62 protein-coding genes (1 of these 62 cut by a window edge) are annotated in these 55,894 nt (G+C 47.7%); 35 read left to right on the top strand and 27 right to left on the bottom strand.

The window, feature by feature from the left end:
* Nucleotides 1–109: 109 nt before the first annotated feature.
* Complete coding sequence (locus MPF33_01600) at nt 110–1,837, bottom strand: type II/IV secretion system ATPase subunit (protein ID MCI2413937.1); 1,728 nt, start codon at nt 1,835–1,837, stop codon at nt 110–112.
* A gap of 270 nt (nt 1,838–2,107) precedes the next feature.
* Between MPF33_01600 and MPF33_01605 the strand changes: the two genes are divergently transcribed.
* Entirely contained in the window at nt 2,108–3,961 is a 1,854-nt protein-coding gene (locus tag MPF33_01605; protein ID MCI2413938.1) for a type II secretion system F family protein, read from the top strand.
* Between the two features lie 21 nt (nt 3,962–3,982).
* Here MPF33_01605 and MPF33_01610 read toward each other — a convergent pair whose 3' ends face one another.
* The 5 genes from MPF33_01610 to MPF33_01630 are packed head-to-tail and all read right to left on the bottom strand — an operon-like array spanning nt 3,983 to nt 7,111.
* On the bottom strand, nt 3,983–5,050 hold the full coding sequence (locus MPF33_01610) for a TGS domain-containing protein (protein MCI2413939.1): 1,068 nt from the start codon (nt 5,048–5,050) through the stop codon (nt 3,983–3,985).
* Complete coding sequence (gene rnhB / locus MPF33_01615; GenBank protein MCI2413940.1) at nt 5,040–5,684, bottom strand: ribonuclease HII; 645 nt, start codon at nt 5,682–5,684, stop codon at nt 5,040–5,042. Before rnhB ends, MPF33_01610 begins: the two co-directional genes overlap by 11 nt.
* Nucleotides 5,681–6,388: a 60S ribosomal export protein NMD3 gene (locus MPF33_01620; GenBank protein MCI2413941.1), complete on the bottom strand. Its 708-nt coding sequence runs from the start codon at nt 6,386–6,388 to the stop codon at nt 5,681–5,683. The genes rnhB and MPF33_01620 overlap by 4 nt, the downstream gene beginning before the upstream one ends.
* Nucleotides 6,389–6,394: 6 nt before the next feature.
* The gene (locus MPF33_01625) at nt 6,395–6,691 is read right to left on the bottom strand and encodes a DUF424 family protein (protein ID MCI2413942.1); all 297 of its coding nucleotides are present in this window, start codon (nt 6,689–6,691) and stop codon (nt 6,395–6,397) included.
* A gap of 6 nt (nt 6,692–6,697) precedes the next feature.
* Nucleotides 6,698–7,111 (bottom strand): translation initiation factor IF-2 subunit beta, encoded by a 414-nt coding sequence (locus tag MPF33_01630; GenBank protein ID MCI2413943.1) that lies wholly within the window; start codon nt 7,109–7,111, stop codon nt 6,698–6,700.
* 47 nt (nt 7,112–7,158) lie between these two features.
* On the opposite strand from MPF33_01630, the gene MPF33_01635 reads away from it, so the two are divergent.
* The 5 genes from MPF33_01635 to MPF33_01655 are packed head-to-tail and all read left to right on the top strand — an operon-like array spanning nt 7,159 to nt 11,312.
* Nucleotides 7,159–8,415 (top strand): tRNA (N(6)-L-threonylcarbamoyladenosine(37)-C(2))-methylthiotransferase, encoded by a 1,257-nt coding sequence (locus MPF33_01635; protein ID MCI2413944.1) that lies wholly within the window; start codon nt 7,159–7,161, stop codon nt 8,413–8,415.
* 33 nt (nt 8,416–8,448) lie between these two features.
* Nucleotides 8,449–9,639, top strand: coding sequence for a thiolase family protein (locus MPF33_01640; protein ID MCI2413945.1), 1,191 nt, complete (start codon nt 8,449–8,451; stop codon nt 9,637–9,639).
* A gap of 49 nt (nt 9,640–9,688) precedes the next feature.
* Nucleotides 9,689–10,012 carry a translation initiation factor aIF-1A gene (locus MPF33_01645; GenBank protein ID MCI2413946.1) on the top strand — a complete coding sequence of 108 codons (324 nt, stop codon included), beginning with the start codon at nt 9,689–9,691 and terminating at the stop codon, nt 10,010–10,012.
* A gap of 4 nt (nt 10,013–10,016) precedes the next feature.
* Nucleotides 10,017–10,763, top strand: a complete 747-nt coding sequence (locus tag MPF33_01650; GenBank protein MCI2413947.1) for a serine protein kinase RIO — start codon at nt 10,017–10,019, stop codon at nt 10,761–10,763.
* A gap of 9 nt (nt 10,764–10,772) precedes the next feature.
* On the top strand, nt 10,773–11,312 hold the full coding sequence (locus MPF33_01655; GenBank protein ID MCI2413948.1) for an RNA-processing protein: 540 nt from the start codon (nt 10,773–10,775) through the stop codon (nt 11,310–11,312).
* Here the strand turns inward: MPF33_01655 and MPF33_01660 are convergent.
* Nucleotides 11,283–11,822: a hypothetical protein gene (locus MPF33_01660; protein ID MCI2413949.1), complete on the bottom strand. Its 540-nt coding sequence runs from the start codon at nt 11,820–11,822 to the stop codon at nt 11,283–11,285. The two genes, MPF33_01655 and MPF33_01660, sit on opposite strands and share 30 nt — an antisense overlap.
* Before the next feature lie 265 nt (nt 11,823–12,087).
* On the opposite strand from MPF33_01660, the gene MPF33_01665 reads away from it, so the two are divergent.
* Together MPF33_01665 and MPF33_01670 are read left to right on the top strand one after the other, a co-directional pair.
* Complete coding sequence (locus MPF33_01665; protein MCI2413950.1) at nt 12,088–12,609, top strand: hypothetical protein; 522 nt, start codon at nt 12,088–12,090, stop codon at nt 12,607–12,609.
* Between the two features lie 41 nt (nt 12,610–12,650).
* The gene (locus MPF33_01670) at nt 12,651–13,286 is read left to right on the top strand and encodes a maleate cis-trans isomerase (protein ID MCI2413951.1); all 636 of its coding nucleotides are present in this window, start codon (nt 12,651–12,653) and stop codon (nt 13,284–13,286) included.
* Here MPF33_01670 and MPF33_01675 read toward each other — a convergent pair.
* Nucleotides 13,233–14,042, bottom strand: coding sequence for a hypothetical protein (locus tag MPF33_01675; protein ID MCI2413952.1), 810 nt, complete (start codon nt 14,040–14,042; stop codon nt 13,233–13,235). The two genes, MPF33_01670 and MPF33_01675, sit on opposite strands and share 54 nt — an antisense overlap.
* Nucleotides 14,043–14,260: 218 nt before the next feature.
* On the opposite strand from MPF33_01675, the gene MPF33_01680 reads away from it, so the two are divergent.
* The gene (locus MPF33_01680; protein MCI2413953.1) at nt 14,261–15,982 is read left to right on the top strand and encodes a hypothetical protein; all 1,722 of its coding nucleotides are present in this window, start codon (nt 14,261–14,263) and stop codon (nt 15,980–15,982) included.
* On the opposite strand, the gene MPF33_01685 is transcribed toward MPF33_01680, so the two are convergent.
* Together MPF33_01685 and MPF33_01690 are read right to left on the bottom strand one after the other, a co-directional pair.
* A complete protein-coding gene (locus MPF33_01685) occupies nt 15,960–17,300 on the bottom strand; it encodes a DUF711 family protein (GenBank protein MCI2413954.1) in 1,341 nt (446 codons plus the stop codon). The genes MPF33_01680 and MPF33_01685 overlap by 23 nt on opposite strands.
* A 32-nt stretch (nt 17,301–17,332) precedes the next feature.
* On the bottom strand, nt 17,333–17,605 hold the full coding sequence (locus tag MPF33_01690) for an ACT domain-containing protein (GenBank protein ID MCI2413955.1): 273 nt from the start codon (nt 17,603–17,605) through the stop codon (nt 17,333–17,335).
* Nucleotides 17,606–17,667: 62 nt separating this feature from the next.
* On the opposite strand from MPF33_01690, the gene MPF33_01695 reads away from it, so the two are divergent.
* Entirely contained in the window at nt 17,668–19,131 is a 1,464-nt protein-coding gene (locus MPF33_01695) for a carboxypeptidase M32 (GenBank protein ID MCI2413956.1), read from the top strand.
* Between the two features lie 210 nt (nt 19,132–19,341).
* Here MPF33_01695 and MPF33_01700 read toward each other — a convergent pair whose 3' ends face one another.
* Nucleotides 19,342–19,503: a hypothetical protein gene (locus tag MPF33_01700; GenBank protein MCI2413957.1), complete on the bottom strand. Its 162-nt coding sequence runs from the start codon at nt 19,501–19,503 to the stop codon at nt 19,342–19,344.
* A gap of 159 nt (nt 19,504–19,662) precedes the next feature.
* On the opposite strand from MPF33_01700, the gene MPF33_01705 reads away from it, so the two are divergent.
* On the top strand, nt 19,663–20,058 hold the full coding sequence (locus MPF33_01705) for a hypothetical protein (protein MCI2413958.1): 396 nt from the start codon (nt 19,663–19,665) through the stop codon (nt 20,056–20,058).
* A 54-nt stretch (nt 20,059–20,112) separates the two neighbouring features.
* On the top strand, nt 20,113–20,862 hold the full coding sequence (locus MPF33_01710; protein MCI2413959.1) for a ParA family protein: 750 nt from the start codon (nt 20,113–20,115) through the stop codon (nt 20,860–20,862).
* On the opposite strand, the gene MPF33_01715 is transcribed toward MPF33_01710, so the two are convergent.
* Nucleotides 20,846–24,292, bottom strand: coding sequence for an MMPL family transporter (locus MPF33_01715; protein MCI2413960.1), 3,447 nt, complete (start codon nt 24,290–24,292; stop codon nt 20,846–20,848). The two genes, MPF33_01710 and MPF33_01715, sit on opposite strands and share 17 nt — an antisense overlap.
* 130 nt (nt 24,293–24,422) lie before the next feature.
* Between MPF33_01715 and MPF33_01720 the strand changes: the two genes are divergently transcribed.
* The 4 genes from MPF33_01720 (at nt 24,423) to MPF33_01735 (ending at nt 28,557) form a co-directional block, all read left to right on the top strand.
* Entirely contained in the window at nt 24,423–26,060 is a 1,638-nt protein-coding gene (locus MPF33_01720) for a S9 family peptidase (protein ID MCI2413961.1), read from the top strand.
* A 117-nt stretch (nt 26,061–26,177) separates the two neighbouring features.
* On the top strand, nt 26,178–27,101 hold the full coding sequence (locus MPF33_01725; GenBank protein MCI2413962.1) for an ABC transporter ATP-binding protein: 924 nt from the start codon (nt 26,178–26,180) through the stop codon (nt 27,099–27,101).
* Nucleotides 27,076–27,915 (top strand): ABC transporter permease, encoded by an 840-nt coding sequence (locus MPF33_01730; GenBank protein MCI2413963.1) that lies wholly within the window; start codon nt 27,076–27,078, stop codon nt 27,913–27,915. The genes MPF33_01725 and MPF33_01730 overlap by 26 nt, the downstream gene beginning before the upstream one ends.
* 45 nt (nt 27,916–27,960) lie before the next feature.
* On the top strand, nt 27,961–28,557 hold the full coding sequence (locus MPF33_01735; GenBank protein MCI2413964.1) for a sulfite oxidase-like oxidoreductase: 597 nt from the start codon (nt 27,961–27,963) through the stop codon (nt 28,555–28,557).
* On the opposite strand, the gene MPF33_01740 is transcribed toward MPF33_01735, so the two are convergent.
* The gene (locus tag MPF33_01740) at nt 28,554–28,820 is read right to left on the bottom strand and encodes a hypothetical protein (GenBank protein MCI2413965.1); all 267 of its coding nucleotides are present in this window, start codon (nt 28,818–28,820) and stop codon (nt 28,554–28,556) included. The two genes, MPF33_01735 and MPF33_01740, sit on opposite strands and share 4 nt — an antisense overlap.
* A gap of 208 nt (nt 28,821–29,028) precedes the next feature.
* Between MPF33_01740 and MPF33_01745 the strand changes: the two genes are divergently transcribed.
* Nucleotides 29,029–29,352 (top strand): hypothetical protein, encoded by a 324-nt coding sequence (locus MPF33_01745; GenBank protein ID MCI2413966.1) that lies wholly within the window; start codon nt 29,029–29,031, stop codon nt 29,350–29,352.
* On the opposite strand, the gene MPF33_01750 is transcribed toward MPF33_01745, so the two are convergent.
* Both MPF33_01750 and MPF33_01755 read right to left on the bottom strand, forming a co-directional pair.
* Entirely contained in the window at nt 29,345–29,626 is a 282-nt protein-coding gene (locus MPF33_01750) for a hypothetical protein (protein ID MCI2413967.1), read from the bottom strand. The genes MPF33_01745 and MPF33_01750 overlap by 8 nt on opposite strands.
* 23 nt (nt 29,627–29,649) lie before the next feature.
* A complete protein-coding gene (locus MPF33_01755; protein MCI2413968.1) occupies nt 29,650–30,714 on the bottom strand; it encodes a transporter in 1,065 nt (354 codons plus the stop codon).
* A gap of 146 nt (nt 30,715–30,860) precedes the next feature.
* Between MPF33_01755 and MPF33_01760 the strand changes: the two genes are divergently transcribed.
* The 5 genes from MPF33_01760 to MPF33_01780 all read left to right on the top strand — a co-directional run bounded on the left by MPF33_01760 (nt 30,861) and on the right by MPF33_01780 (nt 35,449).
* A complete protein-coding gene (locus tag MPF33_01760; GenBank protein MCI2413969.1) occupies nt 30,861–32,060 on the top strand; it encodes an MFS transporter in 1,200 nt (399 codons plus the stop codon).
* 81 nt (nt 32,061–32,141) lie between these two features.
* A complete protein-coding gene (locus tag MPF33_01765) occupies nt 32,142–32,690 on the top strand; it encodes a DoxX family membrane protein (GenBank protein MCI2413970.1) in 549 nt (182 codons plus the stop codon).
* Between the two features lie 5 nt (nt 32,691–32,695).
* Complete coding sequence (locus MPF33_01770; GenBank protein MCI2413971.1) at nt 32,696–33,196, top strand: quinol oxidase; 501 nt, start codon at nt 32,696–32,698, stop codon at nt 33,194–33,196.
* A gap of 56 nt (nt 33,197–33,252) precedes the next feature.
* Nucleotides 33,253–33,951, top strand: coding sequence for a DUF929 domain-containing protein (locus MPF33_01775; protein MCI2413972.1), 699 nt, complete (start codon nt 33,253–33,255; stop codon nt 33,949–33,951).
* Nucleotides 33,952–33,994: 43 nt separating this feature from the next.
* Nucleotides 33,995–35,449, top strand: a complete 1,455-nt coding sequence (locus tag MPF33_01780) for an AarF/UbiB family protein (GenBank protein MCI2413973.1) — start codon at nt 33,995–33,997, stop codon at nt 35,447–35,449.
* Between the two features lie 5 nt (nt 35,450–35,454).
* On the opposite strand, the gene MPF33_01785 is transcribed toward MPF33_01780, so the two are convergent.
* Entirely contained in the window at nt 35,455–35,835 is a 381-nt protein-coding gene (locus MPF33_01785; GenBank protein ID MCI2413974.1) for an Hsp20/alpha crystallin family protein, read from the bottom strand.
* A 131-nt stretch (nt 35,836–35,966) separates the two neighbouring features.
* On the opposite strand from MPF33_01785, the gene MPF33_01790 reads away from it, so the two are divergent.
* The gene (locus MPF33_01790; protein ID MCI2413975.1) at nt 35,967–36,944 is read left to right on the top strand and encodes an alcohol dehydrogenase catalytic domain-containing protein; all 978 of its coding nucleotides are present in this window, start codon (nt 35,967–35,969) and stop codon (nt 36,942–36,944) included.
* Here the strand turns inward: MPF33_01790 and MPF33_01795 are convergent.
* Together MPF33_01795 and MPF33_01800 are read right to left on the bottom strand one after the other, a co-directional pair.
* The gene (locus MPF33_01795) at nt 36,937–37,344 is read right to left on the bottom strand and encodes a MarR family transcriptional regulator (GenBank protein ID MCI2413976.1); all 408 of its coding nucleotides are present in this window, start codon (nt 37,342–37,344) and stop codon (nt 36,937–36,939) included. The genes MPF33_01790 and MPF33_01795 overlap by 8 nt on opposite strands.
* The gene (locus MPF33_01800; GenBank protein ID MCI2413977.1) at nt 37,277–38,959 is read right to left on the bottom strand and encodes an MFS transporter; all 1,683 of its coding nucleotides are present in this window, start codon (nt 38,957–38,959) and stop codon (nt 37,277–37,279) included. The genes MPF33_01795 and MPF33_01800 overlap by 68 nt, the downstream gene beginning before the upstream one ends.
* Nucleotides 38,960–39,163: 204 nt before the next feature.
* Here MPF33_01800 and MPF33_01805 point away from each other — a divergent pair, with 204 nt between their 5' ends.
* Together MPF33_01805 and MPF33_01810 are read left to right on the top strand one after the other, a co-directional pair.
* Nucleotides 39,164–40,081, top strand: a complete 918-nt coding sequence (locus MPF33_01805; protein MCI2413978.1) for an ABC transporter ATP-binding protein — start codon at nt 39,164–39,166, stop codon at nt 40,079–40,081.
* The gene (locus tag MPF33_01810) at nt 40,081–40,884 is read left to right on the top strand and encodes an ABC transporter permease (protein ID MCI2413979.1); all 804 of its coding nucleotides are present in this window, start codon (nt 40,081–40,083) and stop codon (nt 40,882–40,884) included. The genes MPF33_01805 and MPF33_01810 overlap by 1 nt, the downstream gene beginning before the upstream one ends.
* Before the next feature lie 87 nt (nt 40,885–40,971).
* Here MPF33_01810 and MPF33_01815 read toward each other — a convergent pair whose 3' ends face one another.
* Nucleotides 40,972–41,754 carry a hypothetical protein gene (locus tag MPF33_01815; protein MCI2413980.1) on the bottom strand — a complete coding sequence of 261 codons (783 nt, stop codon included), beginning with the start codon at nt 41,752–41,754 and terminating at the stop codon, nt 40,972–40,974.
* 182 nt (nt 41,755–41,936) lie between these two features.
* Nucleotides 41,937–42,194: a hypothetical protein gene (locus tag MPF33_01820; protein ID MCI2413981.1), complete on the bottom strand. Its 258-nt coding sequence runs from the start codon at nt 42,192–42,194 to the stop codon at nt 41,937–41,939.
* On the opposite strand from MPF33_01820, the gene MPF33_01825 reads away from it, so the two are divergent.
* The 3 genes from MPF33_01825 (at nt 42,076) to MPF33_01835 (ending at nt 44,731) form a co-directional block, all read left to right on the top strand.
* Complete coding sequence (locus tag MPF33_01825) at nt 42,076–43,089, top strand: MFS transporter (protein ID MCI2413982.1); 1,014 nt, start codon at nt 42,076–42,078, stop codon at nt 43,087–43,089. The genes MPF33_01820 and MPF33_01825 overlap by 119 nt on opposite strands.
* Nucleotides 43,090–43,135: 46 nt before the next feature.
* Nucleotides 43,136–43,525: a hypothetical protein gene (locus tag MPF33_01830; GenBank protein ID MCI2413983.1), complete on the top strand. Its 390-nt coding sequence runs from the start codon at nt 43,136–43,138 to the stop codon at nt 43,523–43,525.
* Nucleotides 43,526–43,705: 180 nt separating this feature from the next.
* Nucleotides 43,706–44,731 carry a glycosyltransferase family 2 protein gene (locus MPF33_01835; protein ID MCI2413984.1) on the top strand — a complete coding sequence of 342 codons (1,026 nt, stop codon included), beginning with the start codon at nt 43,706–43,708 and terminating at the stop codon, nt 44,729–44,731.
* On the opposite strand, the gene MPF33_01840 is transcribed toward MPF33_01835, so the two are convergent.
* Together MPF33_01840 and MPF33_01845 are read right to left on the bottom strand one after the other, a co-directional pair.
* A complete protein-coding gene (locus tag MPF33_01840) occupies nt 44,728–44,997 on the bottom strand; it encodes a 4Fe-4S dicluster domain-containing protein (GenBank protein ID MCI2413985.1) in 270 nt (89 codons plus the stop codon). The two genes, MPF33_01835 and MPF33_01840, sit on opposite strands and share 4 nt — an antisense overlap.
* Nucleotides 44,994–46,202, bottom strand: a complete 1,209-nt coding sequence (locus MPF33_01845; GenBank protein ID MCI2413986.1) for an FAD-dependent oxidoreductase — start codon at nt 46,200–46,202, stop codon at nt 44,994–44,996. The genes MPF33_01840 and MPF33_01845 overlap by 4 nt, the downstream gene beginning before the upstream one ends.
* 59 nt (nt 46,203–46,261) lie before the next feature.
* Here MPF33_01845 and MPF33_01850 point away from each other — a divergent pair, with 59 nt between their 5' ends.
* The 4 genes from MPF33_01850 to MPF33_01865 all read left to right on the top strand — a co-directional run bounded on the left by MPF33_01850 (nt 46,262) and on the right by MPF33_01865 (nt 48,920).
* Complete coding sequence (locus MPF33_01850; GenBank protein ID MCI2413987.1) at nt 46,262–46,654, top strand: hypothetical protein; 393 nt, start codon at nt 46,262–46,264, stop codon at nt 46,652–46,654.
* A 102-nt stretch (nt 46,655–46,756) separates the two neighbouring features.
* Nucleotides 46,757–47,191, top strand: coding sequence for a rubrerythrin family protein (locus tag MPF33_01855; protein ID MCI2413988.1), 435 nt, complete (start codon nt 46,757–46,759; stop codon nt 47,189–47,191).
* Nucleotides 47,192–48,376: a glycerol-3-phosphate dehydrogenase gene (locus tag MPF33_01860; protein ID MCI2413989.1), complete on the top strand. Its 1,185-nt coding sequence runs from the start codon at nt 47,192–47,194 to the stop codon at nt 48,374–48,376.
* A complete protein-coding gene (locus tag MPF33_01865) occupies nt 48,360–48,920 on the top strand; it encodes a DUF3501 family protein (GenBank protein MCI2413990.1) in 561 nt (186 codons plus the stop codon). Before MPF33_01860 ends, MPF33_01865 begins: the two co-directional genes overlap by 17 nt.
* Here the strand turns inward: MPF33_01865 and MPF33_01870 are convergent.
* The 5 genes from MPF33_01870 to MPF33_01890 form a co-directional block, all read right to left on the bottom strand.
* Nucleotides 48,917–49,366: an HPP family protein gene (locus MPF33_01870; GenBank protein MCI2413991.1), complete on the bottom strand. Its 450-nt coding sequence runs from the start codon at nt 49,364–49,366 to the stop codon at nt 48,917–48,919. The two genes, MPF33_01865 and MPF33_01870, sit on opposite strands and share 4 nt — an antisense overlap.
* Nucleotides 49,367–49,506: 140 nt before the next feature.
* On the bottom strand, nt 49,507–50,064 hold the full coding sequence (locus MPF33_01875; GenBank protein ID MCI2413992.1) for a DUF1404 domain-containing protein: 558 nt from the start codon (nt 50,062–50,064) through the stop codon (nt 49,507–49,509).
* A gap of 44 nt (nt 50,065–50,108) precedes the next feature.
* Nucleotides 50,109–51,812, bottom strand: coding sequence for a cytochrome bc complex cytochrome b subunit (locus MPF33_01880; protein ID MCI2413993.1), 1,704 nt, complete (start codon nt 51,810–51,812; stop codon nt 50,109–50,111).
* Nucleotides 51,800–53,362: a cbb3-type cytochrome c oxidase subunit I gene (locus tag MPF33_01885; GenBank protein MCI2413994.1), complete on the bottom strand. Its 1,563-nt coding sequence runs from the start codon at nt 53,360–53,362 to the stop codon at nt 51,800–51,802. The genes MPF33_01880 and MPF33_01885 overlap by 13 nt, the downstream gene beginning before the upstream one ends.
* A gap of 123 nt (nt 53,363–53,485) precedes the next feature.
* Nucleotides 53,486–54,001: a cytochrome c oxidase subunit II gene (locus MPF33_01890; GenBank protein MCI2413995.1), complete on the bottom strand. Its 516-nt coding sequence runs from the start codon at nt 53,999–54,001 to the stop codon at nt 53,486–53,488.
* A 290-nt stretch (nt 54,002–54,291) separates the two neighbouring features.
* Here MPF33_01890 and MPF33_01895 point away from each other — a divergent pair, with 290 nt between their 5' ends.
* The 3 genes from MPF33_01895 to MPF33_01905 all read left to right on the top strand — a co-directional run.
* A complete protein-coding gene (locus tag MPF33_01895) occupies nt 54,292–55,263 on the top strand; it encodes a Rieske 2Fe-2S domain-containing protein (GenBank protein MCI2413996.1) in 972 nt (323 codons plus the stop codon).
* A gap of 199 nt (nt 55,264–55,462) precedes the next feature.
* Nucleotides 55,463–55,651: a hypothetical protein gene (locus MPF33_01900; protein ID MCI2413997.1), complete on the top strand. Its 189-nt coding sequence runs from the start codon at nt 55,463–55,465 to the stop codon at nt 55,649–55,651.
* A gap of 54 nt (nt 55,652–55,705) precedes the next feature.
* Nucleotides 55,706–55,894 carry the 5' end (the start) of a hypothetical protein gene (locus MPF33_01905; GenBank protein MCI2413998.1) on the top strand. It continues 234 nt past the right edge of the window, so 189 of the gene's 423 nt are visible here — the first part of the coding sequence; the start codon lies at nt 55,706–55,708; the stop codon falls past the right edge of the window.

Consider the following 55,894-nt stretch of genomic DNA (forward strand, 5'->3'; position numbering starts at 1 on the left):
TTTCTTGAGGATTTGCGTAAAAGGTTTAGGGATAGGTTGTATTTGATGCAGTATTCTCGTATTCAGTATTGGATTGGTTGGGAGGCTAGGAAGAGTGGTTTGAGTGTTATTATGGCGGGGAGGAAGTCAGCTTGATTGACGACATCCTGTAGGCTTCCTTCAAGGCCTCCTCTGGCCTTAAAGAGTACTTGATAATGTACTTCTTCACTTCCTTGTAGCTCTCTGGGCTCTGAACTACTTCCTTTGACGTTGAGAGCAACTTCAAGTACGTCGACCTCCTTTCTATCTCATGCTTTACCTCGTCGAGCGACTTTCCCATCTCCTCGATCCTGGTTAACATGACCTTAGCGTTCTCTAGCATAAGGGTATGCGTATCAGACTTGGGCTCCCATGATGACACTCTCCTGAAGTCGTTGTAGCTTACTATCTCGTCTATAGCTACCGCCCTTCTCCTCAAGACTATCTTCTCCCCTACGTATACTGGCAACCTCCTGACGTTCACCATTACGTTCATCATGGGTATCCACTCCTTGGGGATGTTCAGAGGTTCGTTCATTAGCCTCTTTATTGCGCTGTCTGTATCGTAGGCGTGGAAAGTAGTAGCTCCTCCGTGACCTGTGGAGAGAGCTTGGAACAGGACGTAAGCTTCCTGCCCCCTTATCTCTCCGACCACGATTATATCTGGCCTATATCTTAGGGACAACTTCAGTAAGTCCATCAAGCTTATTTCTTTTCCTGCTCCTCCGTATACCTCCCTTGTATGTAGTTGCACCCAGTTATCTTGGGCCAGCTTTATCTCAGGGATATCCTCTATGGACACTATCTTCATTGACTCCTTTGCGAGGTTGAGGATAGCGTTTAACATTGTAGTCTTTCCTGCGCCTGTGACTCCGAGGACCATAAACGACATCCTTAGGTCTATGGCGTACCACAAGTAGGCGGCAACTTCTGGAGACAAAACTCCAGAGTTGATCAAGTCCAGGATCGTTATGGGCCTATCGTTAAATCTCCTAATAACGAAGGAGGAACCCCTGGCACTTACTTCCTTCCTGAAGGTCGCTGCTATCCTGTCTCCCTGTGGCAGGATTCCATCGTTTATGGGAGTGGCTATTGAGATCGTTTTGTTGGCTAGGGTCATGTACCTCATCACTACTTGGTCCAACAGCTCTGCTCCGTCAACTTCGATGTCGAGCACCTTCATGTTTTCCTTTATCATAATATTTGTGGGTAGGTACTCGTACTCCCTGTGGTATACGAAAATTGGTGAGCCAAGGCCACTACACGAAATGTCCTCTATCTTATAGTCAGCTAAAAGGGGCGTTAGGATGTTGTAGCCAAACATATTTCTCAATAGGTAATAGAGGGCTATCTTACCTCTAGTGCTTAGTACTTGTAGTTCCCCTTTGCTTCCTTGTATTATTTCTAGGTCTTTTCTTTTCATGGAAGCATCGTAGATTACCTTACCTAGATCCAGCAGGTCTGTCCTGGAGTTGAGAAGTTCCCTCTCAATTTCGCCTATGAAATATTTGTATATCTCAAATGATTGGTTGTCTATTGGGGGCTCGATTAAGACGTACTTGTATATACCCTTGTTAATATCGTAGGTAATGAAGACGTGCGGGTTCGCTATACTGAGCTCTATTTTGGCCTTCGCAAAGCTGTCCCTTATCTCAGGTGGAATACTCCCTAAAATATTTATATCATAATCAGAAATAATTTCTGTTACCTCTTCCACTGGGGCCGAGAGAGGAAGGAGGTTGACGGGCATTCTAACCTCTGTTGTCCTAGATTTGCCGTTATTACCGCTGAACTTTAACTTGGAAAGTATACTAGCCATTAGTAGTAGTATAAATTTTCTTCCTTATAAATCTTGCAAACTCTAATATTATGAATTAAGAAGAGGTGATGTTATACTATAGGAAATTTTAAGACAGAAGACTAAAACTAATTGTGTGATCCAAGTATTTTGGCTCTCCGATTTTATCTGCGATCCAAGGTCTCATATAACCGCTCACCCGTCTCTGAAACTGAATTATTTCAATACACGTTTAACAATGGTGTTTTAAGAAAACATATTGTTTAAAATACCTTAATACAAATAGATATTATGGCATTAAAGTTAAGGAAGACTTCGACCACTGGAACTCCTGTTACTAAAAACGCAAGAAAGGGCCCAAGCTCATTGTACATAGGGTTTTACAACTTAGGCCTAGTAAAGAGAATGGCAAAGAGCTACCAAGAGAAGTTAATGTTAGCTGGATCAACTGAGGACCCAGTGCTTTTCGCTGCAAGGACGTTCTTCTTTACGTTGGTGGGATTAGCGATAGGCCTAGTACTGATGATATTTGGAGGGCTTATCTTGTTTAAGTTCTATCTGCCCTTGAGGGAGCCCAAGTTCTTGGCAGTGTCCCTCATGATGATAATGTTTGGTGTGGTAATTCCAGTGGTAATGTATTTCATTTCCTATCTAAACGTATCGCAGGCTATTGACAACAGGAAGAACGGCCTTAACGCAGAGACCTTCGCGTTCTCCGCGGTCTTCATAATATTCCTTAGGTCAGGGCTAAGCCCTAGAGTGCTATTCGAGAGAATTCCTAAGGCCGGTGCATTCCAGTACGTGACACAGCTCATGCTCTACGGCTACAAGAGGATGAAGTACCTAGGCGAGAGCGTTGAGGACGCTTTCAGAGAGACCACGAAGGTCTCTCCCTCGAAACTCTTTAATGATTTCATAAGCACCTACATTACCGCGGTTAGAACTGGGGCCCCAGTGATCGAAACGATGGAGGCAAAGGTGAGAGCCCTGTTAAGAGAGTTCGAACTCCTAGGGGACAAAGCAGCTGAAAACTTATCGGGAGTAGGAGAGGGGTATGTGATATGGTTAGCGTCAGGCTACATAATGATATTCTTGGTGTTAATACTTGAGGCAGTGTTCCCCCAACTAGGCGGGGGATTAACGCTAGGGCTCATGGGAGCAGTCGCCGTTGTGCTCATCCCGATAGTCAACCTGGTTTTCGTATTTATGGCAGACTCGATCCAGTTAAAGTTCCCTGAGAGGAAGCTGAGTTCATATAAGGTGTTTTACGTGACTTTCCCTATTGGCATGATAGTGACCTTCGTGATACTGGGGTTGGAACATCAGCTTTTCAACTTGTTTACCTTATCTGGCACAGTCCAAGACATAGTTCCCACTTCAATAGCGATCTTGATCGGCTTGCTAATAGCGTCTGTCCCTCCTGCAATCGTAACTAGCAAGGAACTGAGGGAGGGGACAGGCTACGATCAGTACGTTGTGAACTTGCTTAGGGCCATTTCTGAAGGTCTGAGAGCAGGCCTATCCCCTGAGGCAGTTATAAGGAACTTAAAGGACTCCAAGGAAATGGGAAAGTTAAGGGACGTACTAAGGGCCATCGTGGCTTACGTTAATCTAGGCTATCCACTAAAGGACGCCATAAGGAAAGGTGCAGACAGGATAAACGACTTCACCTCTAAGATAGCCCTACTGTCCCTTGCGGACATGTTGGACATAGGTAGCCTAACGCCCGAGACAGTAGAGGTTCTTGCACAGCAAATAGATAGCCAGATCCTTGTGAGAAGTAAGTACCTAAGTAAGGTAAAGATACTGATGGCGACGCCATATGTCGGCGTTGTCATAGCCCTAATTGCATCAATATTCTTAGGGATTGCGGTGGACAAACTCATACTAGTCCAGAGCTTCTCCTACGGTCCGCTAGTTCTAGCGTCGGAGCTCCTGCCAAAGGCAGTGTATATTTCTGCCGTTTCTTCTATCTATAACGCCTATTTCGCTGGGTTCTTGGTAGGTAAGCTGGGCTCCGGAAAAATGGCTACGGGCTTCCTCCACAGCGTCATATTGGCTGTAGTTACTGTGGTAATGCTTATCGTAATGCTTCACGTTAACATAAACTTCGCTACTCCAAGTAGCTCTTCAGCAGCGCTGTAAACTACGCAAGTTTTTTTATTTTTACTTAGTTTTTATTTCTACAATATCTTTATCCTCAAGTGGATGATCTCCTCCTACCTTCTGCCCAGGGAACTTTGCTGAGGGACCCCAAACCCTGGCGTACTTAAAGTTCTCTGACAGCGCGCTGTGGAGTTTCCTAGCCACGTCGAGTACAGTCGCACCCCTCTTCATTATGAGGGGTTCTTGGGTTGGCTTTTCCCCCGGCTCCTTGGTATACACCCTTATTACGTCGAGGCTCTCGAACAAGTACCTCCTCAGCTTGTCCAACTCATCGAAGGTGGCCAGGGGAAAACCAGCGTCAAACTTGGTCTCTGAGAGTATAACCATTGGCTTGTAAGTGGTCGCCTCAAATATAGCCTTCTCCACGTCGTCTAGAGTGACCTCTCCGATCACCTTGACGATTGCCGACCTTATGCCAAAGCCCTCTAGGTAGCTCCTCACCTCGTTCTCGTCTGTGTTAACCAGCTTACCCATGTTTATAATCCTAATCCCATCCTTGTGGCTCCTCGACTTCTCTATGACCACTCTACCTTTGGGCTTGCCTAGCAGGATGTTGTTAGACTCCAGGAACTCCCTAATCCTAGTGAACTCCGCCTCGTTGGATACAACTGCCAAGATGGCGTCCGCGTTCCTAGCTAGGCCTATTATCTTTCCAGCGATGAGCTTGGAGTCGAGGATCAGGGGAGGCGGGTTTACAAGCTGTATGGCAACGTCCTCGTAGTACGTCATAGCAGGGACAGGGAGATCTTTGGGATCCTGTTTGACGTTAGTCAGCATCCTTACTGCCCTATTTTTCAGCTCCTGCCTGCCCAAGACTAGAACTTGTCCTGCACCCTCCTTCTCCACGAAAAAGGAAAGCGAGGAGGACTTTTTGTGCCTCTGCTTCTCGCTCTCTTCTCTGAGTTCCGCTAGACGCCTTTTTGCCCAGTAGACAAGGTTTTCCGTCCCCTTGTGTTTTGGGACATAGCTTAGGAAGTCCTGGATCGCCTTTATCTTCTCCTCAGGGGTCTTCGCCTCCATTACCCTTATCCACTTGGCTTTGGCCTCTGCAGGTAGGTTAGTTACCATCTACATCCGACCTCTCCTTTTCGAGGTAGAAATTGGGGGCAATCCTGTGAAGGATTTTCCACGAACGCCTTAATATCGGTGGAGGCGGTTCGCCCCTTTCGTGGACTTCCATTACCCACTTTATGGTCTTAGGGTCAGAGGGGTAACCACTTCCGAAGTCCCCGAACCTCTCCTTCAAAGACTCTACTATTCGGTCCCTGATCACTTTAGCTATTATACTAGCTGAGCTACATTCAATAAAGTTTTCGTCGGCCTTGTGGACTACGTTAGGACTAAACCCCAGCTCAAGGATCCTCTTTATGACTTTTTCCTCGTTGCCAACCTTGTCTACAGTCACCACAGAGGGGGAGAACGTAGACATGGCCTCTATTATTTGGATGACCTTCTCGTAGGTGACGTCGTTCAAGTTGGCGCTGTCTATTTCCTCGGGAAAGGCCTTGGCTATAGCTATTGCCTCAGCGTTGTCGAGTATAACGTTAAAGAGCCTTTCTCTAGCATCTCTGCTCAGCTTTTTGCTGTCCCTAACTCCGTAGTCCTTCAGCAACTTCTCCCTCTTTTCGTCCAAAAGCACCCCAGCTACGACCATCGGGCCTATTAAGGGACCTCTGCCCGCCTCATCTATTCCGAGCTTCATACTCTAAGCGAAATAACTAGTTTAGCAGTCCTTTTACCTTTTTTAGTGCTCTCGTCCTGGAAGCTCTCGTTAACGGTCACGTCAACAAAGGAGGCCACATAGGAGGCCAGCTTCCTCGCAACCGACTTCTTTATGAAGTAGTAGTCTATCCCTTCCTTTCCCTCAACCACGTCCGCCAGGTTAGCTATAACCTCCTCAGTGAAGAACGACTCAAACAACTTCCTCTTTTCCCTCTCAAGGCCTGCCTTTTTCCCTCTCAACTGTATTATTGCCTCGTAGTACTTCGCTTTCCTCTTTTTGCAAGTGTCGCACAGAACGTACTCTATGCCCATGAAGGAGTCTCCCTTGACCTCGACCCTCCTCCCACTCAGCGAGCCCGTGGCTACTATTTCCACGTGTTCCCTGCCGTTGCTGTCCCTCCACACTTCTCCGACGTCTATGGAGTAGTTACTCACGTTCTTGTCTACTTCCACCCTTTTGGAGAGCTCCCTAAGGGTTAGATCCTTCACGGCGTCTTCCACGTCCTCATGGATCCTCTCCCACTTCCCCTCGATAAACTCAGCCCCGCATACCCTGCAAACCTTTCCCTTGAGCTCCTTGGGGAAAGAGAAGAGGCTCTTCGTCTCCAAGTAACAGTCTATGCACAGCCTGTCAATTAGCTCCACGTTTTCCTTTCCGCACCTTACGCAGAACTTTCCCGGCATAAGGTATCACAAGTTGTAGACTTGTGCGAACTTAACCCCCGATACCTCTAGGATGCCCTCCTTGTGGACGTACCCCCTCCTTACAGCTTCGTCCACCACCTTATTCCCGACTAGGCTGACGACGGTGGCTTCCTCAAAAAGGGAAAACGCGTACTCCATGTCCACCTCGTCCCCACCGTAAAATTCCTCGTTTATGTAGAGGATTACCTCGTTTTCCCTAAACTCCCTTCCTAGTAGCTCCTTCTCGCACACGTTTACAAATACGTTCCCTTGCTCTCTTATGACGTTCAAGATAACCTTCATGTCCTCTCACAGCGGTTTAACCGACGTTTTGGCTCCACAGGCTAGGCACTGGATGTGCCAGACCTTCTTTTCCTTAACTAGTACAGTGTCTAGGCTCTTGCACGTACTGCACTGGACGTAGGTCTTTATAAATCTCTCCATCAAGGTCTCTATTACGGTCGAAGAGAATTTACCTTGGATCACCAGCTGACCGTTCTCTGTTACAGATCCTGCGGCTGCCAATTCCTTTAGTAAGTACCTCATGCATATCTTGTCTTCCCTTCTTAGCCTGTCGCAGTACTCTGCGAAGTTCCTTATTATTGTAGTGTTGCCTATGTTCAGTATCTGCAAAGAGGGCAAATTCTGAGTTCCCTCGCTGGCCTTCTTGGGCAGTTTTGCGTAGACTCTATCGAGCAAGTACATGTAGTCCTTATCTGACATGTTCCTACATTAAATCTATAAACGCAGGGGTTTAAATATGTGGTGAAATGAAGATATACTTTGAGACTTACGGATGTGCTCTGAACAAAGGAGACACCTACATCATGATGACCCTACTTAAGGACAGGGCCCACGAGGTTACTGGGTCACTGGAAGACGCCGACGTGATAGTCATCAATACGTGTGATGTTAGGCTTGAAACCGGAGAGAGGATGAAAAGGAGAATACGCCAGTTGAGCAACACTGGTAAGAAGCTAGTGGTTGCGGGATGCTTTTCTGGGGCTGAGCCCGCTGTGGTCAGAAGTATAGCCCCCAACGCCTCCATTCTTGGCCCCCAAGCTATCAGCAAGATCGTCGAGGTAGTTGAGTCGCAAGAGAGGAAGGTCTACTTGTTGTCAGACCAACCCATCTACACGCCGAGGATTGCGGAGGGCAAGATAGGCGTCATCCCAGTGGCTGACGGTTGTGCGGGAGACTGTAACTTTTGCATAACAAAGCTGGCCAGGAGCAAGCTTAGGAGCTATCCCCTTAGAAAGATAGTAGAAAGCGTGAAGGCATTAGTAAGTCAAGGCGTAGTGGAGATAGAGCTCACTGGCCAAGACGCGGCAGCTTACGGTCTTGACTACGGTGGGAAGATCACCTTAGCTGACGTGGTCAAGGAGGTGAGCGAGGTAAAGGGGGAGTTCATGATCAGAGTAGGCATGATGACGCCAGAGCAAGCACTCAGGATCTTGGACGACCTCTTGGAGGCGTACAAGAGCCCCAAGGTATATAAGTTCTTCCATCTGCCAGTACAGAGCGGAGACGACGGAGTCCTAAAGGTCATGAACAGGAAGTACACCGTCGACGAGTACAAGGAGCTCGTAAAGGAGATAAGGAGAAAGATACCGCTGGCTAACATAACTACTGACATAATAGTAGGCCATCCAGGGGAAGACGAGGAGGCTTTTCAGAACACCTTGGATCTAGTCAAGGAGATCAGATTCGAAAAGATGCACATAGCCATTTACTCGCTAAGGCCCAACACAAAGAGCTCCTCTATGCCCCAGATACCGGACAAGGTTAAGACTGAGAGGCTAAAGAGAATAAACTCACTCTACGAGGAAATAGCTAGGCAGAATCACTCGGAGTATCTGGGGAAAGTTTCAAAAGTTGTCGTTACAGAAGAAGGAAAAGGAAACACAAAGATAGGTAGGACTGCAAACTACATCCCAGTGATCCTTGAAGACGTCGAGCTGGGGAAGTGGTATAACGTGAAAATTACGGACTTCTCGTTCTACGATGTGAGGGGGATTGTTATTTAAAAAGTTTAAAAAGTATGAAATCCACCTTAACATATGGCAGAAGTTTACATAGTATCAGCCGTTAGGACGCCCATAGGAAAGTTAGGCGGCGTATTTAAAGACGTACCGCCTGTGGATCTAGGATCAGCTGCCATAAAGGTTGCTATGCAAAAGGTAAACTTAGACCCAAAGGTAGTCGACATAGTGATCATGGGAAACATTTTAAGGGCTGGACATGGTCAGGACTTAGCTAGGCAGGCGGCTTGCAAAGCAGGTATACCATACGAAATAGATGGGTACTCGGTCGACATGGTATGCTCATCTGGAATGATGAGCGTAGTAAACGCCTCACAGATGATAAAGAGCAATGATGCAGACGTGGTAGTCGCTGGAGGTATGGAAAGCATGAGCCAGGCTGCCCTGGCCCTACCATCGAACGTTAGGTGGGGAGTAAAGTTCCTTATGGACAAAAAACTGGAGTTTATAGATACAATGCTCATTGACGGGTTGACCGATCCCTTTAACATGTTTGCCATGGGGAGGGAAGCTGACATGGTTGCTAAAGAGCATGACATCAGCAGAAAGGAGTTAGACGAGGTAGCCTTCGAGAGTCACAGAAGGGCCACTGAAGCGACTAACAAGGGATACTTCTTAAGCGAGATTACCCCAGTTGAGGTTAACGGTAGTCTAGTTACAAAGGACGAGGGAATTAGGGCTGACACCTCCATTGAGAAGCTGTCTAAGCTGAAGCCTGCGTTCTCGGAGGGAGGTTTCCACACCGCGGGTAATTCCTCCCAGATATCGGACGGCGCTTCTGCCCTTATTTTGATGAGCGAAAAGGCGGTAAAGGAGTACGGCGTGGAGCCCATAGCGAAGGTAATTGGTTACTCTTGGGTAGGGATAGAGAGCTGGCGCTTTACTGAGGCTCCAATCTTTGCAGTGAGGAAGCTCCTGAAGAAGCTCGACATGGAGATCTCAGACTTTGACTACTTCGAAAACAACGAGGCCTTTGCGGTGAATAATGTCCTAGCACATAGGTATCTGGGCATACCCTATGACAAGCTGAACGTGTTTGGAGGGGCAATTGCTTTAGGCCATCCAATAGGCGCCAGCGGTGCCAGAATTATAACTACCTTGATAAACGTGCTGTCCAAGATGGGCGGAAGGAGGGGTATAGCCAGCATTTGTCACGGCACTGGAGGCTCTACAGCCATTGCCATAGAGCTACTCAAGCCCCTAAAGTAGCCTTAAGTTTTTATTCGGAGAGATAAGTTATCAAGTGGTGGTCAATTAGTTGCCTAAAAAGGATAGGGGAGAGGCTCCCACTAAGGAAGTTATGAAACCAGAGGAAGGGGAAGTAATATGCGTAGTTAAGAAAATGCTAGGAGCGGAGCACATAGTGGTCCTCTGTGTGGACGGGAAGCAGAGGATAGCGAGGATACCCGGTAGGATGAGGAAAAAGGTCTGGATAAAGGAAGGGGACGTAGTCCTGGCAGCTCCCTGGGACTTTCAGTCTGAAAAGTGCGACATTATTCACAAGTACGGTAATGACGAGATAAAGAAGCTAGTGGAAGAGAAGGTAATCTCCAGGGAAGTGATAGATCAGCTAAGAGGTTGAAGTTTTGGAAAAAAAGAGGAAGGAGGAGAAGAGGAGGAAAGACGAAGACCTATTTAAAGTAGTAGACTCCACGATTGACCCAAGGACCTACTTAGTCCTGGAGAAAATAGCGTCTAAGCTCAAGATAGACACTTATTTAGGGGCTATTTCTTCGGGCAAGGAGGCGAAGATCTATCCAGCTAAGACTATTGACGGCAAGTTCTACGCTGTAAAGATTTACTACGTCAGTACGGCTTCCAACAAAAGGGCGGTGGAAAAGTACACTCTAGGCGACAAGAGGTTTGAGAAAATAAAGGTCTCCAACACTAGGCAACTAATTTTTACTTGGGCAAAGAAGGAGTTCAAGAACTTAAAGAGGATGTACGAGGCTGGCGTCTGGGTTCCCGAACCGATCCTGGTAATGGAGAACGTTCTCGTTATGCAGTTCATAGGGGACGACGGAGTGAGGGCACCCCTGCTCAAGGAGCTTCTAGACGATGAGATCGACCAGGATCTCTACGATCAAGTGGTAAGCCAAATACAGCTAATGGTGAACAAGGCTAAGCTGGTTCATGGAGACTTGAGTGAGTACAACGTGATGGTGTACGACCACGTCTACATCATAGACGTGAGCCAGTCCTTGCCGGTAGACCACGAGAACGCCAGGGAACTCCTCTTTAGGGACATAACTAGGGTAAACGAGTTCTTCTCCTCCAAGGGCGTAAAGGTTCTAGACGTAGAAGAAATTTTAAAGACGCTGGAAATACCTTAATTAGGGACAATGTTCATCAGCGTACCGGACGAGAAAATAGAGCTGGTCAAGTCTCTTTTGCCCAAGCTACAGGAGATCTCTGGGGTAAAGATAAGTTACGACGAAAGGAGGAAGATTTTCGAGATTGACCCTACAAACGAAAATCCGTACAGTGCCTTCAAAGCAGCCTCAGTCATAAGGGCACTCGGTCTCGGGTTTTCCGTAAACGATGCCCTGAAATTGATGAGCGACGAGTACCAGCTAGAGGTGATTGACTTAAAGGCTACACTAGGAGGCAATCCAGACACAGTTAGGAGGATAAAGGGGAGGATAATAGGAGAGGGAGGTAAGGCGAAAAAGATCCTCCAGGAGTACACCTCTGCTGTAATCTCCATCTACGAGCACTACGTAGGCATAATCTCTACAAACGAGCAAATGCCAATAGTCAGGAAGGCCATCGATATGCTCATCGAGGGGAGGGAGCACTCTACCGTTTACAAGTTCCTAGACAAGGCAGAAGCTGACTTGGTGAGGCAGTTCTCAAAGAACAGACCTAACTATTTGAAGTAGGCTCTCGTTAGGTATCTTGTTGGCGTACTCGGAGACTACCCTTCCGTAGTTTGCCACTACTTTTCTGTTCCTGTCATCGTCCAAGAAAGTTTTTACCTCAGATAGGTCTCCCCAAAATAGGAGCCTAAAGAACTTCAAGAGTATTCTCTTTGGCTCGCTGAGCACGTCCTCAGTCAGGAAGATCGTCGGCTTAGGCGTCATAAGTAGGGTCAAGTGAGTTCCGTCAAGCCTAGCAATCATGGCTATCTTGTAAGCTGAGTACTCTTTTGTGGGTGGCCTCTTGCTGGCCTTTACTTCAATAAAGTACTTGTGGCCGTCCTTTTCAGCCTCAATGTCGTGGGTAGGTAGATCTACCGACCTAATGTTAGTAAAGCTGAGGTCTTCTAGTACCTTTCTGGCCCTGTATTCCATTGCATATCCCAGAATTATGCCCTTTGCTTTGTCCAGGGCGTATGAAATCTCGTCATCCGTCAATCCAAATTCTTGCATCAGTTCGCCTAGCGTATTCACATACTATCATCCAACTGCGTTAGATAAAAGCGTTTCCCAAATTTTAATAACTTAAAATGGATAAATCTGAATAGGTGTGCGCATACCTTTGAAGTGATCTAGGCCGGATGTTTAACGTTGTGACTAAAACCTAATGCTCTCCTGTGTAATTTCCTCGATACTGTTCAGAAAACCCTAAGAAGGTTTTAGCTAAGTTGAAGCTGCCCTCAGCGCAGTGCGCTAGTTTCCGAAACCCTTTTTAAATTTCATGATTTAAGTAGAGTAAATGAAAGCTCTAAAGATAACTATACCCCTCTCTCTCGCGACGTGGTGGATCCCTATACTTGGCCCCATTATAAACGGCATAGCTAACGCGTTTCTTGAGAGGAGGATTCGTCCATCGATGTTATCTGCAGTGGTTTCTTCCTCCATAGCGTCTGCCCTCTACATTTTTCTAGCCTTAAAGTTCCTCTTTGTTCCCTTGTTTGGGAACCTGTTTCAGTTTCTCGCCGTATTGCTTTCGGTTATAGGCATTGGTATAAGTACGTCCGTGGCCTACGTAGTCTCTCGGCACATGACTTATTCGTACTACTCCAGTGATTCACTTAACATGGAGTTCTACGCTAAGAGCCAAGAGGAGATAGAGCGGAGGCTAGGTCCCTTCTTAGAAGGATGTGGAGAACCCACCTATTCCTTCTCAGAGAAGAAGATCATAGTGAAGAGGAATTGTAGCCAATACGCTATGGAATACGAAATAACTCAAGAAGGAAGGGAATACAGGGTTAGCGTGCATATAAGGCGCATATAAGAGCGTAGTAAGTTTTAACCCATCTGGCTCATTATAAGGCTATGCTATCCTTAATAGTATCTGAAGAGAACACCGTCTTACCGAGGGACATTGAGACTGCATTCAAAGACGTCCAGACCATTTATATGAAGTACTACCCCGGGCACGGGAACACTAGAGCAGAGAAAATTAGAATGTTGGCTGAACTGCTCAGCGTAAAAGAGCAGGCGGAAAAGGGAGACGTAATAGTCTACGCGAGATCGTATGGAGTCTTCTACGAGGAAGACATGAGAGAAATAAGGAGGATTTTCTCAAAGCCAGTGGTAATTTCCACGGAGGCAATAATCAAAAGGCTAAGGGCACTAGGGGCCAAAGACCTCTTCCTAGTGACGCCATACAATCAGAAGAGGCACGAGTACGAGGTTAAATGGTTACGGGACTTCGGGTTCAACATTATAGGTTCCATAGCTTTGGGGAGAACAGGAGGAAAGGCCATCGCGTCTACGCCCCACGAGCTGGTAGTGGAAGCGGTTAGGATAGCTCAAATGTCTTCTGCAGACGCCATCTACGTGGCGTGTACAATCCTTTCTACTTTACCGATCCTTGAAGAGCTCAAGGGCAGAATCAGCGTCGTTACGGCAGCCTCAGCTATAGTGGACGAGGTCAAGGAGCTCGTTGATCTCGGAAACCACAGTTAAGAAGTCCCTGGCCCATATGGTGAAAACTTTGTCCTTCTCGAGCTCGTTAAATCCATAGGGGTGAAGTATTCTAGATAGGTTAGAGTACGTTCTCCTCAAGGTGGAAACATCCTTTCCTTTAATGTGACCTGCAAGGCCAATTAAAGCGCTAGCCTTTGGCATAGAAAGGGTGAAGTACCTCGCCTTTCTACCACATAGGTAACACTTAGCGTCTATTTTCAAGCCTAGAGCTCTCTCTATTTCCTTTATTTCCATTGAGAACTCAGGGAACTTCAAGTGTTTTTCACAAAGAGGTCTACCCATTAAGTAGACTGATACGCCGTCTAGCTTTACCTTGCGCCTTACAAACTTCTTGATCCTTCCTAGACCCTCTCCTTCGTTCCTTATGGTCAGTCCTTCATCTACGAGGATGTGCCATTTCCTTGACTTCAATAAATACAGGTACTTTTCTGTGGTTGAGGTAACGAAAACGGAAAGACACGCCCTTTCGATCATGAACCTGTTGCTCTCCTCTGCCGACCTCAGGAACCCCATTAGGGCGTTCTTGTATCCGCTGTACATGGCCGAGATGATGTCCTCCCCTAAAAGCACGCTGTGTAATGACTTTTCCTCTTCCTTGATGACCCTCTTAATCATCTTCTTTAGACCGGGGTAAGCTCCGGGAGCCTTGTCGATTACCTCCAGTGTTCCGTCTTTAGTGCGGAGAAAGTTTTGGACTTTCTTGCAGGCCTCTGTTTTGCACTTTGTAAACCTCATTACGCTTATTATTTACGCAAAGCCCTTATCTTTTTCCTGGAACTAACCCAACGCGTAACGCTTCACGCCTTGAAAGTGTTGTTCCGGATTCTACGCCGCATTAAACTATATCTGCTAATATAATTAAAATATATTCTGTATTTATCGCTTTCATAGTTAATAGACTATAAATATAATCTCGAAAAGATTTTTAAGGTAGGCTTGAATTCGGTAACTACGTGAACAAATCAAGCTTGCTTTTATTTAACTTGTCGATTCTCGTATTGGGGCTGGACATGCTGATTTACGTCCAGCCCGATTACCTTAACCTCGGGTTGATAGTCCTAAACCTTGCGTTGCTTACGATAAGCGGAATTCTGCCATTTATACGCTTAGAAAGGATTTCGAGGTACTACTATCTTGTCATTTTCGTCGAGTACGTAGTCCTTTTGCCTGTTCTCTTTGACCTCTACCTCGCTCCAAGAGGTGCTTTAGTGGACTATGCCTTTCTTCTTTTTTACTACTCAGTACTCCTTGTAGGCTACTTGATAAAAAGGGAGGCAGAGAGCGTTCTCCTAGCGTTCCTTGCGTTCACGTTTCTGGTAGTTCACTTCGCGTTCTTTGGAACCGACGAGATCGCCATTGACTTCTACTCCGCTTACAACTTTATCCACGGGATCGACCCATACATCCCCTCCTCAACTGCCTGCCTATATACGTGGACAAGGAACTACGACCCGTCCTTCAACGAGTACTACTTTGGGACTCCCCTAACGACGGGTGGAATGGTGACAAACTTAGGTTACCCGGCGTTGTCCTTCATCCTGGAAGTACCTTCCGTTCTCCTCCGTTTCCCCCCAACTTACACGCTCTTTGCCTTTTACTTGCTAACAGTTTTCGCTATATACGCCAAGTTCCGGAGAACAGGGGTCTTCACGGCAATGATGCCAGGTATCCTCGCTAACCCCAATTTCGCCTATTATCCTGCAGGTGGAGTAACGGATATAGTATGGGTATTCTTTGTCGTCCTCTCTTTAATTGTCTCGGACGCTAAGTTAAAGGGAGTGCTCTACGGGCTTGCCGTGTCGTTTAAGCAAACCCCTTGGATACTCCTCCCCTTTTTCCTACTCCACTTGAAAAGGGAAGGAAAAAGCGTCGTCGACTTTTTCCTTTACTCGTTACTTGTGTTTCTAATTAGCAACGGATATTTCATAGCGGTATCGCCGGTTCTCTACTTCAAGGACGTTCTATCTCCAGTTACTTCACCTATCTTGGGGATAGGGTTTGGGCCATCGATTTTGGCTTTCAACGGTTTCTTTTACGTTTCCAGGAACTTTTTTACGCTCGCAGTCTTGGTAGTCATGATAACAGAAATCTATCTCTTCATTAAGAATTACAAGTACTTCAGGGATAAGTGGATCCTTTTCCCCTACTTCGCGTTTTTCCTCATGTACAGAGTCCTGTGGAATTACTTGATGTACTGGCCTTGGCTGGGTTTTGTGCAACAGGGCGAATTGGGTGAATCTAAGGCAAGAGAAAGGGCAACGGCAAAGGAGGTACTCTTGCCAGTAGCCCTAAGCGTGATGATACTGGCAGGAGCTTTTGTCTACATTCACTACAGCAGTTCCAACTACTTCGACTCGATAAAGGTCGACGTTTTAAAGGTAGTGTACCAAGGGGACTATGTATCGTGTATCGTGGTAAACGTTAGTTATAACCCAGGCAACGGGATGCCAGATCCAATATACCCCCAATTTAGGGCTTTGACGTTCTCCCCTATGCCATCAGCAAACGGCTACCTCTTTATGTATAACGACTCGCCAATCTATGACGGGTGGAAGTTAATGGTACTACGCTCGCCTCCAGGCTACAGTATCCCTAAGGGAGTGGGGTTCCAGCTCCAGGTTTATTACGGGAACTTGCTGAGCGTTGCGTACTTTACCCCATCTCAAGTCTCTTAATACCGTTTGGCATGTGACCGGCCAGACTGATGAACTTGGATACGTCAATGTCCTTTAGCTTCATCACCACTACCCTTCCTAGTAGACCTCCTAAGTCAACGTACTCTCCTGGGTTGGCGTCAAGGGGTATAACTCTCACCCCTAGTATCTTGTTCAGCATTGTTCCCATGGCGAGCACGTCTAAAATGAGGCCTATTACTTTGTCCTTTCCTTGCCTCTTGCTCACCCCTACCATGTCTATCCCCGAATTGCACACCGAGGACAACGCGAGTAAGGTAAAGAAGTCTATAGACCCTTCTATAGCCCTCTCTGCCATCACCGAGTCCTCGCTCACTGGTATAAACGCGCTACTTAGCCCTCCAACGGAGGAGGTAGCCATCGAGCCTCCCTTCTTAACAGCGTCCATCATAAGGGCGAGGGCAGCCACAGACCCGTGGCCACCCACCCTTTCGATCCCCATTGCCTCTATTATGGAGGCAACGCTGTCCCCTACCTTAGGCGACGGTGCAACTGAAAGGTCAACTGCCCCGAAGCTGACTCCCATCTCCTTTGCAACGCTCCTACCTATGAGCTCCCCAAGTCTAGTTATTTTGAACGACGCCTTCTTGATGACTTCGTAAAGCTCCACGAAGCTCTTAGGCGACGTTGCCCTTATTGCGCTCTCTATAACTCCTGGTCCGCTTATTGCCACGTTAACTAGGGCGTCCGGTAGCCCTTCCCCGTGGTGCGCTGAGGGCACGAAGGGAGAGTCCTTTGGGGAGTTAGCTAGGATGGAGGTCCTAGCTGAGGCGTCAGCCTTCATGGCGAAAATCTGATCCACGAACAGCTTTACCGCCTCCACGTTCACGCCGTCCATGGTCGAAGCAGCGTTTATCGCTCCCGTGAGCCTCTTGGTGGAGTTTAGGGCAGAGGACATGGAGTCCAAGAGAACCTTTGCACCCCTACTAAGCCCCCTTTCTGCGTGTGCAGAGTATCCGCTAATGTAGTCTATCAAGTTCCTCTCAGCTATCTCGTCAAGCTTCTTTGCCAACTCTACCCCGAAGTCCTCCTTACTTATCGCTTCCAGAAAGTACTGAGCAGGGGACACCGAGACCCTCCTCGTCACTACCCTTATACCGTATTTTTCCTCTACCTTGTATACTGCGTCCACAAACCTAGAGGCGATCTCGTTCACTTTCTCCAGTTTCCTCAGTACCTTCTCCTTCTCATCGGAGACCGCAAACAAGGTGTTTACGCTTAGCGTCACAGACCTTATGTCTAAGTCTTGCTCGTTTAGCATTTTCACTACTTCCACGATTTCCTCGGCGTCGTACTTCATGAGGTCTTTCTAAGGTTGTGAAAGTAAAAAACTTAAATCCTTTCCATGAACTGGAAGACCTCCCCGTGGTACACTAGGACTTCGACCCCCAGCTCCTTTCCCCTCTGCTGTAACTCCTCCCTCAGCTTCCCTAGGCTCACAGTGCTCTTAGACATGTCAACTATCATGATCATAGAGAAGAGGCCTCTCAACACTGTCTGTGAAATGTCAACTATGTTGACGTTTCTCTCAGCCAGTTTGCTGGAGATCCCTGCTACTATTCCTGGCCGGTCAGTTCCTATTACAACCACTACAGCAGGCTCCACAGGAGATAGACGTGAAAGGAGTAAAAAAACTCGCTTAAATCCTTGAAGTTAAAGTTAAGTTTATGGACGCGAAAGAAGTGTTGGAAAAGATTTTAAGGGAGTACAGAAGAGCGTGGAGCATAGCGTACGCTAGATCCCTACTTGCGTGGGACCTAGAGACTTACATGCCTCAGGAAGGGGTGAGGGCCAGGGGCGAGGCGTTGGCCAACCTCTCTACCTTGTATAGGGAGAAGGTTATGGCCATCGAGAGGGACGTTGAGGGACTGAAGGACGAGGACCTTGACGATTTTGGGCGGGGAGTTAAGAGAGTTCTAGGCAGGGAAATTAAGTACTTTAGGGCCGTGCCTCCAGAAATAGACGAGGAACTGAACAGGACGACGAGCGAAGCTGAAGTGGCGTGGAGGAAGGCTAAAAAGGAGGGTAAATTCTCAGAGTTTAGGCCTTATCTCGAGAAGATCGTGGATTTAGAGAGAAAGGTTGCAGAGAGTCTTGGATATGAGGGCCACCCTTACAACGCGTTGCTCGACCTCTACGAGGAGGGCCTAACGGTAAACGACGTCGACAGCGTTTTTTCTTATCTTCTGCCTGAGTTAAAACACGTCTTAGAGAAGGTCAGATCTGAGGGCAGGTTCCCAAGTAAGCACGAACTCGAGGACGTGGAGTACAAGGTAGAGGACATGGAGAAGGTAAACCGCGAGGTTATAGGAATGTTGGAAATGCCAATGACCAAGTTCAGGCTTGACGTGTCGCCACATCCTTTCACAATAAGGATCTCGGCAGACGACGTTAGGATAACAACAAGGTACGAGGGCAAGGACTTTAGGTCCACTATGTTTTCCGTTATCCATGAGAGCGGACACGCCATGTACGAACTCATGATCGACAAGTCCCTGGACGTTACGCCTTTAGGCCAGGGCGTCTCCTCTGGTATCCACGAGTCCCAGTCAAGGTTTTGGGAGAACATAATAGGAAGGAGTAGGGAGTTCGTCCACCTCGTTTACCCAATACTGAAGAGGCACCTAAAGTTCTTAACGCAGGACGAGGAGGAGCTCTACAAGTACTTCAACGTGGTGAGGCCCAGCCTGATAAGGGTGGATGCAGACGAGCTCACGTACAACTTCCACATAGCGGTAAGGTATGAGGTAGAGAAGAAGCTCATTGCGGGGGAAATGTCAACCTCAGACGTCCCGTCAATGTGGGACGACTTCATGGACAAGTACCTGGGCGTAAGGCCTAACAACGACTCTGAGGGAGCCCTGCAGGACATTCACTGGTCTCAGGGATCGTTTGGTTACTTCCCCACCTACACCATCGGAAACGTGGTAGCCGGCATCTTGTACCACCACTTTCCAGTAAAGGAAAAGGTGAGAGATGGGAAGCTCAACGAGGTCAAAGAGTACTTAAGGGAAAAGGTGTGCAAGTACGGGGCCACCTATCCTCCCAAGGAGCTTCTGAGGAAGTCGTTCAGAGAAGGGTATAACCCAAAGTACCTAGTGGACCACTTAAGGGAGAAATACCTAGCGTGACCATTTTTCCCTTCTGTCCTCATCAACGATTGCATAGCTTTTACATATCTCGAATCCTTGGACTTTTTCGCACTCTTCAAAAGCCCCGTCTATGTACATGGTAATATTTTTGTTCAGTAAGGTTTAAAAGAGTTATTACACATTAAATTGTTTAAACCTATAAAAACTTTGACCTGAAGAATAAACTAAAAATAAAAGATATAAAAGTTTCTAAAAAGGTTTAAACTCCAGTGGGCTAGATAGGGGGCTCTCTCTGTCTAGTACGCACGCTATTAGGCTACACTTCTCTTTGCCATCCTCTATACTACACTCGAATAGGCCGTAGTTGGTGTGGCATTTGTCAGTTCTCATCACAGTGTAGAATTTGTTCATAGGTCTACAATTATGTAGACTAATATATAAACTTTTTTATTGAACAAGTTTTAGTGAAAACTAAATAATATAAAACTATTCAAAAGACAATTATCCATTGACGACAAAAAAGGAATTAAACGTAGATAAGTATAAAGCAAAGTGTTTCTCATATATAGTATGGGCATCTTTAAGAAAGAGAGAACTTACTCACCAGTAAAAGACCTAAACGCAGTCGTGAGTCAGTTCGTGCAATACCTACAGAGCCAAGGCTTTAAAGTGCAACAGAAGATTGAGGGCGACAAGGCAGTGATACAGGCACAGAAGGGAGGCATATTGAGGGACTTAATAGCCGCAGACAGGGCGTTGACGTTCACTTTCGAGAACAACCCAGATGGACTAAAAATCACAACCGGTGTAGGCAAGTGGATTCAGAACATAGCCGTTACCGCGATTGAGGTGTTGTTAATAAGCGAGCTGTTTCTAGCAGTAGACGTACCGGAAATGCTTTGGACTTCTCACGTCGAGTCTAACATTCTAAAAGAGCTAGACAAGATCGTAAGTTCTACATCATGATTTTATTTTAATTTTTGTGTCATTTTTAAGCTAGAGAACATGAGGATATCCATAGTGAGCGCAAAGGGCGGAGTAGGTAAGTCAACTATATCTTTACTTCTGGGGAAGGCGCTAGCAGAGCTAGGGGATGACGTCTTAATCATTGACAGGGATCCACTTGCTTACGTTTCTAACGTTTTCGGGGTAAGAGGTCAAGGAATAATTCAAAGCGTGATGGAAGGCAAACCCCCCAGAGATTACGTTAAGATTGTGGGGAATTTGACCATCTTAAAGTGTTTTGGCCAGGGGCCTAGATACGTAGTTGACTTAGAAAAGCTATCTAAATCGCGAGAGCTGCTAGATAGGGCGTGTAATACTTACTTGGACGCAGTGCTTCAAAAGGACTATAAGTTCTACATCGTAGATAATCCTTCTTTGGTGCTCGTTGAAGACCCGATAGTGGAAATGGAGTTAAACACCTTCTTAAAGGCAAAGCCGAAAGAGAGCGTTGTAAGGATTTACGTTACTGACCCAATAGATTACACTATAAAGCTGACGCTAGAATACCTTGATAAAGTGGAGGAAAGCAAGCCAATAGGTAAGCCTTACGCACTTATAATTAACCTCGTTCCTCCGTTTAAAGACGTTCTAGAAAGCACGGAGTTAAAGTTGAAGGGTATAATTTCTGAAAAGGGCTTTGAGGAAGGGGCCGTCATACCGTTTAGCGAAGAATTATTTAATTTGTCATCCGCAGACGTGGAGGTTCCAAATGAAGTAAAAAGACTTGCCTTAAAAATAAGGGAAAAGGCTAGACGATCATCTTAGGCCTTATCTTGAACGCCTTGTAGAGTATTATAAGCAAAGACGGTGCCAGGAAGTACCACAACACCGAGGTCTCCAGGATGGCAGCCACTGCCAGAGCGAACCCTATCTCTTGGAGGATAGCAGCGTTGACGAGCATTAGGGACCCCATTGTCCCTGCGAATATTAGTCCCAGGAAGAGAATTGTCCTACCTATCGACTTCCTCGTTATTTCAACGGCCTCTTCCATGCCCTTTCCCTTGTCCAGTTCCTCGTGAACTCTAGCCACCAAGAAGATGTTGTAGTCCATACCAATTCCTATTATTATTGCCACCAAGAACAGCGGGACTATGGCGAATATTGAGTAGCCTAGCTCGGTAAATATAAGCCTCTCAAGCCCTAAGGTTATTGCGACAGCTGACATTATGGTAAAGATAATTACTCCAGATACCGAGAACGACCTAGTCATGACCACAAGGATTACGTACATTGTGATTGTGAGGAGCAGGAAGATCTCCGCGAAGTCCATGTTTACAAAGTTCAGTATGTCGTAGGCGTCTACTGGTCCGCCTCCCACGTAACCTCCCTTGCCCACAGCTGAGAGCACTTGTTTTACTACGCTGAACGCGTTGTTGGAGAAGGGCGGATATTTCTGATTTACCACAAACAGCATGTACCCATCCGCCAAGTAATTGGTGTAGTTATACCCTGTTAAGTTTTGGTAAGGCACTAGTGAGCCCAAGGGGGACACTGGAGAGTTTACAGCTGTTACCCCCTGTATTGAGGAGAGCTTCTCGTAAAGCGAGACGGCGTAGTTGTAGGTACTTAAGTTAAACGTTCCGTTTATCGGTACTACTACGTATATCGGGAACACGTTATCTGTTGTGAACTGTTGGCTCAGTATGTTAACCCCTTGCGTTGTCTGGTTTGGAGGGAGGAGGTCTAGTACGTTGAAGGTAAGTGGCGTGCTCACGGCGTATATCGCTAAGACCACTACTACAGCTGCTACTATCCCTACGGTAAGCCCCGGTCTAGATACCTTTGACTCTCCCCTATTGTTCTTCTTTGTGAACTTCCTGGGGAAGAACAGTTTGTCCCCAAGGGCTGAGAGCACTGACGTGTAAAGGGTTATCGACGCTACCCACACCACGAGGACTGCCAGCATCTCGGCTAAGGCTGTGTCGGAGAAGAACGGGACGTTATAAACGTAGAGGAACAGGAAGGAGAGCATGACGACTAGGGCAGTGATAGTGACAGCCCTACCGCCCCACTTCACCGCCTCCTCCACTGCCTCTTCCTTGCTCAGTCCTTTCTCCCTCTCTTCTATGTACCTGCCAGAGATGAAGACCACGTAGTCTGTACCCAACCCCAACGCGAGGAGTAGCACTTGGCTTGGCGTTAAGAAGTCCACCGTTATGTGGAGTAGCTTGATGACCACAGCGTAAATTACCACGGACGAGGCGAGGTAGGCTGCCAAGTAAGTCCCCAATGGGGCAAACGCCGCGGTTATGGATCTAAAGTAAATCCCCGCTAGGATTATGGCCAAGGCTATACCAACGGGAATTGCGATGGAGAAGGCAGAGTTGGCAAGGTTCTTAAGTGAGTGGGATATTGGTTCTGACCCGGTAAGGTAGGTGCTCAAGTGGGTTACGTTCTTGACGTAACTTTCGAGGTTCTCCGCCTCCTTGTACGTGAAGTTGCCCTTCAGCACTAGGATGTAAAAGCTAGAGGAATAGAGGTCCTTGGTGACGTTCAAGTTCGGCTGTATTGGGAAGAGGTTTTCAGCTATGAGCTCGTTAACCACTTTCTGGACGCTCGAGTTGGTGGTGAGCATTGAGTAGAGTACTTGTTTTAACTCTACCTTGTCCACAGTTATTAGGGGGGTAGAGTTTACAACGTTAGAGATTAGGGTTGAAGACATGTTTGAAGCCCTGTCCCAAGTGGCGTTTATGAGGTAAACGGAGAGCTCCTTGGGCGTTATGTTGGACCTATTGAGCAGGAAACCGAGCTTTCCAAGCTTAGAGGAAACTAGGTACGCAGTTAAGTTGCCGTAGTCGTGGGACGTGGCCATGCTGACCAGGAACCACGCAGGTATAGTTGAGTTTGCCTCCTTTGACGCTACGTAGTTCAAGAACTGCGTGTAAGAGGTGAAGTTCGCTATCTCGGCTACCACTTCAGGGGATACGTTGGACGTATTGCTAACGTATTTCACGGCGAAGCAGAATGGAGTGATGTTCATGTTGTAGTAGACGTCCTCTAGGAACTCTCTTTCCGGCGTGGAGCTAACCTTGCTCTGGAGGATCTGGAGAGAGACGTTAAGGTAATCCGTACTGGAGAAGACCTCGAGGAGCAATGGTATAGAAATCCCGGTCTTCTCGTGGTAGACGCTGAGGACTAAGGACAGCGGGACTGAGCCATTGGTCGTGTAAAGCTCCTCGGCTATGCCCAAGGGTATGTGGTAGGTCTGGTTGAAGTAGGTCGTGACGAACTTCTCGTAAGGGACAGAGGACATGAAGTCGGTCACGTTGAAGAACTTGAACATGGCGTCAACCAGCGCGAGTTCGGTCTCGTTGTCGTAGAAAAACGCGTCGCTTGCCTCGTGCACGCTTTCGTCCGCAACTCCAAACGGGGCAGACTGGTTCTCAGGGAAGGAACTGAGCGTTGCGTAGTTCGTAGTAGAGTTCCAGAAGTGGAAGAACTCTTGGAAGAATTCCCTGGCAATTGGGTTGCTGATGCTCTTGTTAACGTAAGTAAAGGCGTACTCGTTGGATAGAAAGACGTTGTGATAGGTTGGGAGGGTGGAGTTATCGTAAAGCGAGATCCACACCTCAACGAAGTAGTACTGTGCTTGGAACAATAAGGCTGAAAGGTTGCGAACCGAGGAGTTCAGCTCAAGTTCGCCTTCCATTACTTTGGTGAAGGTAGTGACGTTCTCCACCATGCCCTTGTGGAGTTCCGCGACAAGCGTAGAGGTGTTTAGCAGTTCTTGCTTAGCCTCGTAGAAATCCCTCTCAATGGCCCTAGTGGAGTTGCTCAGTTTCTCCAACCCTTGGATACTTGAGTTAAGCTTGATGGACTCGTTCTGGAGCTTTCCTATAACTTCAGTCTCGTTTTGGCCCAGGGCGTAGAGCTGATGACTCAAGTTTAGCGCTGCTGGGTAAACCTTGCTTAGGGAGGAGTTGAGGAGGGCCTTCTCGATTGTGTAGAAGCTCGTCACAGAGATGTTGCCGTAGGAGGTGAGGTTCGAGAGGAAGGAGGAATACCTCGAGGCATTTCCCTCTATAAGGATTATTCCGTTTGCCGCCGAAGCGCCGGATAGCTTGAAGTGAGAGACAAGTTCTTCTGCCTTGTGTGACGTACTCCCGGGTATAGATATAGCCACTTGGTAGCTTACTGATTTAAAAAACAGGGAAGAAAGGGGAGCAGAAAAGACCAGGACTATAACCCAAGCCACGAGAAATACGTACCACTTTCTCGAGACCGCTTTCGCAAGACCGTTAAACACTAGTGGTCAACAGAGTTTTTAAGATATATCTAAATAAGCCTTTCCAAAAGACTTAAAGTCGTAAACACGAGGAGGGTTTATGGACTATAACGACCTCTTTAAGGTAAAGCCTGTATCAAACTACGACGTAAAGGAGGGGAAGGTAGCGCTAGTCGTGGAGGAAAAGAAGCCGGTAGCCTACGTGATGGGAGAGGGAAGGGTCGAGGGAGACTTTTACGTAGACGAGGTTAGTTGGATAGATGCCAAGAGGCTCGCAATAGTGGGAGACCCCAATGGAGGGGAAAAGAGGGAGATATACTTATTTGATGGTGCCTTGGCTCCCATTTTGAAGGACAATTACGACAACTTTTCTCCTTTGTTTCTAGGACAGGATAAGTTCTACTTCCTCTCAAACAGGGAGGGGGAGACGATTCACCTCTACTTATACGAAGGGGGCGAGATAACGAGGATAAGCAAGGGGAAGGAGCCTGTAAGCAACCTTTGCGTCTCAAGTGACGGGAGGAAGGTGGCGTACTCTCAGGGGATTTACGACGACGACGTGCATTTGGTAGACGTTGAAACTTGGGATGAGGAAGTAATAGGGTTCAAGGGGTCAGAGGAAGTGCCAGCCTCTTCCGAGTGTTTTACCTCTGGAGGCGTAATCTTCCTAAGCAACAGGGACAACTTCTTCGACGTGGGAGAGTACAGGGGAGGGAGGATAAGCTGGCTGAGGAAGTCCAGTTGGGACAAGCTAGAGGCCCTCCTCTTTAACGGAGAGCTAGCGTACGTGGAGGACGTAGTAGGAGACTTTAAGCTCATCTTGGGGGAAAGGGAGGTAGTGGGCAAGGGTTACAACAGGGAGCTTAAAGTGGACCAGGGGTACTTGTACTTCCTCGGCTCCTATCACCATCGTTTTACCGACTTGTACAGAGTTGGGAGAGATGGGGTAGTCGAGAGGCTCACCGACTCCATGCAGGGAGTCTCAGGGGACTTCGTGGAACCCCAGAAGGTAAGCTATGAGTCGTTTGACGGGACTACAATACACGCCCTCCTTTACGCTAGGGGCAACGAGGATCGCGGGGTAGTGTACATCCACGGAGGGCCTGACTGGGAGTGCGTCAACTCCTTCTTGCCTACCATACAGTTTTTAGTAAGCAAGGGCTTCAAGGTCATCTGCCCAAACTACAGGGGCTCAACGGGATTTGGGAGGAAGTTTAACCACATGAACGACGGCGACTTGGGAGGAGGAGACCTAAAGGACGTAGTCTTCTCGACGAAAATTCTCGGCGTCAGAAAGGTAGCAATCACCGGTGCCAGCTACGGGGGGTACTTGACCATGATGGCGGTCACAAAGTACCCCGACATCTGGTGTAGGGCCGTGGCTGTGGTGCCTTTCGTTAACTGGTTCACAGAAAAGCAGTTAGAAAGGGAGGTCTTAAAGCAGTACGACGAAGTGAAGATGGGCAACGACCCCGACCTCCTGAGGGATAGGTCGCCTATATTTTTCGTGGACAGGATAAAGACCCCTCTATTGCTCTTAGCTGGGGAAAACGACCCGAGGTGTCCCGCAGAAGAGACGCTTCAAGTGGTGAAGAAGCTAAAGGAGAGAGGGGTGGAGGTGGAGTACACAATATATAAGGACGAGGGACATGGTTTCTCGAAGATTGAGAACTACGTTGAGTCGATAAGGAAAACTGTGGAGTTTATAAGTAAATGCGAGGAGGAAAATACTAGATGAGGAGATGAAAGAACTGAACGGTGAGGAACCGTGTTTCAGCTGATTTTTGAAAAAGTTTTTAACGCGTGATTCCCATCTCACTTTATACGCGTTGTCCGTTCTGTGAGAGGAGAAGAAATGACGATCTCAGTAAAGGGGCTAGTTAAGTACTTCGGAAATAAGGAGGTGTTAAACGGTGTTTCGTTGACGGCGAAAAGGGGAGCAGTAACGGTTGTCTTGGGACCTAACGGTGCAGGTAAGACCACAACCATTAGGATAATAATGACCCTCATCTTCCCTACGAAGGGCGAGGTCTCAATCCTTGATCAAGACCCCTTCAAGGACAAAAAGGTCTTCAAGGAGGTCGGATACGTTCAGGAGTTGCCCAACCTACCGCCTTTCCTTAGCGGTAGGGAACTACTGAGGATGAGCAGTAAAATAAAGGGCGCCAGCAAGGAGGACGTGGACAGGGTACTTAAAATAGTAGGGATGGAGGAGAACGCCGACAAGAAGATAGCCAAGTATAGCAAGGGCATGACTCAGAGGATAGCTATAGCCGAGGCCCTCCTTGGGGACCCAGAAGTGCTGGTAATGGACGAGCCAAACATAGGCACAGACCCGGTGCTCAACTACAACATGAGGGAGACCTTGAAGGAGATGAAGAAAGAGGGAAAGACCATCTTAATGACGACACACGTCTTGGACGACGTGAAGAAGGTGGCTGACAAGGTCTACCTGCTCTACCAAGGTAAGGTGTTCTTCGAGGGCACTCCAGAAGACCTCGTGAAGAAGTTCCTCGGGGTAGTGGTGATAATGGAAACGTCAAACGTAGAAGTGGCGGAAAGATTGCTTAAGGAGTTGGACTACGTCAGGGGCTTTAAGGTCGAAGGGAACAAGCTAGTGATCAGGCTTAGCGAGGATAGGAGGGAGGAGCTAGTACATTACTTGGTGACTTCGGGCGTAAGGATTAGGTCGTTTTACCTCGACCAAGAGCTAGAGGAGGCCTACATATCGGCCCTAAAGGAGGCTGAGAAGGTTGATAGAAAAAATAGTAACATATGAACTAAAGAGGGCAGTGGCGAGGAAGAAGGTCATCACCATAATAGGGATAACGTTACTCTTTGAAGTAGGGGTTTACGTTGCCCTCTCACAAGTGAAGACTCCCAGAATAGAGGCGATCCTGGAGCCCATATCCTCGCTGTTGTGGCTAGTTGGAGTCCTTTTGCCTCAGAGTCTGTTACTGCACTTCATCACAATCTCAATCTCCTCCGGTGCTCTCTCCGAGGAGTACGAACAGGGTACTGTGGACTTCTTCCTCACTAAGCCGATAACGAGGTTGCAGTTCCTCATGGGAAAGTACTTGGGAGGTTTCCTTCTAGTCACGTCAGTGTACGCCTTTATGGTCTTCCTCTCCCTGGTGCTCTCCGAGTCGCTGTTCGGAGCCCAGACAGACCTAGGATACTTGCCAGTAATCTTCCTGACGGTAGAGTTCTCCTCCCTTACGTTCTTCTCCATAGCATTCATGATAGGCGAGGTCTTAAGGAGGAGCAGTCTGGCCTTTCTAATATCGAGCACCGTCCTAATAGGCTCAATACTCATAGGGACGGTCCTCGAGTTCGTGAGCAGGCTGACTGGGTCTTCCCTTTTCACGTCTATAGCGATAGCCCTCCCTGCCTGGGGGGCAGTAGAGCTCCCCTACTTGTACGCCCAAGGTATACCTAACGCCTCACTTATAGTTCAGGCTTTGGAGATCTTTCCTGCGATCTCTGGCACGGAGATAGAGGCTATAGCCTATGTTATACTCTACTCGGGGGTGTCGACAGTGTTGGCCTTCATGAGCTTCCTAAATAGGGACATTCCTAAGAGGGTGAGCTAAAGCTTTTAAACGCTTGTTTTTTAATTTCCCCGTTAAATACTGTTTATGGAGACTCAAATACCTAAGGGACAGAAGTACATAAAGAAGTTCATATATTACGCTGCCCTTGGAGTGCCGGAAGTAGACGTAACCAAGTACAAGCTTACTGTCGCGGGATTGGTGGAAAATAGGCTGGAGTTCAGCTACGAGGAGCTACTCAAGATGATAGACGTTGACTACGTTAGGGACTTTCACTGCGTGACTGGCTGGAGCGTAAAGGACGTGAGGTGGGAAGGGATTAGAATAAGGAGACTGGCAGAGATGGCAAAGGTCAAGGAAAACGCAAAATGGACAGTCTTTTACAGCTTAGATGGTTATACCTCGGTAGTTACGGTGGAGGACGCGTTACACGAGGACGCCATTATCGTCTTGAGGATGAACGGGAAACCCCTAACACTGGAGTCAGGGTTCCCCTCCAGGCCTTTTATACCCCACTTGTACGGGTGGAAGAGCGCTAAGTGGCTAACGGAGATAGAGTTCGTGGAGAAGTACGTGGACGGCTTTTGGGAAGAGAGGGGTTATCACGAGAGAGGTAACGTCTGGGAAGAGGAGAGATTTAAGGGACATAGCGGGAGGCACACTCCCAAGAGGCCCTTACTTTAAATGGAACAGACGCATTCGCTAACCTTTATCGCTATGCTTCTTATCTCTTCAAGCGAGAGGGCTGGGACGAAAACCCGCCAGCTCTCGTCATTAAGGGACGGAGAGGACAAGATAGCTTGCAGTAGATCTTTACACTCCTTTGAAATTTCCTTGGTCTTTAGGTCGTCCACTTTATCGGACACGTATTCCTTTATGACCAGCATTGCCATCAGCGGTTTTCCAATCTCGGCTAGCCTTATTGCGTACCAGAGGGAATCGTCCATGCTATCTAATATCTAGTCATGCGATTAAATCTTTTGATGGGGCTCCTCCTGTCTCGGATCTGCGAGGCGCTAGAGCAAGACCGCGTCATAATGGATGACAGGAGGACATGTCGAGGTTGACGCGAAGGCAGTCTTAAACTCAATGAAACATCTGTACATATTTTATGCGGATGTAATCTTTATAAAAACAAAATAACAAGTTATTAATATGAGAATTAGATCTATAACAGCCGAAAAGGACACGGTAGAGTTCTGTTACGAGGGTTCGTCAGTTAAGATTTTAGTCATGGAGAAAGAGTTAAGGATATTTGAGGAAATAGGTTACGAGGTAGCTACAGGGCCAATCTACTCCAAGATTCAGCTTGCAGTTAGAGGGGACAATGTATACGTGATAAGTCCATTTGGAGAGAACGAGGTAAAGGATCCCAGCAACATCCTAAAGGGCATAATGCAGCTCGCTGAGCTAGTGAAGGAAAAGCACAAGGGGCTTTACGAAAAAATACAACGCGTCATCGGCACCATCCCTACTTAATCTCTCCCATTTTCTTTACGTTTCCTTCGTAATCTTCGAAAATCACTTCACCGTCTTCCTTGAGTATTATGTACCCGGTCTTTCCTTCGCATTTATAGGGAAAAGCCAATAGCCCAGAGGTTCTCGTTGACGTAACTGCGTAAATGGGGTAAAGACTGTCGTCCATGTTTAGTGCAACGCAGTTAGGTACTACCTTGAATAAGAGGTTGAGAACGTCGTTCAAAAGGCTCTCGTACTCCTCGCCTACCTCCTTCAGCCTCCTTACTCTCTCCACAACCCAAGATAGCCTAGCAGGCTTTAATATGTTATCGTAACCGTCCCTCTCCTCTTTACCCCAAGTAGCAGAAGCAAGAGCATAGAGGCTAACGTAACGGTTGAAGCTAATACTTTTACGTCCATAGAGCTGACCACTGGCACGAAAACACCTCCAACAGCAGCTGCGTTCAGTGCTATCCCCATATTCCTGGCGTTGGCTCCGTAAAGTTCAGCCACCCTAGGAGCCATGGAGTTTATCCCTAGGCCGAAAGCGTTGAAGGGCACCAACGCCAGTGAATTGTCAGTAAGGAAAAAGGTCGCTCCAGCTACTGCAGTGATGACCGTAGAAGTGGCTAATGCCCTAGTCTCCCCAAAGACCCTCGACAGTGCGGGAATCACGAAGTACATGGGTATTGACGCTACATAACCTACTACTAGCCAGACTATTCCACCTTCACTCTCGAGCAACGAGGGCGCCAGCTGTAGCACGAAAGCAGGCTCAAATGAGAGAAAGAATACAAGGACTGCGACAAATGGCGGCATTTCCAACTTGAACGCAGGACTTGTCCCCTCAAAAGCCTCTACCTTCCTATAGAGCAACGAAAGCGGAAAACTGAGCGCTCCAGACACCGTTACAAGGTAAAAGTTGACCATAGAGATATACGCTAGAGCTCCCATGATCCAACCTACTGCCCATCCGCTAAGGGTTAACGCCTGGATCAGCCTATTTTCCGATCTCACTGCCTGCTCCATAGCGAGAGACGTTGCTAGCCCGAACGAGACACCAACTAGAAACCTGACGAGTACAAGCGAGAAAACGTTGTAGGTCAGCGCACTTGACAACGCTAGAAAACCAAGGGAAATAAACGACGCTAAGTACGTCAGCCTGGAGCCCAGGAGCGCTATAACCCTTTGGTACGCTATCGCTCCTACGATCCTACCGCCAAAGGGTATTGACACAACGAGGAAGGAAAGCCACGTGGGCAGGGGTAAGGAGGAAACGAAAAACGCGGGGGTTACCAGCACGTAAGTTGGAACGGTGTAAGCTAGGAAGGAAGTGATGTAGTCTCCCCTGAAAGCCCTCGTAGCAGTTTCACCGTTTATCAAATTCTTCAATATATTTTTAAATCTTAGGTCTGTAGCATATAAGTATACTTAGAAAAGTATAAATTTACCATTAATGATATTTGCCCTCACTTTAGTTAAGTTCAATTTTAAGTAAGGTTTAATAAATAGTCCTATAACTGTCTCCTATGAGCAATAGGGCAAACTACCTAGGCTCTTACGTCTCTTGGGTCATGGACTCGTACGATCTCGGCGCAGTAGTGATAACTGCAACGGTCTTGGAAAGGCTATTCTACCCCACCTTAGGTCTCATAGGTTCTGTATTACCTATAGTCTTTACCGTAGTCACTAGACCTCTAGGAGGCTTTTTATTGGGATACTGGTCTGATCTCTACGGCAGAAAGAGGACTCTGGTCTTTACGGTCTTGGGCTACTCCTTGGCAATTGGGCTAACTGGCTTGCTTCCCACATACTATCAAATAGGGCTACTAGCCCCGGTTCTGCTTTCTATACTAAGGATGGTACAAGGGATCTTCATAGGTGGAGACGTTTCGTCGAGCTTTACCCTAGCAATGGAAAGTGTGAGGAAGTGGAGGGGCTTAGCGTCTGGGGTCATGCAGTCTGGGACGCTAGTGGGTTTCGTCATAGTTGACCTGCTGTTTAGCTACCTTTCTCTCCAATCTGGTTTCATCGAAGTGGGATGGAGGATCATTTTCCTACTTGGCACAATCCCCGCCGTTCTAGCGTTAATAATAAGGTATAAGGTGACGGAGTCCAAGGTCTACTTGGAGTCCGAGAAACTACCCCCGCTTAAGGGGCTAAAGCCCGTTTTGCAAACCATAGTGGTAATGATAGGCTTTTGGGTAATGATATACGCGGGCCCCCAGTTCGTCCCAGTCTTCCTAGGCTCAGTGTTGAAGCTAAAGCCCTCGGTATACGGCGAGTTAGCTCTCTTCATGAACTTGATAGGCATTCCAGCAATGACGATCTCTGGGGTTATTTCAGACTTCATAGGCAGGAGAACTATGGCATTAATAAGCATAGGAGTAGCGTTGGCAACCGCGTGGAGCTTCTACTTCTTTGTGATCCACGATCTCTTGTTGTCGATTCTCGTCTTTGGCTTTGGAATGAACCTCCCCTCAGCTATAACGCCGGCGTATCTCGCTGAAAGGTTCAAGACGTTTAGTAGGGCAACTGGCGTTGGGTTCTCTTACAATGGCGCGTTCATAGTTGCCGGTTTTACTTCTCTCGTAATCTCGCTATTCTCCAGATACGCGCCAACAAACGCAGTGGCGTTCTCAGTCCTAGCTTTTGGTTCAGTACTGTCAGTTATAGGTCTCCTAGCAGGCCCAGAGACAACAAAGCAGAGCGAGCTAGTAGTCAGTTAGTTTTTACAAAATTTAGTAGAATTAAAAAAACTTAGAAAAGTTTTTAACTTCTAATTAACTTCTAAACAACATTGAGGACAAATGTCCGGAAAAGAGTTACTTAATCCAGGCAATAGCACTAGGCTAGAGTACTTGTGGCCAGTCAGGTTTGCAGTAGGCTGGATGTATTTGGACGGAGGACTAAGGAAGGCTGTCTTGAAGCCAGCAAAGCTTGATCCCAATTCGTCCTCTTTCGTTGGAGGGAAACTGGTCAACTTCCTGCCACATGCAGGCCCATTTAAGTCCTTCCTGCTGATGACCTTAGAAAACAGATCCCTAGACGTCACGTTCTTAACGGTCTTTAGCTATATAGAGATACTAGTAGGTCTATTCCTCGTGATAGGCCTATTGAGCAGGTTAGCGTCACTCGGAGCTCTAGCTATGGCAGTCGGTTTTGCACCAGCCTACTGGCTTGGCTCCACTTGTGAAGACGAATGGCAAATAGGTGCTCTACTCACTGCGGGCTCAATAACCCTAATGCTGACCGCACCAGGAAGGGTATTAGGCCTCGATTACTTCCTTTACAAGAAGTTCGGAGACAGGCCCTTAGCTAAGAACGTGCCAATACTGAAGTGGATAAAGCTGTGGTGACCTTAATGGACAGAGTGACTATCGTTGCAATAGTGTTTTCAATCCTTGTAGCAGGGTGGATTCTGGGAACTGGTCAGTGGGCTTACGGGAACGTTGTAGGTCCCCTGGTGAATAACTCAAAGCTACCAAAACTTCAGATCACGTATGCCGAGATGACCCCAGTCAGCAATGGCACTGAGCTAATACTGAACATAACTGACGTAGATGGTCCAGACGCGTATCCTGCCTCCGGCACAATGCTGATAATAAGCAACTCCACGTATACGTTGGTCTTGAACTCCAGCCAAATAGCTCACGATATTGTCAAGATCATACAAGCCCCGTGGAACGAGAACAAGAAGGACTCCGTGAACTGGTACTCCGGTTTCGTGATAGTGTTAGGTAGTGAGGCCCAGTTTAACCTAGTAATCCCAGTGCACCTCAGTCCGGGTACGTATAAATTAACGATAGTGACACCTGCAGTTTCCCAGTCTAGGTGGGCCACTGCAACCGTGACTTTAAGCTAAGGGATAAAACCTTTTTTGTGATTAAAATGAGGAGACACGTTCTAAGTCTCGTCGTTTTGATCTTAGTTGTTTTCTTCATGATTTCCTTCTCGCTCTGGAGCTCCATCGTTTCCATCTTTTACCCAGACCCGCTGAACCACTTGGTGAGGGTCTCTGGAAGGGACTTCGACAATAGCTCAGTTGCCGTCTATTTTATAACGTGGTACGGATGTCCCTACGGCGCAACAGTTTCTTGGTCCCTCTACGTGTTCCTGAAGAAGTTCGGAAACGTCACTGTAGAGCCCCACTACAGCATAGTCGAGGGGGATATAGGCTCCCCAGTCCCTGGTCTGCTGTTCTTAAATTACTCGTCAAAGCGAATCTCCTTCCACGTCCTTTACCTTTACAACCAGTACCTTAACGCCACTCCTAATGGGACGAGTATAGATAACTTGGTAACGTATGGTCTTGCTATAATAAAACAGGAGGAATCACCTTGGGTATACTCGCTAATCAAGGAATACGAAGTAGACGTTCCCCTTGTATCGCCCTTCAGTGACGTCGTTAACTCCGGTAACCCTCCACATGTAGCTACTACCTTGATTATAACCTCACCAAAAGGTACCTTCATGCTCATAGGCTACCCCTCAACGCTTTCCCCTCAGGACGTCCTTAGCATATCCTCCAACGTGACTTACTTGCTTGCGCTCGTGAACTCGAGTAAGGTCCCCCCTCAGATACTCTCCTTCTCTGAACAGCTTGTCCAAGACGTTTAGGTTTTCCTCAAAAAACAGAAAAGGGGCCGAACGGAATACTCTTATGCTCAAGAGAACTCTTGAGGTCTCCTTTAAGCTTCTTCCGAGGATCCTCATGATAAGGCATTACAGGGATCTTTACCTTAAAGGCAAGGAGATCGACGAGAAAGAGGTGGAAAGAGAGGCAGAAAAACTGCTTAACGTGCTGATTTCCCTCGGTCCCACTTTTATTAAGATAGGCCAAATGCTCTCAGTGCACTCAGACGTGTTGCCGGAGGGATACCTTAAGGTCCTCTCGAGGCTCCAAGACCAGGTTCCGCCTTCCCCTTGGGAGAGCGTAAAGCAAATTATTGACGAGGATTTAGGGGAGAGGGCAAAGGAGCTGGAGATAAACCCTGTGCCCATTTCCTCTGCGAGCATAGGGCAGGTCTACTTAGCCAAATACAAGGGAAAGGAAGTAGTTGTGAAGGTGAACAGACCAAGGATTAGGGAGACAGTAAAGGAGGATATCCAAGTTATAAGGAGACTGATGCCTTTTCTTAAGTTCATATTTGACGAGTCCTTTTACGAGAGCTTCAAGGCAATAGTCAACGACTTTTCCTCGAGGATATTCGAGGAGATGGACTTCACAAAGGAGGAGTTTTACATGAGGAAGATAGCCGAGGAGCTCAGCGCGTTCCCTGACGTCATAGTGCCAAAGCCCTACTTCTCTACCAAGAGGGTGCTGGTCATGGAGTACGTCAAGGGATATAAGGTCACAAGCGAGGAGGCAAAGAAAATCGTGGAGCCGAGCTACCTTGCGTACAAGGTGTTCAAGGTGTTCATGGTCATGTTGTTGGAGAAGGAGTACTTCCACGCAGACCCCCATCCAGGGAACATAGCAGTGGACGAAAAGGGAAACTTAATCATTTACGACTTCGGCATGGTCGGGAGGATGGACAAGGACACTAGGAACAAGCTAATTAGGGCGTACGCTTCCCTAGTTAGGCTGGACGGCATAGGGCTAGTTAGAGTCTTGGAGGAGTTGGGCGCAGTTCAGCCAGAAGCAGATAGAGAGCTGTTGGCAAAGGGTATAGAGATCTTCTTGAGCGCCTTTCGCGACGTGACGCCGGAGACGTTAGAAGTCGAGCAGTTCTTGAACGCGGCTAACGAGGTATTTTACAGGTTCCCTTTGAGGTTGCCCCAGAAGTTGGTGCTATACATAAGGATGACGTCTACGTTGGGAGGGACTTGCCTGCAGATAGATCCCGAGTTTAAGTTCTTCGAAAAACTAGTGGAGCTCATAGAAGAAGAAGGGCTCGAGCTCTCTGCCATGGTGGACGAGATCAGGGACACCTTTTCCTCAGCGCTGAGGAAGTTTAGGATGTCTCTGCTGGAGAAACCCATACTCACTAAGAAGGAGAAGGTAGACAAAATACCCATTGTCTTCATTGTCGTAGCTTTGATTATATACTTGATACTTAAACAGCCAGTTCCTTCGATACTAGTTGCGTTACTGGGGTTGGCATTAAAAAGGTAAGAATTTCACTCGATCTTAATGGTTGCAGTCCCCTCTATTGGTAACCTAAGCGTTAGAACGCCGTTCTCGTACTTGCCGGCTATCTCTCCGTCTTTCTTGACGGTTACTGGGAGCCTTATTACCTTGTACACTTTCTTCGGACGCTGGCTTACGTACCTCTTTCCAGCCTCGCTTATTTCCCTCTCCGCCTCTATGACTAGCTCGTTCTGTGGCGTGATCCTCGCCTTAATGTTGGCCTTATTGAAACCAGGCATGTCCGCTACGATTACGAGGTACCCTCCTTCCTCGTAGACGTCAACAGGGGGATAAGTGACCTCGTAAAACCCCCTGCTCAGCTCCTCTGCCCTCTTTATCAGCTCGTTTTTAATGGCCGAGGTTATGCTCACCTCTGGCTCACCTCCTCCTTAAAAGGAACTTGAAAAGTCTATATAACAAATACCATCTAAGTAGTCTCATAAAGATAAAGTGTCATCCTTCGTTAATATACTTTTTTATCGATAGGGTCTTTTCCTCACCTATGAGAGCGTTGTTTTTCAACGAGAACGGCATAGATAACCTAAAGTACGGAGAACTCCCGGAGCCCTCCTTAACCGAGGGCGAGATCCTAATTAGAGTCGTAAAGGCGGGGGTTACCCAGTTGGACTACATGACAGTAAACTCAATGAAGGTCAGCCCTCTACCCCACGTCCCGGGCTCAGAGTTTGCCGGAATAGTGGAGGAAGTGAAAGGAGAAGCTAGCGTAGACCCAGGCGATAAGGTGGCGGTGTACACTAGGACTTTCGACGGGACTTGTAGCTTCTGCAGGGAGGGAAAGGAGATGCTATGTACCTCGGGGAAGAGGATAGGGATTGATGAGAACGGCGGTTACGCAGAGTACGTAAAGGTACCGTCAAACTTGGTGGTAAAAGCTGACCTCCACTGGGACTTGATGGCGTCCTTGTCCGTTTCCGCCCTGGCCCCTTACCACGCGCTCAAAGAGGCCAGGGTTGGAATAGGAGCGACAGTAGTAGTTTTTGGAGCGTCGGGGAGCGCGGGGATTTTTGCCACTCAGTTAGCAGAGATCATGGGAGCCACGGTAGTGGCAGTAACAGACCACGATCTTAAGATCTCAAGACACACAGTTCCCTATTCGCAAGCTGAGGACTACGTGAGGGCTCTCACGGACGGGGAAATGGCAGACGTCGTCGTGAACCCCCTTGGTGCAAAGTACTGGGATCTCGGTGTGAGGCTGTTAAGGAAGTCTGGAAGGATGGTGTTTTTCGGCACTCTTACCGGGAGTAAGGTCACCTTAGATCTAAGCTCTGCTTACTTGTCCCACGTAAGCTTCATAGGTACATTTAGGGGCTCTTTCCAAGAGTTTAAGGAACTGGCAGAGCTTTGTTGGAAATGCAAGCCGTACACGTGGAGGGAGTTCTCGCTGGAAGAGGGGAAGGATGCTCTCCTCGCGTTAAAGTCGCCAGAGAGAAAAGGAAGGATTATGCTTAAGGTTACTTAGGCTCCTTTTCCAGCTCCTTTTCCACTTCTTCAAAGAACTTGATGACCTCTTCCTCGTTCACCCTCGTCAGGATCGATGTGAGGATCTTCTTGTACTCTTCCCTAGTGCTGTCCAACACTTTTTTCCCTTCTTCAGTTATCGATATCCTAACGTACCTTTTGTCCTCCTCCTGCTTTTCCTTACTCACCAGCCCTTTCTTTTCAAGCTTTTCCACAAGCTCAGTTACTGTGGACTTCCCTATTCCTATCTGCTCCGCTATTTCCGTTATGTTCCTGGGGCCAATGGAAACTTGGAACAAAACTTGGATTTCGGTGTAGCTATAACCGTGCTTTTCAGACTCTCTTTGGAGTAACCTCTTCAGGTTTCTGAACCCTCTCAGTATTTTTTCCCAGTTCTCCAAGATTTTCAGCCCTTCTCCCTGATCTTACTAAAGAGAGGATACCAGAGATAATAAGTATGACTATGGAGATGAGGACGATCTCCTTAAAGGACGAGGCAAAAGCTGGAGCAATGGCGAGGGAGAAGAACTGTGGACTAGATATCTCTTGGGCAAGGGAAGGTGGTAGGTGGGAGGCTAAGGGGGACAAGGGGTCGTAGCCTAAGAGAGCTGAGAAGAGGGCAACGCTAGCGGGTATACTTGGCACAGCAGTTATGCCTGCTGAGCTTAGGGCAGAGGACAGGGCAGAAGGCAAAGCAGACGCCATCCCAGAGATTACTATCACGAAGTAGAGGGCAACGCTTGCAGTGGAAGCAGTGTTGCCCAGTGCTGCCCTCATCCCAGATGCGGCTCCCCTAAAGCTAGGAGGAACGGAGCTCATTATGTCTGCTAGGTTTGGCGAGTTAAAGAGCCCTAGACCGGCGCCTATGACAAAGATGCTAACCGCGAAGTCGAAGTAGTTGAAGTCGTACGAAAGGAAGTAAAGGAATACGAAGCCAATGGCTGAAAGGAAAAGACCCCCAGAGGTAAAGTACTTAGAGCCGTACCTGTCCGCTAAGTATCCACCCAGCGTGCCGAATATAGCAAAGCCCACTAGGTTTGGTATCAAGTAGATTCCCGCCCAGAAGGGCACAGAAGAAAAGGAGTAGCCATGTAGCGGTAGCCATATCGCCTCCAACAGTAGGATAAACATTATCGTAATCCCCTGTCTCACCAGCGACGATGTTATGTTAGTTAAGTTGGCTATGGAGAAGTCCCTTATTCTGAAAAGAGAAAGGTTGAACATAGGGTCTTTGACCCTTCTCTCGACGAACACAAAGGCTATTAGCATTATTAAGGAAGTAGGAAGACCTATCCAGAATATTGGGTTTTCAAAGCCTAGCTGGGAATTACCATAAGGTATGAGGGCATAAGAGACGGCTATCAAGAGCAGGGTTATGAAACCAGTGAAGAGCAAGTTGCCTGCCAGATCTATCTTTCCCTTTCTCTTCTCCCCTATATCCTTTAAGGTCTTGTATGCCCAAACTGCAGCGAAAGCGCCTATAGGTACGTTCACAAGGAAGATAAGCCTCCAGTTTATGGCGGAGAGCACTCCTCCCAGTATGAGCCCAGCTATTCCTCCCACTAGTCCTGCAACTTGGTTTAGCCCTAGGGCCCTACCCAGTTCTTGTCTAGGGAAGTAGTCTGCAAGTATAGCAGCACTGTTGACCATGAGGAACCCACCACCGACGCCCTGTAGGATTCTGAACACGATTAGCTGGAGCACGCCTGCTGTCCCCGTGGCCGAGACTGAGGAAAGAAGCAAGGAAGCCACTGTGAAGATCACTAGACCAATGACGTAAAGCCTTGCCCTTCCATACGCGTCCGAGATCCTCCCTATTGTGACGGTGAACGAGGAGGTTATTACCATGTAACCTAGTATTAGCCACAGCAAGTAAGCCACTGCGCCAGCGTTAGTGGGGTTAAAGTCCAGCCCCTGAAATATAGCTGGCAACGAGATGATTATCATATTGTAGTTGGCGAAAGCGATGAAAATTGCTATGGTAGTATTAGTAAGGGCTATCCACTTTCTGTTCATGGAATATTTCGTAACAGAACGTGTTTATAAACTTTCTTTACTATCTTACATTATAAATAATGACATTAAGCAAAAAATTTGAATTAATCTAGAAATCAAGGCCAAAGGAGTTTTTCAATGATAGAAAGGCAGAAGAGTGGCCTTTGGGTTAAAGAGCACAGAATACAAAGTTTAAATGTTCAGTATCGAAATTTTTAAATAAATATGATAGAGACGCTAGACTTAACCAAAGTGTACTCATTAAAGGGCAAGGAAGTAGTAGCCTTGTCCTCCGTCACCTTCTCTACTAAGGGAGGTATAACTGCCATTGTAGGGCATAACGGTGCAGGTAAGACAACGCTGATCAAGGTGCTCTCCACGTTGGTTATTCCCACCTCTGGTGACGCTTTCGTTGAGGGCTACAGCGTTACCAGGGACGAAAAGAAGGTGAGGAAGTTGATAGGCCTAGTTAGCGTGAGCGAGAGGCAGTTCTACTATAGGCTGTCCGCCATGGACAACTTGCTCTTCTTCTCCTCTCTTCAGGGGCTCTCCTTGGGGGAAGCGAGGTCGAGGGCAAGGGAACTCCTGGAAATGCTGGGCCTTAGGGAGTGGGAAAACGTGCCTTACATGAAGTTCAGCACTGGAATGCAGAGGAAACTTGCCATGGCGAGGGCCCTAATAACCGACCCTCCTGTGCTACTCTTAGACGAGCCTACCCTTGGCCTAGACCCCATGTCTGCCAGGGAGTTCAGGAACTTGCTAAAGGGACTAAGGGGGAAAACCGTGCTCTTCTCCTCCCACTACTTAAAGGAGGTAGAGGAGCTAGCAGATAAGGTAGTATTACTGAAGAGGGGGAGGAAAGTCGGCGAAGGAACGCCAGAGGAACTCAAAGCCAAGCTAGGCAGGATGGTGGAGGTAAAGGTAAAGAGTGTGCCTAGGGGAATGGAAAGGTTTGTGGTGGTAGCTTACGGAGGCGTATCTGTCCTTAGGCTACCAGAAAAGGAAGTGGACAAGGTAGAGGGCTTCGGGGAGCTAAGGGTAGTGGAGCCTACTCTAGAGGACGTTTACGCCTACTTCGTGGGAGAGGAACAGGACTCCGCAAGGATGGAGCGGGTGAGGAGAAGGTGGATGCCAAGGGACTAATGAGGGTGTTGTCCAAGCTTCACGCTTTCCTCTACTTGAGGGGATTTAAAGTATGGCTCTCCTATAGGACTCAAGTATTCCTTACCGTGCTTTCGTGGACCCTCCCAGTGTTTACCTATTACTTTGTGGGAACTTCCCTTGGGGACAGCTTCGTGAAAGATATAGGCGTCAAGGACTACACCAGCTTTTTCGTTATAGGTCTCGCCTTCCAGGGCTACGTGTCGTCTGTGATAACCACTGTAAGCCAGAGGATCAGGAACGAGCAACTGTACGGTACTATAGAGTATTACGTCCTGTCGAGGTCAGGGGTAACCTCATTCCTCTTCTACTCTTCGCTTTGGGGGTTTACGGTGAACACGGTAAACGCAGTAATAATACTCCTTGTGGGCTTGGGCTTGGGGGTTAGGTACAACGTTAACGTTCTCTCCTCGTTAGCAATAGTAGCGATGCTACTGCTCTCAACGCTAGGCCTCGCGTTTTTGTCAGGGGCCTTTACGATGGTAATAAAACAGGGCAACCCGATATCTTTGTTTTTCTCTACGTTTACTACGTTGACTACTGGAGTTGTGTTCCCGGTCACTGACCTTCCCCCATTGGTTAGGGACGTGAGTTTTGCTCTACCCCTTACGTGGGCCCTCGATGGCCTTAGGCTCACGATGTTAAATGGCTATTCCTTGACGCAAGTTGCCCCCATACTAGAGGTTTTAGCGCTATTCGATATGGTGTTAGTTACCCTAGGGATATGGGCCTTTAAATACGCGTTCAACATAGCTAGAGTTAAGGGCACCCTAGGTGAGTATTAATGGTATTAGCCCTTTTTGGACTTGTCGCAGTATGCCCTCAAAAAGGGACTGGGCTATCGAGACTTGTCGCTAGGCTTCCTTAAAGTTTTAGCCTCTCTCAAACTCTTTGTTGAGGAACTCTTCCACTGGTATTTCGTATATCACCATTTCGCCCTTTCCACCTAACGTAAGCATTCTAGACAGGGCCTCCTCTCCATAATACTTATGCCCTTCTAGTTCAAGTCTAGCGTTTCCTATCGCCTTATCACTAATAATGGCCTTGAATTTAAAGTTATCACCCTTTATTATCATTAATCCAAATTTAATATCTGGGATTGATTTCATGTTCTCTATTATCTCCATCGTGGAACCGATTACCCTTTTCACTTGATTAAGCGTAAGGTCCGCTTCTGGGCTAATGGACTTTAGGTGGGGAACGACGTGTTTATCTACTACGTGTTCTGAGACATTCCCTAAGGAGCTTCCAAAGAGCTTTTGCAGGATGCTGTGCTTGAACTCGGTTACTGCCAACACCCTTACCTTTGTCACCTCGTCCTTCTGCGTCAAGTAGAAGGACACCTCAAGACTCATCTTGCCGTCGTCGCTTTCTCCCTTGTATGAGATGGAGTTTGGGGAGATCTCTGGACCTATCACGATCCCTGTAATGCTGTTTAGTTTACCCTTGTTGTCTTCAAAAACGAATACCGCCCTGAACTTGTTAATTGGGGCGATTGCGTCCCCTTCTGAGACGAAGTTTCCCTTTTCCTTGTCAAATACCTTGTAAAACACCAAATGCCCCGTAATTCCCGCGAACCTATATGGGTCGGCAAGTATAGAGACTAAGGAGGACTTGCTTCTCTTTATAGAAATTTCCTGAGAGAACTTTTCCATGGTTTGTTTAAATTGTCTGATATATATTAACTTTTCTATAAAAACCCTGTGAGAGACTTTAATACTCTAATAATAGAGTTGTCTATATTAAACAACAATTAGATACTGTAGCCTCCTTTGCTTTCCTTCCCTACAACTTCTCACTGACCGCTTGCACGTAAACTTCTGTAAAGAGTTTTATACTAAATGTGGTAACTGCTCACTACAGTGTCAAGAGACAAGTACATTGCTATCGGTCTTATCGTCATGTTATTTAACTCCCTGTACCAGTACTCGTGGAACGCCCTAGAACCTCTAATCCAGGAAGATCTTAAGAGCGGAATAGTCCACGTTGAGGTGGCCTTCTCCATGTTTACCTTGTTCTCAACGACCTTCCAGATAGTTGGAGGCCACATGGCCGACTCAAGGGGACCGAAGAAAATCGGCTTAGTATCTTCCATTTTATCGTCATTGGGATTTCTAGGTTCATCTTATTCTACTTCAGTACTTTGGTTCTATTTCTTTTGGTCTATTGGGAGTATAGGAGAAGGAATTCTGTATGGTATTGCTTCTAATTTAGCTATAAAATGGTATAAAGAGAGGAGAGGATTAGCAACAGGTATAGTATCACTAGGTTTTGGTTTAGGTGCAACTATTGCGAATCCCTTGATATTAAAGGCGAATAGCTTTAGGGAGGTGGGGCTAGCCATAGGGCTAGTGGAGTTGGCGATCCTGCCTGTTCTCCTTTACCTATCTGACTACCCATCAAGGGACGTCTACGGGATGAGAGTTAGGGAGGTGCTGTCGAGAAAGGACTGGTGGCTTATCTACTTTTCCTTCGTGCTGTCCTCTGTTCCCCTACTCGTAGTCTCCTCTTCCCTAACTGCAATAGGGGAGGGCCTGCCATTCAACGATCTAGCCCTTCTGATCACCCTATTCCCGCTGTTGAGCGGGGCGAGCAGACCTATCTTGGGGCTAGTCTCGGACAAGATAGGGAGGGCTAAGGCGTCCTTGCTCACCAACACAGCAATCCTCCTTGGATCGTCGTTACTCTTCGTCGGCGCTACGCCAGTAGCAGTGGTGCTAATAGGATTCTTCGGAGGTAGTCTGATTACTCTGTACTTTTCCTTAATAGGCGACTTTTTTGGCACTAGGTTCTCTACGTCTAACAATGCAGTCCTCTACACGGGAAAGGCCATCTCCGGTGTCCTAGGTAGCGTATTCTTCAGTTATCTCTTAACCGTCTCGATCGGAGTCGCAGGCTTGTACGTAACAGTCTCCTCGTTGCTAGGTATGATGTTCTTAGTACTTTTCACATTAAGGAGGACGGGAAGCGGTATGTCCAAGGGGCATTGAGAGAAATATGAAAACATTTAAATATTTCTGGTTATACATTTATCTGATGTTTGAGCCGTTATTGAAGTCAGACACAACGCCGTGGGAGATAGTTATTGCGTATTTTGTAATTGCTACCGCAGTAGCGGGGCTCATCCTCTGGAAGGCTAGGCCTAAGTTCACCACGCTAGACCTGGTTTACGTGGCCATAGGAGGGGCCATGACGGCAGTTGCAGATCACGTTGTGGGGGACGCGATATTTCTTCCTTCACCAATATATCCCTTAGTCAACCCGCCAGTATGGTTTAGGATCATCGTCTTCTTTGTTACAGTGGGTCTAGTGAGGAAAGTTGGGGCAGGGATGTTTGGAATGGCGTTATTTGACCTTGTTGGAGACCTACTTCATTTCGGCTTTAGAGGAGAGCCCTTCCTACTATGCCACAACTGCAAATCCTAAGTATTCTCATTTTTCCCACAAGATAATAATGGAGCGAAAATTTAAAAATTTAACTATTTTTCGAAAATAACGTTTCTAGATAAACGTTAATCTTATCTCCTGAAGGTAATGATAGAAGTGCATTCCACGGCTAAGAGTACGTAAAAAATTTTAACAACGAACATCACAGTTCTAAGGGTCATGCTCTTGGACATGCTTATAGTCCTCCCAGTTCTATTGGACCTAGGCCTGCTGTACCAGATTTGGAAGGAGAGGGGCTTCTTCAAGAACTTTGGTTCCTTTCACGCTTTTGCGTCGGTGATTGTTCCAGTAAAAGGAATAGATGACGGTTTAGAGGATAACGTGAAGTCCTTGCTCTCGCAGGAATACCCAGATTCCTATGAAGTCATATACGTGGTAGAAGAAGGTGATCCTGTTGAGGAAGTCCTAAAGAAGTTCAACGTCAAGGTTGCGAAGGCGGAGGACTCATGTGACAAGTGCAGCGGAAAGGTAAGGGCCCAGATCACGGGGTTGAAGTACGCCAAAGGAGACGTTATTGTATTTGCTGACTCAGACACGCGATTCCACAGGAATTGGCTAAGGGAACTAGTAGCGCCCCTTGGAGCTTACATGGCTTCAACTACCTTTTCCATAGCGAAGCCCGCTGGGCTAACCCTAAGTAACGTGTTGAGGGCGGGGTTCTGGACGTTAGGCTTTGAGTCGCAAGCGTTAGGGGGCACGTTCCTGTGGGGAGGGTCAATGGCGTTCAAGAGGGAGTTCTTCGACGAAGAGGTCATAAAGGAGCTCTCGAGAGAGTGGTGCGACGATTGTACCCTTACTAGGATAGTGAAGAGAAGAGGAGGGAAGATAGCTTTCGTAGGGAGGGCAGAGCCGTTGAACTTTTACGACGAGAAGGGCTTGTGGAAGTGGGCAGAGAGACAGGTAATTACTGTGAGGGTTTACTCTAGGAGAGGGGCAAACGCCTTCCTGCTGATAGGGACATACTTCGTTCTCCTTCTGGCTCTGCTTTCCGTCACGTTGAGTCCAGTTTACGTCTCCCCCTACTTTCTTTGGATAGTAAAGAACTTGCTCAGGATGAGGAGGAGGGAAGCTGTACTTCCCTCAATTGCCTCAGTCCCCGGGGTCGTATTTGCGTGGTTAGTACTAATAGTCAGCTGGAGGAAGAGGGAAATAGTCTGGAGGGGAAGGGTCTACCAGATTAACTAGCCGTACTTGTACTTTACCCCTCCCTTTGGGAACTTGAACCTTATGGCGTTAAAAGGGCAGATTACCAGTGCTCCCCCGCACTCCAAGCATCTCTCGTAGTGTACCACTATTCCTCCATTGGGGGACCTCTCGTAAGTCCCAGCTGGACATGACGCTATGCAGGGCTTCTCTTGACACTTAACACACTTCTCTGTGTCCGCCTCTATGTGAGGGCTCTTGTCCACGTCATATGAGTTTAATCCCAATCTCTTGAGGAGGGGTATCATCTCACGAACCCCCACACGTCCTCTATTGCCCTGCCAATGGTTATCCCCCTTTCCTTAAGTCTTAGTATGGTGTCCTCCAGTAGGCTCCTCCTCTCCTCCCCTACACTGAACATGTCGGAAAGCAACTGGCAAAGGATCTCTGGGTAGGAGGAGAGGAAGTGTGGAGAGTTGATCAACTTGAACCGGTTGTAGGCCAATTCCAAGTGCCTCAAGATAAAGCTCTCTCTCAGGAGAGCCTCGTAGATGGAGGTGTCATTGAAGTTACCGCTGTCTATTACCTTCTTGGAGGCTATCCCAGCCATCATTCCTGAGGCGATTGCCAAGTCCATCCCCCTGATGGTGAAGCCGTCGTTTATTAGGAAGCCAGCCGAGTCTCCCACTGCCATCAAATTCCTTCCGGTGAGGCTAGGAAGGTTCCCGTAACCATAGTAGGGTATAGCGTGGGCGGAGTACTCCAGGACTTCCCCTTCAACGCCTACCCTTTCCCTGAATTTCTCTACCAGGTCGTATGCTGGGACTTCAGCTCTCGGTAGGGAATCGTATGTAGCTGTGACGCCCACCGAAAACGTGTCCCTGTTGGCGTAAACGAAGCCTCCTCCTTTAATGCCCTTCACTGCCCCGACTATTACCCTTGCCTCACCTTGAGTGGGTTGCCCCTTAACGACCTCCTTAACTCCGAGCATCCACTTCTCTGGAGAGAACTTCCTCAGCCCCAGCGACCTAAATACCACTGACGTGACCCCGGAGGCGTCTATAACTAGGGGTGCCGTGAGTTGCCCCCTGTTGGTCTTGAGTGTTATGCCTTCGCTCTCTCTCTCCGCCCCTAGTACCAAGGTGGAGTATGAAATGAGGAGGCCTGCCTCCTCCGCCCTTTTAGCTAACCAACTGTCCAACTTTGCCCTTAGGACAGAGAAGCTGTTCCTCTTACCCTTCTCTTCAAAGGAAAAAGTAACCTTTTTCTCTCCGCAGTAAAACTCGAAGGTCTCCTTCTCTATTTCCCTCTCAAGGGGGGCCTCTTCTAGTGCCTCCGGTATGAGCTTTACCAAGGAGTGAACGTAAATTCTCCCTCCTGAGACGTTCTTTGAACCGCTGTACTCCCCTCTCTCTAGTAGGATCGCATTTATCCCTAGTCTCGTGGCTGTTATCCCGGCTGAGAGGCCTGCGAGACCGCCTCCCACTATTATTAGCTCCGCGTCGAAACTCATTATATTTATTTAGGATATTTAAGTTAAAAACTTAAATTCAATGTCGTGCACTTACAATCATGATAAATCTGATAAAAAAGATAATTTCGGGGGTATTTGCGGGCGCCCTAGAAGTGGCGTTCTACTCGAATGACCTCGGGGTCTTTGCCTATCTCTCCCTTAAGGTCCTTAAGCTTGACTCGATGCCGCTTGGAATTTTACTGCACTTGTTTGCGTCCGCGGTAGTGTTCGTTGTAGCCGTAACCCTGTTGGAGGCGGTCAACATACGCGTGCAGAGTCTTGCTGGAGCCGTAGTTTTAGGGATAATGCTAGGCTCTTCAGTCCTCTCCCTGTTCAGCCTTCCTGTCCACCTTTTACTCATCCCCTTAGCCTTTAACTTAACATACGTGGCCTCCCACGTGTTTTATGGGCTAATAGCTTACTTGACGTATTACATTACCACAAGGGGTTGAACATGTATTGTAATGACTCTTATCTAGAACTAGATCCTAAATAGTAGGTAAACAAAGTTAGAAACTTTTATATATTAATTTGATAATAAGATTTTAGAGAACATGAAGAGCTTGAAGGGAACAAAAACAGAGAGTAACTTCATGGAGGGATTTAAGGGAGAGTCAATGGCTAATAGGAGATATCTCTACTTCGCAAAGAGGGCCGACGAAGAGGGGTACCCCGAGATAGCTGCACTCCTAAGGAGCATCGCCGAGGGAGAGACCGCCCACGCCTTTGGACACTTGGACTTCATAAGGCAAGGGGGCTCTGTGGACCCCGCTACAGGGAAGCCCATAGGCTCCATTAAGGAGATGCTGGAGAGCGCCATTGCCGGAGAGACCTACGAGTTCACGCAGATGTACCCGGGCTTCGCCAAGGTCGCGAGAGAGGAGGGCTTTGACGAGGCTGCAGAGTGGTTTGAGACCCTAGCTAGGGCAGAGAAGAGCCACGCCGAAAAGTTCACAAATGCGCTGAAGATGCTCCAAGGGGAACAGTGAATGTATACGTTAAATAAAGACAACCCTACTTTTTTTGACGAATCCAAGCTCCTCTCCGAGTTCGTTAGGCAATCAACTGTTTGTCACGGTTGTAGGAGGTGCTTTAATTATTGCCCAGCCTTCCCTAAGCTTTTCAAGTTCACGGACGAGAAGGGCCCAAAGGCCCTAACCCTGAACGACCTCTTTTCCGTCGCTTCGGATTGCTTCCACTGTAACCTTTGTTACGTTAACTGTCCTTACACTCCCCCGCACGAGTTCAACATGGATTTCCCCCATCTGATGAGCTGGGCGTGGCTCTACTACAGGACGAAGTCCGGCATCCCCCTCAAGGATAGGTTGTACGAGATGTTGGACATGGTGAAATTCGCAAGGCCAATAGCAAAGAAGTTCGTGAGGACACTGGAGAGCGAGGAGGCGCCTTTGCTGGAGGTGGCGGAGAAGGGATTCAGGGAGAGCGTTAAGGTCGAGAAGGTGGAGAACCCGAAAGCAAAGGTAGTGCTTTTTCCAACGTGCTTGGTGGATAACTTTTACCCCGGTATTGGACAAGACCTAGTTTATGTTTACAACAGACTGGGGATCGAAGTAGAGATAGGTGACTTTGTCTGCTGTGGCGCCCCAATGCTGGACGTAGGGGACGCTGTGGCCTTAAAGAAGAACGCGGAGCATAACTACAAGAAGCTAAAGGAGTACGTGGAGAAAGGGTACGACGTAGTCTCCCCAATACCGACGTGTACGCTGATGCTCACAAAGGAGTACCAATACATCTTGGACAAGGACCCAATAAAGGTCTACGATGCTATGGAGTACTTGCTCAAGTTAAAGAGGGAGAAGAAGATAGATTTCAAGGGAGAGTTCCCAAAGGAGGTCTATTACCACGCACCGTGCCACTTGCGTTACCTTGGCGTTGGCCTTCCTGGAGTCCAAATCATGAGGTCTTTGAAGGCGAAGGTTGAGATAGCCGATAAGGGGTGTTCCGGAATAGATGGAGGGTGGGGTCTGAGGAACTACTCAAAGGCTAAGGTGGTTGGCGCAAAGATGATGGACGCCTTCGCCCAGAGCAAGGCTGAGGTGTTCTCCACGGAGTGCCCCCTGGCGGGGCTCCAGATAACTAAGGCTTCTGGTAAGAGGCCCCTTCACCCTATTCAAGTTCTCAAGGAGGTGTTGTCAAATGAGAATAAAGGTTGAGGAAGTGCTCCCCTGGAAGGAGTACGAGAAAGTCAGGAAGGAGAGAATTAAGAAGATAGTGGAGGTAAAGAGGGAGAGGAGGATAGAACTGGGGGAGAGGCTAGGACTCCTCTTCGAGAGTAAGGACACTGTACTTCACCAGGTCCAGGAGATGGTATACCTAGATAGGCTCTACTCTCCCGAGGACCTCAAGAAAGAAATAGAGATCTACTCTAGTTGGTTGCCCTGCAACGGGAAGGTTAAGGCGATGCTCTACATCTACGCGGAGAACCAGGACGAGTTGAGCAAGGTGTTCAAGGAACTAAAGGGCATCTACAATTCCGTATTCCTAAAGGTAGGGAATAAGCTAATCCAAGGAGAGCCTGAGAACGGAAGTTATCAGGGAGAGGCGTTCAGTACGGTACAGCCCCTAACCTTCGACCTAGAGGGGGAAAGGTCGACTGACGTCGAGGTTCACGTCATCCACGAGAACTATAGGGTAAAAGTGAAGGTGCCAGAACAACTTGCTAAAAAAGTTATTGAGGAAGCGTATGAGGAGTGCTAGAGCTTAGGCTCCAGGTACTTAGAGAGCAAGTAGTTAACGCCTTCTACTACGATTACCCCTGAGAGGACCGGGTGCAGCAAGTAAAACGCTTTTTGCCTCTCCAGCACTCCAATGAAAGTTGCGAGTATTGCTGGAGGATGCTCAACGTTTATGATGACGCATAGGGCAAAGGCAAGTGAGGACGCCAAGGACGCCATGACCACGCTGTATAGACCAAGGTAAGAGAACGCCACTCCTATAGCCCCACACAGCAAATACGAGGCGAAAATTATTCGAGTCCTACAGGACCTCCAGTCCGGGTCCGGGTACTTAGTAGCTGCAGTCGCCAGGAAAGGCGGCAGTATGAAACTGGTTCTCGTCTCAACGGTAATGGCGACGAGAATTGAAATGGAGATCATCAAGTTGAGCACAGCAAGGAGCTTCTTTTTCTTCGAGGGCAAGAACATGGACTCTAATGCGAAAACGTGGCTTATCTTTTTTGCGGCTTCAACCCTCTATACGCAAAAGTTTTATATAGCCACGCGGGATAAAGTTATTCAAGTTCTTTTCTGGCGGTTTAAACCATTATTATTTCCCATTGATATAATTAGAGAAGTAATTCTTTTAAAAATCCTCCTAAAACGTATACTATTACCCCGGACATTACAACCCACATCGCAATTGCAGTGTTCACTTCCTGGGATATAGGGAAGGGAGAGAACGGGTACGCAGAGTTGGAGTACTGCGGGAACTGGAGGAGGAATACAATGGAGTAAACAGTGTCAGCCGTCATCCAGACTATCAAGAGCCCTAGTTTCTTCATCACTGAAAGGCTACCTGCACCTATCCCTGCCAGTACCCCTGAGGCTATCATAGAGGCGTCGTTCATAGCCCTGAAAGTCAGGAAAGCCCCTGCAAGCGCAAAGAAGTAGGGGAGGTGCCAGAGCACTGCGAGGAAAGCTGAGGGCACTATCCACACTGAAGGGCCCCTTACGACCTTGTAAGAAAGGAGGAACCCTCCCACGAAAAGGAAATAGTGGCTTAGCATGAACAGCCACTGGTTTACTGTCTCAAGGGACTCAGTTACGGGGTTTAAAAACGCCAACAGCAGAGCTAAGGAGGTGACGTACCAAGATGTCTTGACGTGAGTTTTTTCTATTTTCATATGTAAAATTAAGAAGTAGAGATTAAAAAAGCTTTACCTTAAATTCACTTTACATAGTATATGTAGTGATATAGATTAATTGCGTACCCCCAGAGGAACAGTATCACGCCCAAGTCTATACCAGCGTACGTGCTCTGTACCCCCACACTTGGCATCTGGAGGAATAAGGCGAAGAGCACTATGGACAGCACGAAGATCACTGGAATGGCGTAAAAAGCTACTTTCTTTGTCACTGGGAAGCCGTACCCTGGGGCAGTGGAGGAGAACTTAAACACCTTGATCAACTTCATTGTGTAGTGGTAGATTAGCACAGCGAACGGGAACAGCAAGAGGAGCCCCAGTAGAGACGGTCTCATTAGGAAGTCCCCAAAGGTGCCCGCAAACATTAGCACAGAGACCGAAGCCCCCAGTACCGTAGTAGGGCCTGAGGTCTGTAACTTAGGTAAGCTAGTTGAGGGCGTTGCCTTACCCTTACCAGGGGAGGGCCACAGGGCGATCACTATGGCCATTATCAGCGCAGGTATTCCCAAAACCTCGACCTGCTGGGTGAAAGGCACTGGTACGCCAGGGTAGAGGTATCCCCATATTGACAGAGCCACAAGAGCGTATATAAAGACGCACATCACCCACGTCCAGAACTTCCTGCTGCTCAGGAACAGAAGTTTACTGTTGTCGAAGAATGGCAATAGCATCAGTGCTACTAGCCCTATCACCATTACCGATATTACCATGGAGGGAAGTATTGGAACGCCGTTGGGCAACAGGAAGTCCACGAACTTGTACAGGAACAGGAAGAACCAAGGCGGGTAGGGCTGAGTGTTTATAGCGGCAGCGCTAAAGGCTTGGGGCGCAGGGAACGGGTTTATCACGAGAGGTAGCTGTATTGTTGTTCCGCCCACTGTAGCGCCGTTTAAGTTGGCGAGGACGTCAGGGACTATGAGGATTACTCCCCACGTCATTAACACTATGGACAACATGTACACGAAGTTCCTGGGCCACCACGCGTTAAACCTCTGCTGTTCCTCCTTAGTGTAGTATGCAGGTACTGCTGGCTTCTCCTTCTTAGAGGGAGTCATGCCGTACCTCTCCGCCAACATCAAGTGGAACATGAAGAGCGCCCCTATTAAGGCCACTAGTATTATGTGCCAACCGAGTATCCTGTCGAAGAACTCGCTCCTGACTATTGGGTTGCTCGACTGTACAGCGTCAGTCCCTGGCCCGAAGAGCCAGCCCACAATAGTGGTAGCCCCTGGGAAGCCCGTACCTATAAGGAGGGACGAGCCTATATCTACAGCGTCAATGCCAAGCACGTCCCCTATTAGGCTATATCCAAAGAAGGACGCGCCAAGAGTTAGCGCGAGGAGGAGCACTCCCGTTACCCACTGCAGTTCTCTTGGTTTCTTGTATGCCCCAGCGAAGAAGTTCCTGAACATGTGTATGTACACGAGGATGATCATAATGTACGCGCCGTAGAGATGGGTGAAGAGGATGACGGCACCGTAGGGCACAGAGTTTATTATTGCCAGTGTTTGAGGATAAGCGTTTGCTGGTTCGTACAACAACAGCAGGATAAGGCCAGTAATTACCGTGTAGAAGAAGCTTGCAGCCACCATTCCGCCGAGCCAGTAAGACGCCTTATACATGTAGTCTGGCGTCCTAAATAGCGGCGCCTCGTCAATTCCTACCCTGTCCAAGATTTGGTCGAAGAAACCCTTCTTTTTCTCCTCTTTTTTCTTCACTTCTTCCATGGTCTCACCTCTCCGTTTTGGATATTGTTTGTCGAGTTAGTCGCATTCTTATATTTTTGTACAAATGCTTTGTTATTAAGGCCATTTCTGAAACTTACGTCATCCGCCTTTGACATGACTAGCCCTCCCGCGCTAGGCGTGCTAAAGCTCGCCGAGGACATGACTGGGGTTGGGAGCGAAGTCCTCACGTACTCTGCAATGGCAGTAGATATTGTCAGCACCAACCCCGGTATTCCCACCTCCGCCAAGAAAGACATCGCGACCATGTAAGGTTCGAACATTGGGGGATAGGCTATCACCCTCCTAAGCAGTCCCAAGTACCCAGCAACGCTCATCAAGTAGCCTATTGTGACGAAGGGGATAGTCCACCACAGTATTCCGGCTAGCATGAGGTTCTTTGCCTTGGGGCTGAAGCTCAAGTTCGGGTTCGTGGCCTTAAGTAGGTCTACGAAGACTCCAGTAAACCCTACCAAGATTAAAGTCCATATGACCAAGTGGAAGTGTCCAACCACGAAGTAGGTGTTGTGGACGACCCCGTTGACGATGTTTATGGGCAGTGGTAACGCTTGAACTCCGCCTATTATGAACCCGATTAAGGCCACCATGAACGTCATGCCTAGGGGGTCTTTGTAGTTGTATTCCTTAGAAGTGAGGATTGTCAGCCCAAGGTTTAGGACGGTCAGACCAGAGCCAGACGCCAAGACGAGAGTAGAGAGAGTTATCCACGCCCTTAAGTCCACCGGTAATGGGAAGGTCTGGAGGTGGTGGACCCAGATGAGCATGGAGCCTATTGCCAAGAGGAATATGTTCCACCTCGCCCACTTCTCGCTGTATAGGGGCCTCTTCGCGTAGATGGGTATGTAGTAGTACAGTGCCCCGAACAGCGGGAACGGGACGTAGTACACCACTGGGTGCCCGTAAAACCAGAAGAGTATTACCCAGAGCAGCGGGTCGACCTTGACTAGGGACGGGAACCAGTTGGCAAGGGTGTACCAGAGCTCCGAGGCAGTTAGGGCAGGTAGCGTTACAGCTATTACCAGGGAGAACGCAACTCCGTAGGCGGCGAATATGTTTATCTTCCTGTCCTTGGGCTTGGTCAAGTAGGCGTCTATGACTAGGGCTAAAGCGGTAATTGAGGCGCAAGCGCTATTTATGGCAAGGGCGAGGTATCCAGCACCTATTAAGTCTCCATGGAAGATCCTGAAAGCTTGAAACGCCGAGTTGTCAGTTATTGCCAAAGGAGGGTACATGTACCATGCGGCGTCTGGTCCCCCAATTAGCGCAAACGCTAACCCCAAGTTGGACAGCCAGAACATCCACGTAACTAGCCTAGTGTGTACTACGGAGAGGTTTGACTTGTACATGGAAAAGGCTATTATCCCAAGCGCAGCGTCTGGTACTAGTCCCAACATGGCCCCCCATCCGTGTACCGTCAGCAACGTGTAGTATATTACCCCCACTTGAGGCGAGTTTTGGTCGAACTCTAGGTAGGTCCTAAGGTTCATGGCAGCGGTGCCGAGCACTATTAGCCACGCTACCGCCCCCAGCATGTAAAGCCATACTACTCCTAGCGTGTCCTTGGGATTTGCTACCTTTGAGGCTTTGGCAAAAAACTGGCTTAACGTTATCTTGACGTACCTTAAGACGTATTTAACAAGGGACTTGACACCCATTCACACTACCTCCAATGTACCTACCCAATACGAGAAATTGTACCCGGCGTACTCGGGTTCCCTCCACGTGTAGTTCCCGGGGGTGTTGGGGGTTACAAAATAGACGTAGCTAGTCGTGTTAGGCACTGCATTTACGTTGACCACTCCGTCGGGCAGTCTCATGAAGAAACCGGTGATCACTTGGGGAGAGTTGAGTATGATGACAACGGGCTGGCTTTCGTTGGCGACTATCAAGCTAGGCGTATAGCCCTTAAACGTGACAGTCATGTTGACTACTAGTATCCCGTTCACTACCTCAGAGTACCCCTTTTCAGGGGGATGTGAGTAGAAGTAGCTAACTGCTGCTTGCGCGTCCTTGGGTAACCCGGAATATAGGGGAAGGCCGTACCTATAGCTGGTGCTACTGCCATGAGCAACTCCTTCTATGTTCCACGCTACGAAAACAGCAACGAGAATTAGCATCACGACAAACCAGGCTAGTTCTGCATGTTCCTTAAGCTTTTCCGTAAACGACATATTTTGTCGTGTTAGACTTTACCAAATAAGCTTATAAATGTTATTTTTAATAACTATAAATGTTTCGTTAATATCAAAGGTATCTAAACTATATTACGTTCTCGGGCTTATTAAGTTTAAATAAAAAATTATGACAAATCGCAAAGTATTTAACCAAAGTTTAGAAAATAAAAATATATATTTCTATTTTATAAAAGATACTAAATTTACTAAAAGCTTGTTATATTAAATAATTTCTATATAAGAAAAGTTTTTATAAACTCTGTTAATATAAAGTTCATGATGGAAGTATGGATTGTGGTAAGGTAATCATAAAAAGGAGCGACTTCGTATTCGCCAAGAGGCTACTGTGGAAGATGAGGAATAAGAACAGCGAATTTGACGTCAAGGAGTTTATGGCAAAAGGAAGGGACTACTTGTACAACTACGCTGAGAAGAACGTTGGTCCCTTGGACCCAAGTAGGAGGGCCTTCCTTAAGGGATTGTTAATAGGCATTGGTGTAGTCGCAGTAGCTACCGCTGTACCTATGATAAACTCCTTGAACCCGACCCCAGTCTACTTGAAGAAGTTTCCCTGGATGGTGATCGTGGACTCAAACGGTCAGCCTATTCAAGCTTCAAATATCCCAGTCAACGACCCTGAGATCCTGTTGTTCCAGTATCCAATGTTGGGAGACATCACCTTTTTGATAAACATGGGTGACGAGAACAATAACCCTGTGACCATTCCTCCGGTTACCGTGACTATTCCCGAGACGGGCAAGACGTACACTTTCCCTGGAGGCGTGGGTCCAAATAAGTCCATCGTAGCGTACAGCGCAATATGTCAGCACTTGGGTTGCGTGCCACCGGAGATACACTTCTTCCCTCCGAAGTACTTCGCCCCTGGAGGCACTCCTCCAAGCTACCTTCCACCAGACGCCTACAGCGCAGCGGTGAGCGCTGGGGCTAAGAGCGTCATACACTGCGACTGTCACGGCTCGACTTACGACCCATGGCACGGGGCCGCAGTACTGACAGGCCCTACGGTGAGGCCCCTACCTTACGTTCAGTTGTATTGGGACCCCGACACTGACTACCTTTACGCAGTTGGGATGAACATTAACGCTCCCCCAATAATGGATCACACGTCAGACCTAGAGGGCGCCGCTTACTTGGACTCTTACGATGAGACAACTGGGTGCCCCAAGGTACTCCTACAGAAGGGACAAACGCCAAGTAACTGCTACACGCAAGTAGAAAACGACGGGAACCCGTTCTAAGGTGATGCGCGTGACAAGGTTAGGGGTAGCTATAGTTGCGTTAATATTCGCCGCAACTGCAGCCTTAGCTTCTTTCATTATATACACTATCCTGTGGGATTCGTCTCCACCAGACCTAGTCCTTCCTTTACTTCATTTACTTAGTTTATGAGGTAAAATTTATAAGATACCACTTTTTGTTTTAATTTGTGATAATAGAATGAAACTACCTTCAAGGATAGTGTTTGCTGCAATAGTACTAGCGTTTTTCATTGTTGTTTCCTTACCCTTAAACTACGCCCTCAGCTTTGCGCTAGGCGTAGAGAACGCAACGATACTGGTAACGGCAATTTATATAATATTAGCATCCATAGCCTTTGGCTGGGTGTTTTACAAGGATTTCTATTAACTTGTACTTTTCAAAACTAAACTTTTTATATTTCCTAATTTTTATCTAATATCGATGAGCTCTAGGTCTTTCCTAGACGTGTACAACAGCATAGCCTCTAAGTTCTCCAGGAACCAGTACACTCCAGCGTTGGCTGGGGCGGAACTGGCAAGCTTAATAGTAACTTACGTGGCGGGGATGGCAATGGCGGTGTACAAGCTTCCCTACTCTGGTGCCCCCATCACGGCACACATATACGCGGCG

The sequence above is a fragment of the Candidatus Aramenus sp. CH1 genome, assembly GCA_022678445.1.
Classification (GTDB): domain Archaea; phylum Thermoproteota; class Thermoprotei_A; order Sulfolobales; family Sulfolobaceae; genus Aramenus.

Bases quoted from the DNA above. Each gene is read 5' to 3' on its own strand.
- MPF33_01770 (MCI2413971.1), top strand. From the start codon at position 32,696: ATGGACAGAGTGACTATCGTTGCAATAGTGTTTTCAATCCTTGTAGCA.
- MPF33_01900 (MCI2413997.1), top strand. From the start codon at position 55,463: ATGAAACTACCTTCAAGGATAGTGTTTGCTGCAATAGTACTAGCGTTT.
- MPF33_01890 (MCI2413995.1), bottom strand. From the start codon at position 54,001: ATGTCGTTTACGGAAAAGCTTAAGGAACATGCAGAACTAGCCTGGTTT.
- MPF33_01810 (MCI2413979.1), top strand. From the start codon at position 40,081: ATGAGGGTGTTGTCCAAGCTTCACGCTTTCCTCTACTTGAGGGGATTT.
- MPF33_01790 (MCI2413975.1), top strand. From the start codon at position 35,967: ATGAGAGCGTTGTTTTTCAACGAGAACGGCATAGATAACCTAAAGTAC.
- MPF33_01820 (MCI2413981.1), bottom strand. From the start codon at position 42,194: ATGGAAGATACTAAGCCGATTTTCTTCGGTCCCCTTGAGTCGGCCATG.
- MPF33_01895 (MCI2413996.1), top strand. From the start codon at position 54,292: ATGGATTGTGGTAAGGTAATCATAAAAAGGAGCGACTTCGTATTCGCC.
- MPF33_01635 (MCI2413944.1), top strand. From the start codon at position 7,159: ATGAAGATATACTTTGAGACTTACGGATGTGCTCTGAACAAAGGAGAC.
- MPF33_01670 (MCI2413951.1), top strand. From the start codon at position 12,651: ATGCTATCCTTAATAGTATCTGAAGAGAACACCGTCTTACCGAGGGAC.
- MPF33_01705 (MCI2413958.1), top strand. From the start codon at position 19,663: ATGGGCATCTTTAAGAAAGAGAGAACTTACTCACCAGTAAAAGACCTA.
- MPF33_01735 (MCI2413964.1), top strand. From the start codon at position 27,961: ATGGAGACTCAAATACCTAAGGGACAGAAGTACATAAAGAAGTTCATA.
- MPF33_01685 (MCI2413954.1), bottom strand. From the start codon at position 17,300: ATGAAGTACGACGCCGAGGAAATCGTGGAAGTAGTGAAAATGCTAAAC.
- MPF33_01605 (MCI2413938.1), top strand. From the start codon at position 2,108: ATGGCATTAAAGTTAAGGAAGACTTCGACCACTGGAACTCCTGTTACT.
- MPF33_01745 (MCI2413966.1), top strand. From the start codon at position 29,029: ATGAGAATTAGATCTATAACAGCCGAAAAGGACACGGTAGAGTTCTGT.
- MPF33_01845 (MCI2413986.1), bottom strand. From the start codon at position 46,202: ATGAGTTTCGACGCGGAGCTAATAATAGTGGGAGGCGGTCTCGCAGGC.
- MPF33_01720 (MCI2413961.1), top strand. From the start codon at position 24,423: ATGGACTATAACGACCTCTTTAAGGTAAAGCCTGTATCAAACTACGAC.
- rnhB (MCI2413940.1), bottom strand. From the start codon at position 5,684: ATGAAGCTCGGAATAGATGAGGCGGGCAGAGGTCCCTTAATAGGCCCG.
- MPF33_01725 (MCI2413962.1), top strand. From the start codon at position 26,178: ATGACGATCTCAGTAAAGGGGCTAGTTAAGTACTTCGGAAATAAGGAG.
- MPF33_01815 (MCI2413980.1), bottom strand. From the start codon at position 41,754: ATGGAAAAGTTCTCTCAGGAAATTTCTATAAAGAGAAGCAAGTCCTCC.
- MPF33_01840 (MCI2413985.1), bottom strand. From the start codon at position 44,997: ATGATACCCCTCCTCAAGAGATTGGGATTAAACTCATATGACGTGGAC.
- MPF33_01805 (MCI2413978.1), top strand. From the start codon at position 39,164: ATGATAGAGACGCTAGACTTAACCAAAGTGTACTCATTAAAGGGCAAG.
- MPF33_01830 (MCI2413983.1), top strand. From the start codon at position 43,136: ATGTTTGAGCCGTTATTGAAGTCAGACACAACGCCGTGGGAGATAGTT.
- MPF33_01610 (MCI2413939.1), bottom strand. From the start codon at position 5,050: ATGGTAACTAACCTACCTGCAGAGGCCAAAGCCAAGTGGATAAGGGTA.
- MPF33_01850 (MCI2413987.1), top strand. From the start codon at position 46,262: ATGATAAATCTGATAAAAAAGATAATTTCGGGGGTATTTGCGGGCGCC.
- MPF33_01880 (MCI2413993.1), bottom strand. From the start codon at position 51,812: ATGGAAGAAGTGAAGAAAAAAGAGGAGAAAAAGAAGGGTTTCTTCGAC.
- MPF33_01875 (MCI2413992.1), bottom strand. From the start codon at position 50,064: ATGAAAATAGAAAAAACTCACGTCAAGACATCTTGGTACGTCACCTCC.
- MPF33_01865 (MCI2413990.1), top strand. From the start codon at position 48,360: ATGAGAATAAAGGTTGAGGAAGTGCTCCCCTGGAAGGAGTACGAGAAA.
- MPF33_01640 (MCI2413945.1), top strand. From the start codon at position 8,449: ATGGCAGAAGTTTACATAGTATCAGCCGTTAGGACGCCCATAGGAAAG.
- MPF33_01620 (MCI2413941.1), bottom strand. From the start codon at position 6,388: ATGCCGGGAAAGTTCTGCGTAAGGTGCGGAAAGGAAAACGTGGAGCTA.
- MPF33_01800 (MCI2413977.1), bottom strand. From the start codon at position 38,959: ATGAACAGAAAGTGGATAGCCCTTACTAATACTACCATAGCAATTTTC.
- MPF33_01600 (MCI2413937.1), bottom strand. From the start codon at position 1,837: ATGGCTAGTATACTTTCCAAGTTAAAGTTCAGCGGTAATAACGGCAAA.
- MPF33_01740 (MCI2413965.1), bottom strand. From the start codon at position 28,820: ATGGACGATTCCCTCTGGTACGCAATAAGGCTAGCCGAGATTGGAAAA.
- MPF33_01675 (MCI2413952.1), bottom strand. From the start codon at position 14,042: ATGAGGTTTACAAAGTGCAAAACAGAGGCCTGCAAGAAAGTCCAAAAC.
- MPF33_01625 (MCI2413942.1), bottom strand. From the start codon at position 6,691: ATGAAGGTTATCTTGAACGTCATAAGAGAGCAAGGGAACGTATTTGTA.
- MPF33_01700 (MCI2413957.1), bottom strand. From the start codon at position 19,503: ATGAACAAATTCTACACTGTGATGAGAACTGACAAATGCCACACCAAC.
- MPF33_01885 (MCI2413994.1), bottom strand. From the start codon at position 53,362: ATGCTGGGGGCGGTAGCGTGGCTAATAGTGCTCGGCACCGCTGCCATG.
- MPF33_01835 (MCI2413984.1), top strand. From the start codon at position 43,706: ATGCTCTTGGACATGCTTATAGTCCTCCCAGTTCTATTGGACCTAGGC.
- MPF33_01860 (MCI2413989.1), top strand. From the start codon at position 47,192: ATGTATACGTTAAATAAAGACAACCCTACTTTTTTTGACGAATCCAAG.
- MPF33_01655 (MCI2413948.1), top strand. From the start codon at position 10,773: ATGTTCATCAGCGTACCGGACGAGAAAATAGAGCTGGTCAAGTCTCTT.
- MPF33_01760 (MCI2413969.1), top strand. From the start codon at position 30,861: ATGAGCAATAGGGCAAACTACCTAGGCTCTTACGTCTCTTGGGTCATG.
- MPF33_01665 (MCI2413950.1), top strand. From the start codon at position 12,088: ATGAAAGCTCTAAAGATAACTATACCCCTCTCTCTCGCGACGTGGTGG.
- MPF33_01765 (MCI2413970.1), top strand. From the start codon at position 32,142: ATGTCCGGAAAAGAGTTACTTAATCCAGGCAATAGCACTAGGCTAGAG.
- MPF33_01780 (MCI2413973.1), top strand. From the start codon at position 33,995: ATGCTCAAGAGAACTCTTGAGGTCTCCTTTAAGCTTCTTCCGAGGATC.
- MPF33_01695 (MCI2413956.1), top strand. From the start codon at position 17,668: ATGGACGCGAAAGAAGTGTTGGAAAAGATTTTAAGGGAGTACAGAAGA.
- MPF33_01630 (MCI2413943.1), bottom strand. From the start codon at position 7,111: ATGTCAGATAAGGACTACATGTACTTGCTCGATAGAGTCTACGCAAAA.
- MPF33_01855 (MCI2413988.1), top strand. From the start codon at position 46,757: ATGAAGAGCTTGAAGGGAACAAAAACAGAGAGTAACTTCATGGAGGGA.
- MPF33_01870 (MCI2413991.1), bottom strand. From the start codon at position 49,366: ATGTTCTTGCCCTCGAAGAAAAAGAAGCTCCTTGCTGTGCTCAACTTG.